Genomic DNA, 57,216 nt, shown 5'->3' with positions numbered 1-57,216 from the left:
CGAGCTGATTCCGCGCCAAATGTTCGACATCGCCGTCCAAGCCGCCATCGGCAGTCAGATTATCGCCCGCGAAAACGTCAAAGCCCTGCGTAAAAACGTTTTGGCGAAATGTTACGGCGGTGATATTACGCGTAAGAAAAAACTTCTCGAAAAACAAAAAGCAGGTAAGCGCCGCATGAAACAAGTGGGCAACGTGGAAATCCCGCAAAGCGCATTCTTGGCGATTCTGCAAGTGAGTGATAAATAATGAATATAAATCTGACTTTAGGTGCAATCGTTGTACTGTTGGCCGGTTTGGTTCTTAACTTCAAAAGCAGCAAAGAGCGTCAGGAAAACGGCGAATGGAGCTCCGGCCTGCAATGGAGTTACCTCCTGTGCATGGTCGGCGTATTCGGCATTTTGTCCGAATTTATGAGCTTTACCGCCGTATTGCTGGTATTTGTCGTGTTTACCGGCATTGTTTGGGCAATCCATAAGGGCCGTCTGAAAAAAAGCGAGACCGGCGAAGACAATGCGCATTTTACCGACTATATGGGCGGCTTTTTTCCCATCATCTTGGTTATCTTTGTATTGCGTAGCTTTATTGCCGAGCCGTTCCAAATTCCGTCCAGCTCCATGCGTCCTGGCTTGGTCAAAGGCGATTTTATCTTGGTGAACAAATTCTCTTACGGTATCCGCCTGCCGATTTTGAATAAGGTCATTATCCCTGTCGGCAATATTGCACGAGGCGATGTCGTGGTGTTCAATTATCCGCTTCAGCCTGAGATGAATTACATCAAACGTATCGTCGGTATTCCGGGTGACGTTGTGGAATATCGTGATAAGGTTTTGACTGTTAACGGTGAAATTATTCCCGAAAAACCAAACGGCAATTATCAATACGCAGATGATACCGATCCATCTATGATTCATACGCTTGAGCGTTTTCAGACGGCCTTGAACGGCAAAAACTTTGACGTGGTCAAGGAGGCCGGTCAGCCTTCCGTATCCATTGCTGTATTGAACAAATATACTTCTGAAGTGATGCCTGAAAGCAATTACTCGCTTGAAAAAAGTGGTTTGGAAAATTGCGAATACGCAGAAGACGGCAATGGCTTTATCTGTAAAGTTCCCGAAGGCCGTTATTTCGCGATGGGCGACAACCGCGACAACAGCGCCGACTCCCGTTATTGGGGATTTGTCGATGACAAGTTGATTGTCGGTAAAGCCTTCTTTGTTTGGATGAATTTTGGCGAACTCAGCCGTATCGGTACCAGCATCCAATAAGCAATAAACAGATTGAAAGGCCGTCTGAAATTTTTCAGACGGCCTTTTTTATGGCAATTTAAAATTTGTGTCTTAGATGAATATTAAATTTAATATTAAAAAAGGCTTGAAATATTATTAACTCAAGAGATGGTTAGGAATATGATAATCATAAATTGGCCAGAAAGAGTAAATTTTCAAAAATTAACAAATATTAATTAAGTAAAGCTGTTTGTATTCGTTTATACTATTACAATAGTATAAGCGTTGTTTATATTCGGTTTTTCAATTAGCAAATAATCTAGTTGTTTTAAGTAAAGTTACTTTCAGTTAATGAGGATTATATTTATGTTTACTCAGAAGAAATCACCTATTACTCATTTTGTATTAACAGGCATATGTGCGGCAGTTTTAGCTGCATGTGCTAGCTCGAATGGAGAACCGGGTTCACCGACAAGTCCATCTGTGGCACCTAATGATATTAGTAATAATACCAACAAAGGTAATTCCAATAAGGAAAATACAAATAAACCCAATACTGGTAAGGACAACGCCGGTAAGGACAACGCAACCAAACCCACTACCGGTAAAGATAACTCCGGTAAAGACAATGCAACCAAGCCTACTACCGGTAAAGATAACGCCGGCAAGGATAATGTAAACAAGCCCACTACCGGTAAGGATAACACCGGTAAGGATAATGCAACTAAACCCACTACCGGTAAGGATAACGCCGGCCAGAACAATGCAAACAAACCTAATACCGGTAAAGATAACGCGGGCAAGGACAATGCAACCAAGCCCAATACCGGTAAAGATAACACCGGCAAGGACAATGCAAACAAGCCTACTACCGGTAAAGATAACGCCGATAAGGATAATGCAACCAAACCCAATACCGGTAAGGATAATGCCGGCAAGGACAATACAAACAAACCTAATACCGGTAAAGATAATTTAGCTCAAGTTAATGAGCAAATTTCTAAAAATATTCAGAATAAATTAGTAACTCTTAGATTGAGTGATGTAGTAAAAACAGAAGAATTTAGTCAAGCTGAAGTAGATACAGGTTTTATTGCAAATAACTTTGCTGCAAACCCATTGTTGGAGAAAGCTTCCGAGAATACTTTTGTTTATGATAGTGCACATATTATCGAAACTTCTGGGAGGGTTGGAAAATATAAACTTTTACGTCCCCAAACGGTTATATTGGGAGGTGTAGCAACACGTTATAAAGTAAATAAAATTGATGGATATATTAAGAGAGAGTATGGTTATGAGGAATTTGATACACCATTAAATTCAAAAAATTTAATTGGTGTAGATAAGCGTAATGTAAATGGTATTTTAATTAAACAGGGTAGTAGCGTTAATATCTTAGACCAAGCAGCCAGCAAATTCGAGTTGGATAGTGTAGGGGGTAGCCGTTATACACAATGGTTTAATAATTTTGAAACTAATGCAGATAATAAAACTTCTTTAGATAAAGGGCGCCGTGTATTAGCTGACGTAGAATATAAGTTAGATGATAAGGGTAATCCGATATGGAACATATCTACTAAACCTAGTAAGGGTTATCAATATGCACATTCTTTGAATAATTATTTTGATAATAATCCGGATGACGAATTATATGTTAATCAAAATGGTGAATATGCATATCGCTTTACTTTGAATAAAACTACTACATTTAAAGTTAGCTCGGAAGCAGCAAAAGTAAATCCAGAGCGCGCAGATGCGCTTAAAGCTTTGGGTTGGGTTGCGGATAAACAATATACTTACCCTGCTGGTAGCTATTTTCTTGTAACACAAAAAGATGGTAGGTTGAAGATTGTAGCTGATAAAGGGCAAATGACCGAAGTGTCATTATATTCAATTCATACCGGTATTGATAATAATAAGGCATTAGGCGCATTTCAAAATAAACGTGTAATTGCAGAAATGTTTAGTGCATTGCACTATGGAAAGGTAAATGAAGTTCGTGCGATTTATACTTATGATGTTGGACAAGCCAATGGTTTTAACCAACAATATCTTTCATTAACTGCATGGCGTTATAAAAATGGCGATGGTACTTATGGGGTTAATACTCCGTTTAACATCGGTATTTTTGACCGAGTTATTACTGAGAATGGTATGGTCGCCAATGTCTATGATATGAAGACTAAAAAAGGATTATCTGCCAAATATACAGGTGTTGCCTATTCTAGCAGAGATGGTAAACAAGACGGCGTGATGAATATGACTGCGCAGTTCCATGAACCAAATATGGCTTACAATACTATTTTAAGTAATAATGTTACCTTTAATGGTGCGATTACCAATCGCCGCTTAGATGACAAGCGTAATATATATTTTGCTAGTGGTAATGTGAAAACGGAAAGTGGAATGCCTTCAGCAAACGCAGGTCAAAAAGTTTCTTTGGTTGGAAGCAAACAACTTGCTAACGATATCACTGTTTGGATGAAAGGAAAAAATCCAGGTGAAAATAAAGTGATTTATGGTAAAGGTGACATACGTTTTGCTGGCCCAAATGCTGAAGAAGTGGGTGGTGTATTAAAAATCACGACCAGCCATGGTGAAAATAATATTGGTTTTGTTGGTAAGCGTTAAAACGCTGATTAAACAATAAGCAGCAGGAGTTTAGCATCTGCTGCTTATTGTTTTTAATATGAAAAATACCAATAGATAAATTTTAATTCAACAATTGTTACTTAAATTTTTAATTTTAAAAATAGATTTATGAAGTCTTATTCATTCATTTTTATACTGGGAACGTTAGCTCCTTCAATGGCTTCTGCTGAAATTATAACGAATCCTGAAACTGTAGCTGATCGACAGGTAGAAAAAATTCAGGAGATGGCTATTCCTAAAATATCAGATCAAGGTAAATTATTTTCAGAAAATGACGGTACTTCTTTAGAAGAGTCTAGTCAAACGTTGACATTAGATGATTTAGCCAAGCAGCCAGAGTTGACAGAGCCATTATTAAATCAGGCTTTACAAATGCGAAATTATATTTCGGCAGCACAGCTCTTGCCAATATATCGAAAATGGAGCGGGCACGATCCTATTTTATTGGCCTATGCGCAAGGTGCAATTTGGCGCTCTGAAGGGAAATATAAAAAAGCTATTAAACTTTATCGTTTTATTCTCGCTCAGAATCCTGATCTTGTTACTGTCCGTTTAGATTTAGCTGCTATGCTTTATGAGGATAGGCAAACTCGCAATGCGAAACATGAATTTAATACAGCTAAGGAGCAAGGGCTGCCTGAAGATGTACTTCCGACTATCGCACTTTATGAAGATGCTATGAAGAAAAAGAAATGGCAAATTTCAGGTAGTCTAAGTTATATCCAAGACAGTAATATTAATAATGTTTCAACAGAACGTGAAATTCATCTTCCTCAATTTGGTAATTTAGCATTTGAAAAGAATCCTGACTATTTGCCGCAAAAAGGACATGGGTTTAATTATTCGTTATCCATCAATCGTGATGATAATATTAAAGATAACCACTACTTAGCTATGTCGGGTGATATGGATGGTGTGACTTATTGGGATAATCATATTTATGATGATCAAGTAGCAAGAATAAGTCTAGGTTATAAAAATAAAAGTTTTAAAACGGATGGCTATGTTATGCCATTTTTAGAAAAACGTCGTTATGGAAATCATCCTTATTACACACGTGCAGGTGTAGATTTAGGTATTTCAAATTGGGTAACGCCAAATTTACGTTTGTCAGCTAACAGTACAATAGCAAAAAAATATTATGCATATACTGAACGACGAGGGAAAGATTATCAAATCGGAGTAGGTGCTACTTACCTTTTAAACAATGATACTTACTTTTTAGGTGGTTTAAACTATGCTCGTGATAAAGTAAAACATTATGCTGGCAGTAGCTCTAAACGTATAGGTGGGTATATTGGTTGGGGGCAGACTTGGGGTAAAGACCTGAATAGCAGACTTATAATCAATCACTATCACGAACATTTTGATGGAAAGCATTATATTTTTACTGATCGTCATCGCAAAGATAATGTAACTATTACTAATTTAAGTATTTGGCACAATAAATTAAGTATACTGGGTGTTACTCCAAGATTAAATTGGCGATATATAAAAAATAATAGTAATATTGGTGAGCTTAATAGTTATTCTAAAAATCGTGTATTCATAGATTTTGAGAAAACATTTTAAAAAATAATTTAATGGATTAATGTAACTTAAACTAATTCTGCTAAATTTGGTTTGAGTCTAAGTATTTCATTATACAAAAAGGCCGTCTGAAATTTTTCAGACGGCCTTTTTGTATCTATTTTTTGTCTTTTAACGAACCCAAATAAATTGCCAATAAAGTCAAAGTGGCGCCACACCATTGGACGGCGTTAATCGGTTTATCCAGCCAGAAATAATCGATTAACATAGCGGCGACTGGTTCGGAGAGCAGTAGGAGGCCGGTCAGTGACAAGGATAAAAGCGGGATGGCGTAAGCAATCAATGCCCAAGCGAAGCATTGCATAACGATGCCGTAGATGGAGACTAGAATCACATCGTTTAAAGTTTTGGGGTATAGATGGGCATTATCGAATAGCAGCGATGGGATGACCAAAGCTATTGCACCGCCAAAGCTTAAAATCATCATCAGCGGAAACAAACCGACTTTTTCCTGCTCATGGGTTTTGCGTACAAAGACCATAGACAGGGCCAGCATGGCGCCGGACACTACGCCGCTGACAAATCCCCATGCGGCGTTGTCGTTATGACCGAACTCCGGGCTGCCGATCAAGGCTACGCCTATGGTGGCCAATATCAAACTTAAAATTTGTAAGGTACTTAGGCGTTCCGAATAAAAGAAGAAGCCGATGGCGGCTAAAAAGAAAATCTGCAGACTGTTGAGCAAGGTGGAAATACCGGGGCCTACGGCGTGAATGCTTTCGTGCCAAAGGGAGAGGTCGAATGCGAGGAAAACACCGGATAAGAGTGCGTAGCCAACCGTTTTTCTTTTCGTGGGCATTTTTTGCCTGAAAAAACGCCCGAGCAGGAAGAATATGGGGGCGGCAATCAGTAAACGCCAGAATGCGATGGCGTAAGAGCCGACATCGACAAATTTGACGATCAAACTGCCCAAGCCGAAGACGACGCAGCCGACGACGGGCGCTGCATAATTTCCCGAACGTGTCTCCATCGGCTTCTCCATCAATCAAATGAAGACGATTATTCCATAAAAGATAGATGAGGCGCTAATGATAAATAGTGGTGAGCCAAGATAAAGGTTTATGATGAAAGGCCGTCTGAAAGCTGTTTCAGACGGCCTTTTGATGATTTTCTGGCTTGATTTAGTATGGTTGTAGTATAAAATCGTTTTACGCCGTGTTTTCAGACGGCCTGATCAGTTTTGGTTTTGAGAAAAGGATATTGGAAATGGCAAACCCTATTCGTGCGTTTTTGGATTATGTGCCGTCGGTTGATGAGTCTTGTTTTATAGATGAGACTTCGGTTGTGATTGGCGAAGTGTCGCTGGCGGAAGATGTATCCGTTTGGCCTTATGCCGTATTACGCGGCGATGTGAACAGCATTTCTATCGGCAAGCGCAGCAATGTGCAGGACGGCAGCGTTTTGCATGTGTCGCATAAGAATGCGGCGAAGCCTGACGGTTCGCCTTTGATTATCGGCGATGATGTGACGATTGGGCATAAGGTCATGCTGCATGGCTGCCGAATTGGGAATCGTGTGTTGGTGGGCATGGGTTCGATTATTTTGGACGATACGGTTGTCGAAGATGATGTGATGATAGGCGCGGGCAGTTTGGTGCCGCCGCGCAAGCGATTGGAAAGCGGTTTTTTATACGTCGGCTCGCCTGTGAGACAAGTGCGTCCGCTGACGGATGAGGAAAAGGCATTTTTGACATATTCCTCTGCGCATTATGTCCGCCTGTCCGGACAGCATAAAATTTCAAAATAAGGAAAACCAATCCAATGAACGCAATTTATCTGGCTTCGGGCAGTCCGCGCCGCCGTGAGATTTTGGAGAATTTGGGTTTCACGGTACACCGCCTGCCTGCGGATATTGATGAAACCCCTAAAGAAGGAGAAGCCGTGGTAGAGTATGTGCGCCGTATGGCCTGCGAGAAAAATCAGGCGGCGGTGGCGCAATGGTTTGCAGCTCATGATCACGAGCCTGAGTTTGCTGTATTGACGGCGGATACGACGGTGGCGGATGGTGCGGCTATTTTGGGTAAACCGGAATCCGAGGCGGATGCGGTCGATATGCTGGAACGTTTGTCCGGACGGACGCATCAAGTGCTGACGGCTGTATGCGTTTACTGGCAAGGCGTGCGCCATGATGTGGTGCAGACGAGCGAAGTGCGCTTTAAAACGTTGACGGCTGAGGAGATTGCAGCCTATGTTGCCAGCGGCGAGCCGATGGATAAAGCCGGTGCGTATGGGATTCAGGGCTTGGGTGGCGTATTTGTCGAGCATTTGCAGGGCAGTTTTACGGGCGTGATGGGTTTGCCGGTTTATGAGACCGCTCAACTACTGAAATCTTTGGGTTTGGAAGCGCCGCCGTTTGCTTAAAATTAGGCAAATGCCGTCTGAAAGCGTGCCGACAAAAACGCCTGTTTCAGTTACAATACTGCCTTAAACAGCTTGCTTGAAGAAAGATATGAAAGAACATAAGGCCCGGAAACGCTTCGGGCAGAATTTTTTGCAGGATACGCGGATTATTAGCGATATTGTCAACGCAGTCAGACCGCAGCCTGATGATATCGTGATTGAAATCGGCCCGGGCTTGGCCGCCATTACCGAGCCTTTGGCGAAAAAACTCAACCGCCTGCATGTTTGCGAAATCGACCGCGACATCGTACGCCGTCTGAAAACCTTGCCGTTTGCAGACAAATTGGTGATACACGAAGGCGATGTATTGCAGTTTGATTTCAACAGCATTAAAGGCAAGAAAAAAATTGTCGGCAACCTGCCGTACAATATTTCCACGCCGCTTTTGTTCCGATTGAGCGAAGTGGCAGACGATGTGATCGATATGCACTTTATGCTGCAAAAAGAAGTGGTCGAACGCATGGTGGCACAGCCGAAAACCAACGACTATGGCCGTCTGGGCGTCATGCTGCAATATTTCTTCGATATGGAAATGTTGATTGAAGTACCGCCAGAGTCCTTTGATCCTGCGCCGAAGGTTGACTCGGCCGTCGTGCGCATGATTCCGGTGAAACACCGCATCGGTAAAGCGGAAGATTTTGAACACTTCGCCAAACTGGTAAAACTGGCTTTCCATCAACGCCGCAAAACCATACGCAATAATTTGAAGGAACTTGCCGACGATGATGACTTGCAGGCAGTCGGTATCAATCCGCAAGACAGGGCAGAACACATTGCCGCTGAGAAATATGTGGAATTGAGCAATTATCTGGTTCAAAAGGCCGTCTGAAAGGTTGGGGACGGAATGTTGAAAAAATATGTCTGGTGTGGGTTGGTTGTATTTATTACCGGTACGGCATTTGCATTAAGCACCGGCGGAGAAGAAAACCTGCGGCGCAAAGCAAAAGCCGGCGATGCTGAAGCGCAATATCTGCTGGCCATGCAGCTGGAAATGACAACAGACCCTGTAAACCTCAAAGAAAGCGAGTTTTATTATTGGCTGAAAAAAGCTGCAGAAAACGGCGAGGGAGCGGCACAAGACTTACTTGACGATATTGAAGCCGAATATGATAAAACAGCTTTAGAAGAAGAGCTTGCGCCCAACGGTTCACAAAAATTGATGGATGAAGTGTTCAAACTGGAAAATCAGAAGCAGAAAAATTATCCGCTGATCAAAGAAAAATTATTTAAAGCGGCAGCTTTGAGCAACTACGCAGCTTTAGCAGATACCGCATGGCTGTTTGGAAATCGGGGTAATGCGCAGAAATACGGCGTTCCCTTCCATCCCCTGAAAGCCTGCATCCTGTCGGTATATACCAACAACCGTTATGGCGACTTGAACAAAGATGCACTGGATATATTGTGTCGCGGCATTTATACCAAGGACAACAGTGAGAAAATCGAGCATTACGCCAAACAGATTAAAAACAGGCCGTCCAAAATCTGGTCAATTTTAGAGAATGTCAAATAAACATGATTAAATTCAAAAATGTACACAAACATTTTAAAGATTTGCACGTTATCAACGGCGTGAATCTGGAAGTCAAACAAGGCGAAGTGGTCGTTGTATGCGGTCCTTCGGGCAGTGGCAAATCGACGTTGATTCGTACGGTAAACCAACTCGAGCGCATTGAAAGTGGCGAGATTTGGGTGGACGGCATCAATGTTGCCGATCCGAAAACCGATTTGAACAAAGTGCGCGAAGAAGTGGGCTTTGTGTTCCAAGGGTTCAATCTGTATCCGCATTTGACTGTCTTGGAAAATATTATTCTTTCTCCGATGAAAGTGAAAAACCAAAGCCGTGAAGAGGCGGAAAAGAAAGCAATGGAGCTTTTGGAACGCGTCGGCTTGGCACATAAAAAAGACGCGCTGCCCGGCCAGCTTTCCGGCGGTCAGCAGCAGCGTGTGGCGATTGCACGCGGTTTGGCGATGGAGCCTCGCGTGATGTTGTTTGACGAGCCGACTTCCGCGCTTGACCCTGAAATGGTTGGCGAAGTATTAAAAGTGATGAAAGACTTGGCGGAAAGCGGCATGACCATGATGTGTGTGACCCATGAGATGGGTTTTGCACGCGAAGTTGCCGACCGTGTGATTTTTGTCGATAAAGGCCAGATTCTGGAAGATGAAACGCCGGAAGAATTTTTTACCAATCCGAAACACGAGCGTGCCAAACAATTCCTGCAACAGGTGATGACACATTAAACTTAGGCCGTCTGAAATTTCAGACGGCATGATCGGTTTGAATGATTTTGAAAGTTGAAGATAATGTATTTTGTTGACCGTACTGCTGTCGTGCTGAAGCCGACCGCCCGTTTTTTAGAATGGTTGAAATCCTCCGATGAGAATATGCCCGATTTGACCATCGAGCAACTGCGTACCAACTGTTCCGTATTCCTGGTGCCGCAATTTGACGAGCCAGAATCCGTCATTTCCTATTTTGACGAACGCTACCAACAGATTTTTGAAGCCGAATTGGCAGGCTGGGACATCGATAAAAGCAAATGGCCGCAAGACATGAGCCTGAAGGCTTTTTGGGAATTTTTCGATACCGAAATCCACGATATGGTTTTGGATATGGAAGAGGCGGAATTGAACATTACGCCTGTTTTCGACAATATGATGTAAAGCCGTGCGAAGTTTTCAGACGGCCTTAAAGCCCTCGCGTTCTTTGAAAATTCTGATTGTCTTCTTACACCTTTCGGCGTTGGCCTTATGCCTTGCCGAGTTTTACGGCTGGATGATGTGGCTGGGTTTGGCGGCGTTGGCCGGCAGTTTTGCCTATGCTTGGCGCAGTGTTAATTTTCAGATTCAAAATGCGGTCAGAAAAATCATCATAGACCGCCAATACCGTGCGACGGTTTACTTGAATGGCGAGGAAGAGGGTAGAAGCGCGGTTTTGCAAGACAGCAGTATGTTGACGGTTTACGCTTTGTTTTTGCAATGGAATGTTGACGGAAAAATGGTCAAACACTGCATCTTGCCCGATATGGCCGACCATGATGCCTACCGCCGTCTGAAAGTATGGGCGCGCTGGTGTCGGGAAAAAGAAGACAAAGCAGAACTTGCGGCAGATATGGATTAAACGGCTGTTTCAGACGGCCTTTTGAAGCGATCAATACAATGAAAACATTACAAGACTGGCTTTCTCATTTGGAGACTGCCCATAGTTCCGGCCTTATCGATATGGGTTTGGAGCGCGTAGGAGAAGTAAAAAAACGCATGAATTTGGTGCCGCAATGTCCTGTCGTCGTGGTGGCGGGTACCAATGGCAAAGGCTCCGTATGCGCCTATTTGTCGCATATTTATAAAGAAGCCGGTTTTAAAGTCGGTACGCTGACCAGTCCGCACCTTCTGCGTTACAACGAACGAATCGCCATCAACACTCAGCCTGTTTCAGATGACCTGATTGTTTCCTCATTTGAGCGCATCGAAGCGGCATGCGGCGAAATTTCGCTGACGTATTTTGAGTTTAATGCTTTGGCCGCCGTCGATATTTTCATGCGTGAAAATGTGGACGTCATGATTTTGGAAGTCGGTTTGGGCGGACGATTGGATGCCGTGAATGTATTCGATGGCGACTGTTCGGTCGTTACCAGCGTGGATTTGGACCATCAGGCATTTTTGGGCGATACCGTCGAGCAGGTCGGTTTTGAAAAAGCCGGGGTGTTCCGTAGCGGCAAACCAGCCGTGTGCGGCCAGAATCCTGCGCCTGAATCATTGGTCAAACACGCAGAAGAAATTGGTGCAAAACTGTTGATGGTCCAGCGAGATTTTGATTTTGCGTCAATGGAAAGCGTGCAGTGGAACTACCGCTTCCATCCGCAATCTTCAGACGGCCAAAACCGCAACCGCAATTCCTTGCCGTTTCCTGCTTTGCGCGGCGCGTATCAGTTGTCCAATGCCGCGTGCGCACTGACTGTTTTAGAGTGTCTGAACAATCAGCTGCCCGTTGACATCGGCGCGATTAAACGCGGTTTGCTGTTGGTTGAGAATCCTGGACGTTTCCAAGTTTTACCCGGCCGTCCGCTGGTGGTTTTGGATGTCGGCCACAATCCGCACGCAGCCCGTGCCTTGCGTCGCAGCCTGATTAACCTTGCCTTTGCCCAAAAACGTACCGCCGTATTCAGTATGTTGTCCGACAAAGATATTGACGGCGTGCTGGAAATCGTTAAAGACCAGTTTGACGAGTGGAATATCGCGCCTTTAGATGTACCGCGTGGCATGACGGTGGAGGCTTTGCAGGCCAAATTGGCTGAACACGGCATCGACAATGTAAATGTTTTTGAAACCGTCGCCGCAGCCTACCGCGCTGCTTTGGCGAAAGCAACCGAAAATGATAGAATCGTTGTTTTCGGCTCATTCCATACTGTTGCCGATGTAATGGCTGTTTTGAAAGAACACTAACGAGGAAATTATCATGTCCGACAATAAACAAAAAGAAACTCCAAACGGATACGATTTAGACGGTTACGAACAACTCAAACGCCGCAATCGCCGCCGCTTGGTTTTGGCCTCCGGCTTGGTGGTGGCTTCAGGTATGCTGTTCGGCCTGGCGCTGACATCGGGTGACGATAAAAATTCACCGTTTAAAGAAGCCCCTGTCGGTCAGACTCAAGTCAAAACGGCTGATGAGCCCAGCAAGGCTGTTGTCCTAGAGCCGAATAAAGAGGATGTTGCGATGGCTGAAGAAGCAGCCCGCCATGCGGATGCCGAAGCGCAAAGCAAACCTCAAAATGCCGGCGATGAAGAAGACAATGCGCCGGTTGAAGTATTGAAGCCAAACCGTGAATCTGCTCCCGAAGATGTCGGCGAGCCGTTGGTTTTGATTAATGATACTTTGGATGACGGCAATATTAAAGGTTTGGAAGAGTCCGAGCGTATTCAACGCGCCGAGGCTGCCAAACGTGAAGCTGCGGAGCGCCGAGCCGAAGAACGCCGCCAACGTCAGGCTGAACAACGTGCTGCTGCGGCACGTAAAACACAAGCCCAACAGGAAGCTGCTGAGAAAGAAAACGCATTGGCGGCTAAAAAACGCGCACTTCAAGCGCGTGCTGAAAAAGCAGAGCGTGAAGCTGCTGCCGAACGCAATAAATTGGCACAATTGGAAAAAGCAGAGAAAGCCATTGCTGAACGTAAATCTGCCAAAAACAGCAAAGACAGCGTAAAAGACAAGGCCGAACCTGCCAAGAAAGCAGAAGCCAAAGTTGAAAAACCAAAAAATGAAAAGGCTAAACCGGAAACGGCCAAAACAGAAAAAGCCGATAAGGTAAAAACTGCCGAGAAGCCGTCTGAAAAAGCCAAGCTTAAAGCCGAAAAAGAAACAGCAGAAGCCAAACCTGCGAAAAAAGCCGCCATTCAGGCTGGTTATGCTGAAAAAGAACGCGCACAAAGCCTGCAACGTAAAATGAAAGCCGCAGGTATCGATTCGACCATTACTGAAGTGATGACCGATAAAGGTAAGGTGTATCGCGTGAAATCAGCCAGTTATAAAAATGCACGCGATGCCGAGCGTGATTTGAACAAATTGCGTGTACATGGCATTGCCGGTCAGGTAACCAGTGAGTAATTTGCCTGTTGCCGATTTGTTGGCTGTCGCCGTCATCGTCATCTGCATCATTATCTCGCTGACGCGGGGGATTATTGCTGAAGCAGGGGCGATGGTGGCATGGGTGGTATCGTTTATTGCAGCCAGAACGCTCGCCGTGCCGTTTGCCGATGTGGTCTTTAAATCGGTTGAGCCGCATGCTTTGGCGGTTGCCATGGGTTTTGCCGCTGTGTTTTTTCTGGCATGGCTGTTGCAAAAACTGGCACGGTCGCTGTTAAGCAGTTTGGTGTCTGCCGTTGGTCTGGGAAGCATCAACCGTTTGCTTGGCGGCGTATTCGGTGCAGTGAAAGGTGTGATTTTGGTAACACTGGCTGTGATGGTTTTTTCGCATACCGATTTGCCGAAGACGGAAGAGTGGCAAAGTTCCCATACGATTCCGTATTTTGAATCGCTTGCCGATGCCGCAATGCCGTATCTGCCGGGAAAAGAAGATACGCATGAGGAAGCGGATGATTGATGTTAATGGTTTCAGACGGCCTGAAGGTCGTTTGAAACCGTTTTTTATTTGTCTGAAGGTAGCATTATATTGTCAACAATTTGGGCAAACTCCTCTAAATTATTTTATAATGACACCTTACCCATTTAACCCTAAAACTCGGAGAGTCTCGATATGTGTGGTGTATTAGGTTTGGTCAGTCATGAGCCGGTCAATCAGCTGCTGTATGACGGTCTGCAGATGCTGCAGCATCGTGGTCAGGATGCGGCAGGCATTGTGACTGCAGAGGGCAGCACGTTTCATATGCACAAAGGCAAAGGCATGGTGCGTGAAGTGTTCCGTACCCGAAACATGCGCGACTTGGTAGGTAATGCCGGCATTGCACATGTCCGCTATCCGACCGCCGGCAATGCAGGCAGCAGTGCAGAGGCTCAGCCTTTCTATGTCAGCTCTCCGTTTGGCATTGTTTTGGCACATAATGGTAATCTAACCAATACCGAAGAGCTGTATGAGAATGTGTGCAACAAACACCTGCGCCATGTTAATACCAGCTCCGATTCCGAAGTATTACTCAATGTATTTGCGCATGAATTGCGCCGCGAAGTCTCTAAAAATACAGTTCCTTACCAACTCACCATCGACAATATTTTCAACGCTGTTTCCGAAGTGCACCGTTTGGTGCGCGGCGCATACGGCGTAGTAGCCATGATTGCAGGATACGGCATGCTGGCTTTCCGAGATCCTTTCGGTATCCGTCCGTTGGTTTTGGGTTCGCAAATTGACGAATCCGGCAAAAAATCTTATGCCGTTGCCTCCGAATCCGTTGCCTTCAATGCACTTGCCTATGATTTGGAACGCGATATCCATCCGGGCGAAGCCGTATTTATTGGTTTTGACGGTACGATTATTTCCCGTCAATGCAGCGATAAAGCCAAATTAAGCCCTTGTCTTTTCGAATATGTTTATTTTGCCCGCCCGGACTCCGTCATCGATGGCGTTTCCGTTTATCAGTCCCGTATGGATATGGGTGTATCGTTGGCAGAAAAAATCAAACGCGAGCTGCCTGTCGATGATATCGATGTCGTGATGCCGATTCCCGATACCAGCCGACCCAGCGCGATGGAGCTTGCCGTCCATCTCGAAAAACCTTACCGCGAAGGTCTGATTAAAAACCGCTACATCGGCCGCACCTTTATTATGCCCGGCCAGGCAACACGCAAAAAATCAGTACGCCAAAAACTCAGTCCGATGGAAACCGAGTTTAACGGCAAGAGCGTTTTATTGGTGGATGATTCCATCGTACGCGGTACGACCAGCCGTGAAATCGTCGAAATGGTACGCGCGGCAGGTGCACGCAAAGTCTATATCGCTTCTGCCGCTCCTGAAGTACGCTATCCGAATGTGTACGGCATCGATATGCCGACCCGTGAAGAACTGATTGCAAACGGCCGCAGCGCGGCAGAAATCGCAGCCGAAATTGGCGCGGACGGTATCGTCTTCCAAAATTTAGAAGACTTGGAAGCAGTAGTCAAAGCGCTCAATCCCAAAATCGAATCCTTTGATTCTTCATGCTTCAACGGTGTTTATCAAACCGGCGATATCGATGAAGCATATCTAAATCGCCTCTCTGCCGAAAAATCAGGTTGCGGCGGCTTAAAAGTACATCCAAGCAAAATGGAACACAGCATCAGTATCAGCGATAGCGATGATGAAGAATAAAGTAAATTGACTTACAATAAAGGCCGTCTGAAAATTAACGTTCAGACGGCCTTTAATTATGTTTTAGACACATCATGAGTACCGAAACCAAAAATTACATCACGCCTACCGGCTGGCAGGCATTGAAAGACGAACTTTATCATCTGGTCAACAAAGAACGCCCGGAAATCGTCCAAATCGTTAACTGGGCGGCAAGCAATGGCGACCGTAGCGAAAACGGCGACTATCTTTACGGCAAACGCCGCATGCGCGAAATTGACCGCCGTATCCGCTTCCTAACCAAACGCTTGGAAGCCGCCGTCGTCGTCGATCCAGAAGCGCGCGAAGCCACGGACCAGATTTTCTTCGGTGCAACCGTTGGCTTACTGCGCGGAGACGGTCGAGAACAAACTGTCAAAATCGTCGGCGTAGATGAAATCGATACCGCTAAAAACAAAATCTCATGGATTTCCCCTTTGGCACGCAGCCTGATTAAAGCGCGCGAAGGCGACGAAGTTGTCTTGAATACGCCGGAAGGGCAGGAGGTTATAGAGATTTTGTCGGTGGAGTATATTAAGATTGAATGATTATGTGTGAATAATGCGAATGAAACTACAAAAGGCCGTCTGAAAAATAGACTTCAGACGGCCTTTTATTGATTGTATCTACACTTTTAAGATTTTCCAGCTTTATCCCCGATTTTGCTTTCTTTGCCTTGAAGCAGATTTTGAATATTGCTTTTATGGCGGTACAACACCAATGCGGCAATGAATACGGTTGCCCATGCCCAAGAGGCGTGTGGCATCATAAAGAAGGCGAAAATGGGTGCGCAGACGGTGGCGACCAGGGCAGCGAGGGAGGAAACTTTGAAACCAAACGCCATGACCAGCCAAATCAAGGCGCAGAGCAGGGCGGTTGCGGGGGAGAGGGCGAGCAAGACGCCCAATGCGGTGGCTACGCCTTTGCCGCCTTTAAAATTGAAAAATATTGGCCACATATGGCCGACCAATGCTGCAATGGCGACCAGGGCTATTGTTGCATCCGACAAATCTAAAGCATTTTGCAGACAGCGCGCCAAGATGACGGCAACCAAGCCTTTTACTGCATCGCCGAGCAGGGTCAGTGCGGCTGCTTTTTTCTTGCCGCTGCGCAAGACGTTGGTGGCGCCGGGGTTGCCGGAGCCGTAAGTGCGCGGATCGTCCATGCCGTAATATTTTGATACGATGACGGCAAAAGACAGGGAGCCGATAAGATAGGCGGCAATAATGGCAAGTACATTGAACATTTTGGGTGCTTTACTTAAAATGGGAATGGTTATTCTATCAAAAAAACGGACAGGCAAATGGATAAAATCTTTTTGTACGGCATGAAAGCCGATACTTTAATCGGCGTATATGATTGGGAACGTGAGCGTAAACAGACTTTGATTTTGGATTTAGAAATCAGTGTTCCCGAGCGTACGGGCACGAGCGACGATATCGGCGACACCATCCATTATGGCGAAGTATGCGAAGTCGTACGCCGCAACCTTGCCGAACAGGATTTTTTACTGCTGGAAACGTTGGCGGAACATATCGCCCAATTGATTTTAAATGATTTTGGTGCGGTCAAAGTACGCGTCCGTATTGTGAAACCGGGTATCTTGCCCGATGTTGCGCAGGTCGGTATTGAAGTTGAACGTACTCGGGAATAAACCATAAATATATAAATTTTTAGTTTTAAATAAAAAAGAAAACGTCATGATTGAACAAATATTGGGAAGTATGTCAGGTATATTTTGGATTTTTCTGATCATTATTCCTTTGCTTTTATTAAAAGCACTGTTGAGAAATCCTAAAATAAAGGGAAGCATGGGGGAAATAGCAGTTCGTTCTGTAATTGGAAAAAATTTAGATGAGAAAACTTATTTTGAGTTTCACGATTTAATTATTCCATCTCGAGATGGTACGACACAAATTGATCATATTTATGTCTCAATTTTTGGGATATTTGTGATAGAAACTAAAAATTACACAGGCTGGATTTTTGGTAGTGAAAAGCAATCTAAATGGACGCAAATCATCTATAAACAGAAACATTATTTCCAAAACCCGTTGTGTCAGAATTATGCTCATATCAAAGCATTGTCAGAACTATTGCAATTTCCTGAGGAGAAGTTTCATTCAATGGTAGTTTTCTTAGGTGATTGTGAATTGAAATCGAAAATGCCACCCAATGTTTGCCGTATTAGGCAGGCGGCGGCTTATATTAAGAATTTTCAGACGGCCGTATTGCTTCCTCATGAGGTAGAGGCAATAGTTGCTGTATTGTCTTCAAGTGACTACCAAGCAAATAGTGAGAAGCTGCGAACACATACGGAGCGTTTGCAACAACGACATCAGCGGTAAATATTAGAAAAGGCATCCTCTGAATTTATTTTAGTAAAATTTCAGACGGCCTTTAATATTTAATAATTTGGAAATGAGGTAAAAAAATGGATTTGAAAGAAACTAAATTAAGCAGCGAGCCAATCTATGAAGGTTCTTTTGTTACCATCAGCCGCGATCGGGTGCGCCTGTCCAACGGCAATGAAAGCCAACGGGTTGTGATCCGCCATCCGGGTGCTGCGTGTGTGTTGGCGGAAACGGAAGACGGCAAAGTTGTTTTGGTGCGCCAATGGCGTTATGCCGCCGATCAGGCGACGTTGGAATTGCCGGCGGGTAAATTGGATGTGGCGGACGAAGATCCTGCCGAATGCGCTTTGCGTGAGTTGGCGGAAGAAACGCCATACGTTGCCGACAGTGTTAAATTGTTGTACAGCTTTTACACGGCAGTCGGTTTTTGTGATGAGAAAATGTATCTCTACCAAGCGCAAGGCGTGCGTCTGGGCAGCGAGTTGAGCAATGATGAAGATGAAATTACTGAAACCGTCTTGATGAGCAAGGAAGAGGTGCGCGCTGCATTGGCAAACGATGAAATCAAAGATGGTAAGACTTTGATTGGTTTGCAGTATTGGTTGACTCAGAATTGATATGTTAAGAGACAAACAAGGCCGTCTGAAAAAGCTTTCAGATGGCCTTGTTTTATTTTGTAGCCGGATTTTAACCTAATAAAGCCGGTGCGAACCGTGTGATCGTATCGCGTAAAACGATGAGTTTGCCGTGGAAGAAGTGGGACGAACCGGCAATGGTTACAACCGGCAGGCCTTGTGGTTCTGCCCATGTCAGGGCTTTGTTGATTTCGACGACTTCGTCTTCTGCGCCATGAATCATCAATGTTTTGGCGACGTCGGGAACGTCGGATGGTTCCGGGCGGTCTTTGTAGTGATGGACGGCAGCGCCCATCAGCAATAGCAAATCAGGCGTGCGTTCTTGGGCGGCAAAGGTGGAAACGTAGCCGCCGAATGAGAAGCCGGCCAGGGCGAATTGCGGTGCGTCTGGATGTTGCGCGCGGGCGTAGTCGATAACGGCAATGCAGTCTTGCGTTTCGCCGCGGCCGTAGTCGTGTTCGCCTTCGCTGTTGCCTACGCCGCGCAGGTTTGGCAGATAGCAGTGAAAACCGAGTTGCGATAAGGCTTTAGCGGCGGTTTGGATGACTTTGTTGGTGTTGGTGCCGCCTTGCAGGGGATTGGGGTGGTTAATGACGGCGACGCCACGGGCGGACTCTTGTGTGCTTGGCAGGTAGATGGTTTCCAGCAAACCGACCGGGCCGGGGATTTGAATGATGTCGGGTTTGAGCATGAGTGTGTCCTTGTTTGTTTTTTCAGACGGCCTGAAGCGGTTTACAGATAAAAATTCTTGCCGTTGTTTTGATTGTTGGCTTTCAAATCAGCAAGCATCCGTTTGAAGTCCAAGCCGTATTTTTCGCTTAATTTTTCGGCGCGTTTTTTCAGGTTGTCGAGATTTTGTTCTTTGGGGCTGCTTTGGAAGGCCATGACCGCTACGTTGCCGTGGCTCTCGGCCGGCAGCTCGAGTACGCGGCCGTCAAAGACGTTGAGCAGGCGTTCGACAAAGCGTTGATAACGCTGGTCGCCGCTCCACCAGTTGGTCACAAATACGCCGTCGGGAGAGAGGGCGTTGCGGCAGTCTTGGAAGAAGGGTTCCTCCACCAAAGCATCGATAATCTGTTCGCCGTCAAAACCATCTACCAAAATCACATCGGTATTGTGGCGGAACACTTTAATATATTCCGCACCGTCCGCCTCGATAATTTCAAAATTTTCGCCTTCGTGCGGCAATTCAAACAAGCTGCGCGCCACGGCGATGACTTGCGGATTGATGTCAATGGCGGTTTGCTTGGTATCGGGCAGGTAGCTGTCTATCCAACGGGCAAACGAGCCGCCGCCCAAGCCGATTTGGGTGATGTGTTTGGGCGGGGTTTCTGTAAACAGCAGCCAACCCATCATGGCGCGGCTGTACGACAACACCAGCTCGGACGGATGATCGACATTCATGGAGCTTTGAATGGTGTCGCTGCCCAAGTGCAGGGAACGGATATTGCCTTCTTCGGAAATGCCGACTTCAGGCAGATGGGATTTGGCTGGGCGCAGGCGGCGGTAAGGATGGCGGGGCGGCATGGACAAAGACGGAAAGATGTAGAAGGCGTTATTTTAACAGAAACCATGATGTTTTGCGCTGGGGCGGTTTTCAGACGGCCTTTTTGCGTGTTGGATGGAAAGATAAGGTGTGTATTTAATTTTCTTTAAAATCATTGGTTTTTATAATTTCGTGAGTAACTTTGTTTTAAAATGCTTGCCAAGATGGGAACTTATCGGCATAATGCCGACTTCCTTGCCGGTATAGCTCAGTTGGTAGAGCACCTGACTTGTAATCAGGGGGTCCCGAGTTCGACTCTTGGTGCCGGCACCAGTTAAAGACTGACGGTGCTGCAAGGCATTTCAGTAAGCCGGTATAGCTCAGTTGGTAGAGCACCTGACTTGTAATCAGGGGGTCCCGAGTTCGACTCTTGGTGCCGGCACCAATTAAAAGCCCGATTGTGAAAGCAGTCGGGCTTTTTGCTTATGCTTTGATATTTTAAAAGCAGACCTTATAATACCGCGTTTCCATTTATAACAAAGGGCTGCCCACCGGGCAGAACACACAACACCATGATTACCGTAAACACTTTGCAAAAAATGAAAGCAGAGGGCGAGAAAATCGCCATGCTGACCGCTTATGAATCCAGCTTTGCCGCGCTGATGGACAATGCCGGCGTAGATGTACTGCTGGTCGGCGATTCTTTGGGCATGGCGGTGCAAGGTCGTCAGTCCACTTTGCCGGTGAGCTTGCAGGATATGTGCTACCACACTGAATGCGTGGCTCGCGGCACTCAAAATGCCATGATTGTCAGCGATTTGCCGTTTGGCGCGTATCAGCAGAGCAAAGAGCAGGCATTTGCGGCGGCGGCCGAATTGATGGCGGCCGGCGCGCATATGGTCAAACTCGAAGGCGGCGTCTGGATGGCGGAGACCACTGAATTTCTGCAAATGCGCGGTATCCCTGTTTGCGCCCACATCGGCCTGACCCCGCAATCCGTGTTTGCATTCGGCGGCTATAAAGTTCAAGGCCGCGGCGACAAGGCGGAAGCGTTGCTCAACGACGCTAAAGCGCATGATGCGGCAGGTGCGGCAATCGTATTGATGGAATGCGTTCCTGCGGAATTGGCGAAAAAAGTGACCGAGACAGTTTCTTGCCCGACCATCGGCATTGGCGCAGGCGTGGATTGCGACGGTCAGGTTTTGGTAATGCACGATATGCTCGGCATTTTCCCCGGTAAAACCGCCAAATTCGTGAAAAATTTTATGCAGGGCAAAGACAGCGTTCAAGCTGCGGTCAAAGCCTATGTGGACGAAGTCAAAGCAAAAACGTTCCCTTCTGTCGAACATACGTTTGCCGGATAAAATAAAAACCAGGCCGTCTGAAACTTATTTCAGACGGCCTTTTTGATGAATAAAAGCGTATAATCGGCGCGTGATTTCCGTTGATGAAACGGCGGAAAAGATAAAGGATTTTTCAAACCATGCAAATTATTCATACGATTAAAGAATTGCGCGAGTGGCGCAAAACTGCCGGAAAAGTGGCATTTGTGCCGACCATGGGCAATCTGCACGAAGGCCATCTTGCGCTGGTGCGCGAAGCAAAAAAACGTGCAGATAACGTTGTGGTCAGTATTTTTGTCAACCGCCTGCAATTCGGACAAGGCGAAGATTTCGACAAATATCCGCGCACTTTGCAGCAAGATGCCGACAAATTGGCAGGCGAGGGCGTTGCCGTCGTGTTCGCGCCTGATGAAAAAGAGCTGTATCCGAATGTGGAACAGCGTTTCAATGTCGAGCCTCCGCACCTGCAAAACGAATTGTGCGGCAAATTCCGCCCGGGCCATTTCCGCGGCGTGGCGACCGTTGTGACCAAGTTGTTCAACATTGTTCAACCCGATACTGCCTGTTTCGGCAAAAAAGACTATCAGCAGCTGGCGATTATCAAAGGCTTTGTCGAAGACTTGAACTTCAATATCGAAATCGTCCCCGTCGACACCGGCCGCGCTTCAGACGGCCTGGCACTTTCCAGCCGCAACCAATATTTGAGCGAAGCAGAACGCGCAGAAGCGCCACGCCTCTATCAAGAGTTGCAAAACATTGCCGCCGTCCTGAAAAACGGCAATCTGGATTACGCCCAGCTTGAAGCCGAATGTATCCGCCGTTTGACCGATGCCGGCTGGGTGGTTGATTACGTTGAAATCCGCCATGCACACAGCTTGGCAGTGGCTCATGTTGGCGATAAAGAATTGGTGGTGCTTGCCGCCGCCCGTTTGGGTACCACGCGCCTGATTGATAATTTGGAAGTGGCTTTGGTTTAAAACCAAGCTGCTGTTAAAGGCCGTCTGAAACCTGTTTTTCAGACGGCCTTTTGTTACAATAACGCTTTTGCGTTTCTAAGGCTTTTCCATGTCCAAACCCACTGTTTCCCCGATGATGCAGCAGTATCTCGCCATCAAATCGCAGCACGCCGACAAGCTGGTGTTTTACCGCATGGGCGATTTTTACGAGTTGTTTTTGGATGACGCAGTGGAGGCGGCAAAGCTGTTGGACATTACCCTGACCACGCGCGGGCAGATGGACGGCGTGCCGATTAAGATGGCGGGCGTGCCGTTTCACGCGGCGGAGCAGTATCTGGCGCGACTGGTGAAGATGGGCAAAAGTGTGGCAGTATGCGAGCAGGTGGGCGAAGTCGGTGCGGGCAAAGGGCCGGTGGAGCGCAAAGTCGTGCGCATCGTAACGCCCGGCACGCTGACCGACGCGGCGTTTTTGGAAGATAAGGAAACCAACCGCATTGTGGCGGTGAACGCAGACAAGAAAAACGTTGCCATCGCATGGGCTTCTTTGCAAAGCGGCGAATTCAAAACCAAGCTGACGACGGCAGACAAACTTGCCGACGAGCTGGCGCGTTTGCAGGCGGCGGAAATCCTGTTGCCCGAAGGCAAAAACCTGCCTGACGGTTTTCAGGCAACCTCTGCCAACATCACGCGCCTGAACTCATGGCAGTTTGCCGCCGATGCGGGCGCGAAATTGTTGACCGAATACTTCGGCTGCCAAGACCTGCACGGCTTCGGTTTGGACGGCAAAGAACACGAAGCCGCCGTCGGCGCGGCGGGCGCGCTGTTGAACTACATCCGCCTGACGCAAAACCTGATGCCGCAACACTTAGACGGCATTTCGCTCGAAACCGACAGCCAATATATCGGCATGGACGCTGCCACGCGCCGCAATCTCGAAATCACGCAAACCCTCTCCGGCAAAAAATCGCCGACCCTGTTTTCCATACTCGACGGCTGCGCCACCCACATGGGCAGCCGCCTCTTGGCACTCTGGCTGCACCACCCCTTACGCAGCCGTGCCCACATCCGCGCCCGCCAAGAAGCCGTTGCTGCGTTGGGTTCGCAATACGAAACCCTGCAAGGCCGTCTGAAAAACATCGCGGACATCGAACGCATCGCCGCCCGCATTGCCGTCGGCAACGCCCGCCCGCGCGACCTCGCCGCCCTGCGCGACAGCCTGTTTGCCCTGAATGAAATCGAATTGTCCGCCGAGGGCAGTAGTCTCTTAGAAACCCTCAAAGCTGTTTTCCCCGAAACCCTACCCGTCGCCGAAACCCTCAAAGCCGCCGTGATGCCCGAACCTGCCGTCTGGCTCAAAGACGGCGGCGTCATCAACCAAGGTTATTCGGCAGAACTGGACGAGTTGCGCCACATCCAAAACCATGGCGACGAATTCCTGCTCGAGCTTGAAGCGCGCGAACGCGAACGTACCGGCCTCTCCACCCTTAAAGTCGAGTTCAACCGCGTTCACGGCTTCTACATCGAGCTATCCAAAGTCCAAGCCGAACAAGCGCCTGCCGATTACCAACGCCGCCAGACCCTGAAAAACGCCGAACGCTTCATCACCCCCGAACTCAAAACCTTTGAAGATAAAGTCCTGACCGCGCAAGAGCAGGCATTGGCATTGGAAAAACGCCTGTTTGAAGCCCTGTTGAAAGAAGTTCAGACGGCCTTGCCGCAGCTTCAAAAAGCCGCCAAAGCCGCCGCCGCCCTCGACGTACTCTCCACCTTCGCCGCCACCGCCGCCGAACGCGGCTTCGTCTGCCCCGAGTTCGCCGACTACCCCGTCATCCATATCGAAAACGGCCGCCATCCCGTCGTCGAGCAACAAGTGCGCCACTTCACCGCCAACCACACCCGCCTCGACCACAAACACCGCCTCATGCTCCTGACCGGCCCCAACATGGGCGGCAAATCCACCTACATGCGCCAAGTTGCCCACATCGTCCTCATGGCGCACACCGGCAGCTTTGTTCCTGCCGATGCTGCCCAAATCGGACCCATCGACCAAATCTTCACCCGCATCGGCGCCTCCGACGACCTCGCCTCCAACCGCTCCACCTTCATGGTCGAAATGAGCGAAACCGCCTACATCCTCCACCACGCCACCGACCAATCCCTCGTCCTCATGGACGAAGTCGGACGCGGCACCTCCACCTTCGACGGCCTCGCCCTCGCGCACGCCATCGCCGAACACCTGCTGCAAAAAAACAAATCCTTCAGCCTCTTCGCCACCCACTATTTCGAGCTGACCCGCCTGCCTGAAGCCCACGCAACGGCAGTCAATATGCACCTTTCCGCACTCGAACAAGGCCAAGACATCGTCTTCCTCCACCACATCGAACCCGGCCCTGCCAGCAAAAGCTACGGTATCGCCGTCGCCAAACTCGCAGGCCTGCCCAACCGCGCCCTCAAAGCCGCCCAAAAACATCTGGACGAACTCGAAGCCCAAGCTGCCGCCAATCGTCCGCAGTTGGATATTTTCAGCGCCATGCCGTCTGAAAATAGGGAAGATGAGGAAGGGAAAGCACAAGAAGTTGAACCTATTGATAATTTGCAGACCAATGAGTTGGCCGAAGCTTTGGCGCAAATCCAGCCCGACAACCTTACGCCGCGCGAAGCTTTGGATGCCTTGTATCGTTTGAAAGATATCTGCAACAAGGTGTCGTAAACAAGGCAAAGGCCGTCTAACATAGGGGAAACATATAATGAGTTTTGCTGACATTACCGTGGTGGGTATTACCGGCGCAGATTCTTATACCGAGGGCACGATGTACGCCGTTGCCCGCAGTTGCGCCGAATTGCCCGGAAGCCGTGGATTGCTGATCAGCCCGAGCCGTCCGCAAGGTTTGCCGGAAAATATCCGACATCAGCCTTGCCGGCCATTCGGTTATTTAGAATACAATCTGTTTGTTTTGTACCAACTGATGTATTACATCGAAACCGATTATTGTTTGATTGTTCAAAATGACGGCTGGGTGTTGAACGGTCAAAACTGGCAGGACGCCTATCGGGAATATGACTACATCGGCGCACCTTTGCCGATTTTGTTGGAAACCGAAGCCGACGGGCAGTTTTTCCTGAAGGGGACCGACCAATATTTGGCCAAACAGCATCTGATTCAGACTTCCCCGAATTTGGACGAGCCGCAGAACGGCGGTTTCAGCCTGCGCAGCAAGCGGCTTTTAACCATGCCGAGGCAACTGGGCTTAAATGTAGAAATCCGGCCGCCTTTGCCGCCGAAAGACGGAAAAATTGCCGGTATGGAATGGCTGGTGCGGCTGCACCACGAGGATATGTTTTTGACGGCGCAACACCGTTATAGATTGCAGGACTTGGGGCTGAAATTCGCGCCTCCGAATATTGCGACACAATTTTCTTCAGAAGTACCGTTTATCAATCGAATGAGGAATGTCCCTTTAGAGCACGTCTTTGGGGCGCACTGGATGGGCAATGTAGTCTTGACCGGCTGCAACCGTGTCCGTTTTGCCCAATTGAATGAGGATAAATTGGAAACATTATCCCGTTTTTTTAGAAATTTGGGTTATGAATTAGAATAAATAAAGGCCGTCTGAAAGTTCAGACGGCCTTTTTTAATGGCTGTTAATGATGATGGTGGGCATGGCGTGCGGCCGCGCGTTTGGTACCGACAGGTACAATCAGCGTCGCGTAAGTATTGTCTTTCTGACATACGCTTTTATCGCTGTAATCGGTCTCGTTCACCACTTTGATTTTCCACAAACCGTCAATCAGCGTAATCACATTGACCACGCCGTTTTTATCGGTTTTGCCGGAGAAGCCTTGAGGCTCGCGGTGGTCATGAGTTGATTCCAAGTCCATTTCGGCCAAAGTGTCGGAGCTGGCGGTAACAGTGGCTTTAACCAAAGGCTCGCCTTTGTACAGGACTTTGACCGGCAAAATACCGCCGGCTTTGACTGCGTTCGGATTTTTCAGCGGAACCAGTTCCAGCTCTTGGCCGATAGGGCGGGTCAATACCGCTTCATCGACTGTGCCGTTGCCCACTTGGACAAAACTCTTGCCGAACATTTGCGATTGTTCGCAATAGGTGGCACCGGCCAGCTGTTTCAAGGTTTGCTGTTTCCAGCCGTCTTGGTTTTTCGACCAGAAAGTCGGTTGGTAGGTCGCGCTGACCCAGTAGGAGCCTGCGGGCAGGGCGGCTTTGGAAACGTATTGATAGTTTTCGCCCTTATTCACCAAATCAACGGTTTTCTTTGAGCTGTCGGTCAATTGCAGCGGTTTGAAAATATGCACGCGGTCGTCGGCGATTTTTTCGACATTTGGGAAGTCATGGCTGTAACCCAAATCCGCATGCAGGATTTTACCGGCAGGCTGATGTGCCGGAGCGGCCACCCAAACATCGTGCGCCTGCGCCACTGCACCCAATCCCAGCAATCCTAAAAGCATCCATTGTTTCATCGTTTCTACACTCCATCTTTCTATTATTGAACAAAACGCCTAATGATTCGGCGAATACGAACAGTACTCTTTTTTATTAACTTTGTAAATAATATGGTTTAGATTTTATAGTTATAAATAATTATTTTTTGATTTCAGACGGCCTCGGTTTATATAACCAAAACTGATAAACCCAAAAGCAAACATTATTTCCCGTTTGCTTCCGATCCCGATAAAGTATCGCCATACTTTTAATAGGAGCCGACCATGAATATCCGTACCCTTTCTTTTGCCGCATTGACCGCCGCGCTGGCGTTGAGTGCCTGCTCTCCCAAAAACGAACAATCTGCCGACAATGCCGCTTCCGCAGGCAAGGCCGGTAATGTGAAGCTGTTGAACGTCTCTTATGATGTCGCACGAGATTTTTATAAAGAATACAATCCTTTGTTTGTCAAAGAATATGCTGCGAAAAACGGCGGTGCAACGGTTGAAATCCAACAGTCGCACGGTGGCTCCAGCAAGCAGGCTTTGGCCGTGGCCAACGGTTTGGCCGCTGATGTGGTGACCATGAACCAGACTTCCGATATCGAGCTTTTGGTGAAAAAAGGTTTGGTCAAAGCAGATTGGAACACGCGCCTGCCGGATAATGCCGTGCCTTATACTAGCAACGTCGTTTTCTTGGTACGCAAAGGCAATCCAAAACACATCCAAGACTGGGGCGATTTGGCCAAAGACGGCGTGCAAATCGTTTTGGCCAACCCGAAAACCACCGGCAACGGCCGCTACGCCTTTTTGGGCGCGTACGGTTATGGTTTAAAAGTGAATAATGGCGATGAAGGCAAAACCAAAGATTTTGTGGCCGCATTGCTGAAAAACACGCCTGTATTTGAAAACGGTGGCCGCGCGGCAACGACGACCTTCAGCCAACGCCATATCGGCGATGTTTTGGTTACCTTTGAAAATGAGGCCAACTACGTCAGCAAAAAACTGACTCAAGACCAATTTGAAATCGTCTATCCGAGCTATACTATTATTTCAGAAGCACCGGTTGCAGTCGTGGACAGCGTGGTCGATAAAAAAGGCACGCGCGCCGCTGCCGAAGCCTACCTGAAAAACCTCTGGAGCGAACCGGCTCAAGAATTGGCCGCCAATCTTTATCTGCGTCCGCGCAATGCCGAAGTGTTGGCCAAACACAAAGCCGATTTCCCCGATATTGAAACCTTCAATCCGAATGAGAAGTTCGGCGCTTGGTCGGACATCATGAAAAAATTCTTTGCCGACGGCGGATTGTTTGATCAGCTTTCCGGTAAAAAATAAGGTGTGAACATGGAGGCCGTCTGAAATTTCAGACGGCCTTTTGTTACAATAAGCCTTTCCCTTATCCACCTTTTCCCATGTCCCAACGCAAAATCATCCATATCGATATGGACGCATTCTACGCTTCGGTAGAACTGCGCGAGCAGCCGCACTTGAAAGGGCTGCCCGTCGTTGTGGCGTGGGACGGTACTCGGTCGGTCATTTGTGCCGCGTCTTATGAAGCGCGCAAATTCGGTTTGCACTCGGCCATGTCGGTGGCGACGGCAAAAAGGCTGTGTCCGCAGGCAGTGTTTGTACCGCCGCATTTCGATTTGTACCGCAAGGTGTCGGCGCAGATTCATGCCGTGTTTCGGCGTTATACCGATTTGATCGAGCCTTTGTCTTTGGACGAAGCCTATTTGGATGTTACCCGAAATTTTAAAAATATCCCGTACGCCAGCGAGGTGGCCAAACGCATTCGCGCCGAAATTTTTGAAGAAACCGGTTTGACGGCCTCTGCAGGCATCGCGCCCAATAAGTTTTTGGCCAAAATCGCGTCCGACTGGCGCAAGCCGAACGGGCAGTTTGTATTGCCGCCGCCCAAAATCATGGCGTTTTTGGAGAGCTTGCCGTTGGGTAAGATTCCCGGTGTCGGCAAAGTTACGCTGAAAAAAATGAACGCCCTCGGTATGCAGACTGCCGGCGATTTGCGCCGTTTTGAGCGCGGCGAGCTTTTAAACCATTTCGGCCGCTACGGCTACCGCCTTTATGATTTGGCACGCGGTATCGACGAGCGGCCTATCAAAGCCGAACGCGAACGCCTGCAAATCTCAACCGAAATCACTTTGCCCGAAGATTTATCTTTGGCGCAGGCTTCAAGCCATTTGCCGCACCTTGCCGAAGACCTTTGGCGGCAGATTGAGCGCAAAAACGTTGAAGCCAAAGGCGTTACCCTCAAGCTTAAAACCCACGATTTCCGCATTATTACGCGTTCGCTGACGTATTCTTCCGTCCTGCCCGACAGTGCCTCGCTGCTTCAGGCGGCGCATACTTTGCTGCAACGCATACCGCCGCAACGCGAAGACGCCTTCCGCCTGATCGGCATCGGCGTGAGTCATTTACTGCCGAAAAACCAGCAGCAGACGCTTTGGTTATAAAGAAATAGAAAAGCATTCTTTCCGTTTGAAGATAGGGCGCAGGACAATATCGTTCCATAACCATATCGGCAGCCGTTTCAACAGGCCGTCTGAAAATTATTAGGAACAACCAGCCATGTCTTTATTCCGTCCTCAATTTTGGAAAATCCCCGAAACCAATGATGCCGAACGCCGCCGCCTGCCTGAGTTGGCGGCTGCTTTGGAGCGCCGTTTGCAAGACATTGCCGCGCGCTATCCGCAAGCCGTGTTCGCATCCAGCCTTGCGGTTGAAGATATGGTCATTACCGATGCCGTGTGCCGTCTGAAACTGCCTATCCGCATCATTACGCTCAATACGGGCAAACTCAATCCCGAGACCGCCGCGCTGATTGCCGAAACCAATGCGCGTTATCAAACCGAATTGGAAGTGTTTTATCCCAACCGGCAAACCGCCGATGAATTTGAAGCGGAATTTGGCACGACCGCCATGTACGACAGCGTCGAGTTGCGCCGCCGTTGCTGCCATATCCGCAAAATCGAACCGCTCAACCGCGCTTTGCACAACGCGCCTGCCTGGCTGACCGGACAACGCCGCAGCCAGTCTGAAACGCGCAGCGAATTGAATTTTGAAGAGCGGGATACAGGCCGCAACATCGCCAAATTCAATCCTATTTTCGATTGGGAAGAGCAGGACGTTTGGGCATATGCGCACGAGCACCAAGTTCCGCTCAATGCGCTGTATCATCAAGGCTATCCCAGCATCGGGTGCGAACCCTGCACACGCCCGGTCAAGCTGGGCGAAAATATCCGCGCCGGACGATGGTGGTGGGAAAGCAAAGACAGTAAGGAATGCGGTTTGCACAAATAATCAAAGGCCGTCTGAAAACGTTTCAGACGGCCTTTTTGACGGCTTAACAAAATGATTTATCAAGAATTTGTTTTTCGCTCAACGAAAGTGGAAAGCAGGGCAGTATCGATGTCCCATTTCCAGATGCCTTGATCCGAGCCGTCCATGCCGCGCAGGAAGAGGTAGCGGATGGCGATTTTGGGCAAGGGTTTGCCGCGCAGGGCATAGTAGCGCGCAATGGCAACGGCGTAGATCAGGGCTTGCAGGTAGTAGTGATGATGCGCCACGGCTTCATTCATCGCCTGTTGCGTATACGCGCTTGCATCGTTGCCCAAATGGTTGGATTTGTAGTCGATTAAAACGACATGGCCGTCTGAATCTTGGCAAACTATATCGATAAAGCCGTTCAAATAGCCTTGTAAATCATGGAAATCAAGCAGTTGCGCGGCTTGGACGCATTCGGGCGGCAGGTTTGCTTCGCTTGAGGCAAACCAACGGCGTAAGTCGTCCAGTTTGAAATCGTCCATGTACAGGGTGAACCCCATTTCGGGCAGGCGTCGGCTCGGCGGAATCTGCGACAGGCTCTCGTTGATTAAAGGAGTCAGGCGGCAGGTGTCGAGCATGGCGCTTACCGTCGGCAGCCATTTGTCTTCAAAGCTGTGGCGTTGCAAAACTTCGGCAATCATTTCGGATTGGCTCTCGGCAGAGGCGGCGAAGTCGAGTTTTTCCAGCATTTCATGCAAACATACGCCGGCATTGGTGCCGCGGGGAAAATGGTGGATATCGAGGCCGTCTGAAAGCGGGGACGGCAGGTTTTCAGACGGCATGGCACGGTCTGCGCTTTCTGCCGGGTCGATGGCAGGTTGCAAAGGCTCGTGTTGTTCGTCGGTTGACTTAGTATGCCTGCTCAAACCGGTAAAGCTGGTGTGGCGGATAAAGTCAAAATTGCGGTGTTTAATGCTCTGTGCGCTCAAGGCTTGGTCTTGCTGGCGGCTGTATTGGTAGACGGTTTCCGGCGGGGCTTCTTCCGTGAAGGTGAATTCCGTATTTTCCGGCGCGTTTTTGATAAAGCGTTGCCAGTTGGTTTTGAGCATTTCTACAACATCTGTCGTGCTTTGATAGCTTTGGCTGACGCTTTCGCGGCCGGCCTCTGGCAAACCTTCAAGCAGATAGGCAAAAGGATTGTTCGGCGTACAGTTTTTGTTGGCGGCGGCGTAGATGTTGAGCTGTTCTTCGGCGCGGGTAAGGGCGACATAAAGCAGGCGTAAATCTTCCGCCGTCTTTTCGTCGGCAAGGTGGCTTAGTTCTGCTTCCGAGGTTTGCGATTTCGCCAGCAGTTCGGTTTCGTGGTTGTCCGTATGCAGGATTTTCCAGTTTTCTTTGGAATTGTCTTTGGTATCCCACGCGAAGGGGCAGTAAACCAAAGGATATTGCAAACCTTTCGACGCGTGCATGGTAACGATTTTGACCAGTTTTTCGTCGCTTTCAAGACGGATGGTTTGCGCATCTGACGGGAAATGGCCGCTGCGCGCACGGCTGATTTGCTCGTTTAACCATTTATGCAGGGCGGCAGGGTTGCGGCTTTGGCTGTCTTCTTCGGCCAAAAGCTCCAAAATTTGGTAGTAATTGGTCAGGCTGCGTTCGTTGCCGCCCTTGAGCAGGCGCGTTTCGATGTCATGTCGGGCGGCAAACTGCTGCACGGCGGCAAAAATGCCGCCTTTCCGCCATTTTTCCATGGCTTCGGCAGACGACTCCAGCCATTTCAGCAGCTGATGTTCGTTGTGGTTGAGTTCGTATATCTCTTTGGCGGTATAGCCGAACAAAACGCCGGTCAAGACAAAGCGCAGCCAGTCGGTTTGCCTTGGGTTGAGCCAAAAGCCGATCAGCGCGGACAGCGAGTCTGCCTCGGCGGAATCGAAAACAGACTGGCGCGACAGCAACACGCTTTGGATACGGCGCTGTTTCAGTTTTCCGGCAATCATCGCCGCTTCGTTGTTGGTGCGCACCAAGACGGCAATATCGCCGGATTCCAATGCGCGACCTTTGAAATTCAGACGGCCTTCGGCCGCTTCATTGAGCGCAAAGGCAATTTCATCGGCGCAATATTCGGCGGCTCGGCTGCGCAAAATCTCTTTGCCGGTTTGGTCGTCCGTATTGAGCCAGCGCACTTGGATAGCAGGGTGGTGTGGCGACAGCCGGCTTTCGGCGCGGCTGGCGGAGACCTCGCTGTAATCGATGTTTTCCAACACGAAGGGATGTTTTTTTTGTTTGAACAAGGCGCTGATGCCGTTGATCAGCTTGGCATGGCTGCGGTAGTTGACGGCGAGGGTGTAATGCCTGTCCGCATCTTGAGCGGCTTGCAGATAGGCGTAAATGTCCGCACCGCGAAAGCTGTAAATCGCCTGCTTGGGGTCGCCGACGAGAAACAGCGGGCAGCCTTGCTCGATAAAAATTTGGCGGAAAATTTCGTATTGCAACGGGTCGGTATCTTGGAATTCGTCAATCAGCGCGATTTCCCAGTTTGCCGCCGCCGCTTTTGCCAACGCGTTGCCGTGTTCATTGGTGGTCAATGCCTGATGGACGTCCAGCAGCAAATCATCAAACACGCGCTCGCGGCGTGATTTTTTTTGTTCGGCAATGGACTGATTGATGTAGGAAAGGAGGTCGAGTTGCAGGCAGATGAAGACCGCTTCTTCCGCGCTTTTCATTGCCTGCAAATCACGATTGAGATTAGCCAAGGCTTGCAGCTGAATAATTTCCGCCGCATCGGCATCGGCTTTATATTCTTTTTTCAGTTTGCTGTTGAGCGTGTCGATACTGAAGAGGCTTAATTTTTCCAGCGTTTGTTTGCTCAGGCGGGGCAGACGGTTGGATTCGGCATTTGTTTTTAAATCGACAAAAACATTTTCAAAGGTATTTCTTCTGTAGGTTTGGCCGTTAAGTTTGGGAAAGATTGCCCAAAACGCTTTTTCCAAGTCTTCCAACTGAGCGCAAATTTTTTGCCATGTTTCTTGAAGGTTGGCTTGGGCTTCTTGCAAATCACCTTCAGGCCGTCTGAATTTCAGATAGGGGCGGCCGGTATAGCTTTTGATTTCGGCAAGCATTTCTTCGGGCGTGCATTTCCGGTCAAAAACCAATTGTGCCAATGTGGTATCGGTTGCCACTTTCTGCCGCCAAAAATCCTGCGCTGGAATCAGCAGCCTCTCGCGCGAGTCGTCCGACAGCTCGACATCCAAAGGCGCGCCGCACAAAAACGCGTAATCGCGCAAGACGCGCTGACAGAAGCCGTGGATGGTGTAAATCGAGGCGTTGTCAAACTGGCTCAGCGCGGCTTTGAGGCGGAGAATCAGGCGATAGCAGCTTTCCTGACCGTCTTGCTCGCCTAAAGCCAAAGGAATCAAGCGATTGAGAAAGTCATCGGAGGATTTCTTCTCTTTTTCGTAATATTTATTCAGGCCGTCTGAAATATGTTCCGGCTTGCCGCCCAGGGTTTGGATTTCGTTTAAAACCTGCAATACTTCGTCCAAACGCGCGCGCAAACGGGTTTTCAGTTCTGCCGTCGCCGCTTTGGTAAAGGTAACGACCAGAATTTTCTCGATGTCTTTTTTTTCTAAAACAATCAGTCGGGTAAAGAGCGCGGCAATGCCGTAGGTTTTACCTGTACCGGCGGAGGCTTCGATGAGGTTGGTGCCGTCGATGGAAAGGGTGAGCGCGTCAAAAGGAAGGGCGGAAGACATGGTTGGAACGGAATAATATTAGCGAGGCATTATCATAACAGAGATAGTGTGTGGTTTTGCATTGATGATAAAAATGCCGTCTGAAAACTTTCTGTTTTCAGACGGCATGTCTTAATGGCTATTCAATGACTTCAATAGCGCATCTTAGTAGCGCAAACGGCGTTTGGCGTAGCTTGGTTGGCGAGGACGATAGGTATAACGGTTCGCCGCAGAAGCTTTAGTGTTGTCATAGTAGTGCACAACATTATTACCGTTGATGGCCGTATTGTTGACGCTCAAACCGGTTGGAGAGCCGGTAGTAATAACAACATTGTCGCTTTGGATGACGTTTGCCGTATTGGTTACGTTGGCGTCATTTTTACCTTTGGCGTTGATGCCGCCGTTTGGTTTGCCTGAAGCGTAGCTGCCGTTGACATTGACGGTCAGATTTTTTTCGTTAACGCTGCTGATCGCGCCGGAAGTATTGACTTTGTTGCCTTCTACTTCAACGGAGTTGTTGGATACTAAGTTGGTACCGTGCAGGTTGACGTCGCCGTTGTTGGCATTGATTTTAATATCGTTGCCGGCCGCTACATTCGCGCCTGCGGCGGTAGAAGAAGCGTTATCGGTTTTGTTGACGCCGACAGAGCCGTTGACGTGAGGAACGGCTACACCGGTTTCAACATTGATTGTCGCACCAGCGCCAATACCGACATTAACGGCTGTACCTTGGTTGGAGGCAGTATTGGCTGACTCGGTGAAGGTTACGCCGTTGCCTGCGGTAATGTTGACGTTGTTGTTGGCGGTAATATTGGATGCGATTTCAGCAGAGTCTTTGGCGTTGATGACAACATTGGCCGCATTCATATCGCCTTTGACGGCGGTAGATTCTTTTTTGTTTTCATCAGCGTAGTTGACGTTCAGGTTGGCATTCACATCAACGTTTGAACCGTCTTTGGTGTATGCGCCGACAGTCAAAGACGCGCCGCCTTGTTTGCTGCTACTGTTGCTGGTGTTGTGGGCGGCAGTGTTGTGGTATGAACCTGCATCAATGTTGATTGCACCGGTTACATCGTATTTTGTACCTTCATCAGACACTTTGTCATTTGCCAAAACGATGGCATTGCCTGCGTTGATGGTGGTGACGGTTGCAGTGGATTCATTGTGGGTCGAAGAGTTGCCTTGACCTTGTGCAGTGATTTCACCGCCGATGCCTTTGTTGGTGCTGATGCCGGCAGAAACGACCAAACCGCCGCCGTTTTGTTTCACATCGGATTTCGCGCCGCTGTGTGCCGCTGCATGGGTAACGTTTTTGGCAGACTCAATCACATTGCCGGTCGCATTAATCACGGTACCTTCTTGATTAATATTGCCGTTGGCAGTGATGGTGGTGTTGCCGCCGGTGTTGATGTTGGATACATGAGATGTGTCCGTTACGGTCGTTGCATCCGTTTTGGTGCTGGTAATGCCGACAGATACGCCGACGCCTGCGGCGTTATTTTTTCCGTATGCGGTGGCAGATACGCCCAAATCGGTTACGCGGCCGGATTCGGTTACTGTGCTGCTGCCTTTGGAGGCAACAACATTGACGTCATTGGCTGCGGAAATGTTGACGGATTCTTCGCCGTTGACTTGGCTGCCGCTGACGGTAACGTTTGAGTTGGAAGACAACTGGGTGTTTTTACCGGTCAAAATGCTGCCGCTCAGGCCGACAGAATGGGTGTCGGTGTGGGTATCGGTGAATTTGATACCGGCTTTGGCAGTCACGCTGCCGTTTTCTTTATTGGTTTCAGTACCGGAGTAGCCTTTGATGGAATACTCGTTGACCTGTTTGTTTTCTACCGCTTTGGCAGCATCGATGGTCAAATCGCCTGCGGAAGCCAGTTGCAGTTTTTGTGCCGCAAACAATGCAGAGCCGATCACATTGATGTCTTTGTTGGAAACAACGGTCAGGTCGGCATTGGAAACCAGGGTAGAACCGGTTACTTTTTCAATGCTACTGTTGCTGCTGGTTTTAGAGGTCGTGATATTGAAAATCGTACCTTTACGCGCGCTTTGTGCGGAAGTATCGGTGCTGGTGGCGTTTTTAATATCAACATTGCCTGCTTTGGAGCTGACGAATGTACCGGCTTGGCCTTCGACGGTACTGCCGTAAACGTTGACGCCGTTTTTTGCACCCAAAACTACGTTTGAGTTGGCAGTAATGCTGCTGCCGTGCAGGTTTTCGGTACGGTTGTTTTGAACTTGGCTTTCACCGCCGAACAGGCCGCCCCAGTATTTTTTCTGGTCATCGAGGCTGTTGGTGTTGATGGTGGTTTGCGTACCCAAGTTGATGTTGTTGACATCGGTAACGACATTGCCGTTTGCCGCGATGCTTGCGCCGTAAGTGCTCAAATCGCCTTCGGAAATCAAACCGATATCACCGGCTGCGGAGATTTTGGTTTCATGGGCGGTAGAGTTTTTGGAGGATTTTGTAGCGATACCGGTTTTCAGGGCAGCAGTTTCGTTTTTGAAGCTGACATAAGTCGAGCTGCTGTCGGTTTCGCTGTTGCTGCTCAATACGATGCCTTGTTGGGCGGCAATGCGTGCATCGGCAGCCGAGTTCAGTTCGGTTGCGTCCAATTGGACTTTGCCGGTGGTGGCGATATTGACAGAACCGGCATTGATTTTGGTTTGATGCAGGCTTTCGTCAACAGAAGAACTCAGGTTGTTGTTGTACCAAAGGCCTTTGCTTTGAGTGTGGTCGGATTCTGTACGGTTGGTGGTTTTTACCGCGTTAGAATTGATGTTGCCTTTGGCAGAAGCAGTCAGTGCGCCGGCATTGATGTTGGCCGCGCTTAAGTTGAGGCTTCCGCTGTTGTTCAGAGTCAATGACTCGGATGCATTGATATTGCTGGCGGTAAAGGTTTCCGTTTTGTTGCGGTCTGAACGGAAGTGCTGAACATTTTGCGCTTCTTTGCCGCTGGAAGATTTGTTGGCGGAATGGCTGGTAACCGTGCCTTTGATGTCGGTATCGCGGGCAAACAATTCCATTTGTGCGCCGGTCAGGTTGGCGGACTGGATGCTCAGGTTGCCTTTGCTGTCGATATTCAGGTAGCGGGTGCCGGTAATGGCGGCGTTTTGAATGTTTTGTTTGGCGCGTTTGTCGGTCGCGTGGATGCGGATGGTACCGGCGCGCATACTGCCAAAGATATGGCCGTCAAGAACCGGCGCATTTGAAGCTGTGTCCAAGGCTTCGATTTGTGCGGTTTTGTAGTCGAAGTTGCTTTTGCCTGAAGAAACGTTGATGGCATCGGCGGCATTGACGTTGGCTGATTTGCCGACCACAACTTGCGGCGCGAGCAGGTCAACCACACGGTTACCGCTCAAATTGCCGTTTACTTGCAGCTGTTTGCCATTGTCGCTGATATGGAAAGATTTCAACGTGCCGTCTGAAACGGTTGGCGTACCGACAACCAAGGATGCGCGGTTGGCATTCAGGATGCTGCCGCCGTTGTGGGTAATGCCGTTAGGGTTTGCCAAAACATAGTCTGCGGCAATACCGAAGATCTCTTGCTGACCCAAAATCAGGGAAGGGTTTTTGCTGACCACTTCGTTCAAGATCACAGATGCGGCCTGACCTTGGAAGTTTTTATTGGCAGACAGGTTTCCGGCCAGTTGGGATTTACCGGCGGACAGGGCGTTATTCAAAACGGCGCCGTGTTGGGAAACGTTGTACTTGTTGTATTGGTTGTGAGAAAGACCTTGGGCCGTCGGTGCGGCAATGTTGACGATGTCGACATTGTTTTGCTGCTGTACCGAAGTTTGGCCGATGGCTTCGATATTGGCGGCTACCGCTGCATTTCCCAGGAATGCAAAGCACACGGTGACAGTCACTTTGCCGGAAGCTGAGAGCTTAGGCTGATATAAAGTGTCGATTTTCATGGATTTTAATCCTTATTTATCGTGATGGAGAGTGAATCAGAAATCCCATATCGGGTATCGGATTTCTGTTGAGAAAACTTTTGAATGTATTAACATTGGTATGGAAATTTTTACAATCATACCACCAGTATGACCTTGTGTGCACTATTTCAAATGCAAATAAAAGCCGCTCATCTTGTTGATATTAATAGAAAATTAATAACGTTAAGATGAGCGGTTTATATATTGGATAAAAGGATATATATTTACATAATTTTAAAATGGAATGCGTAAAGAAACGGTCACATGATCCTGTTTTTCGCTGTTTGATTGGTTGGGCATGCGCGCAAAACCTTTGCCGTAGTCGGCAGAAAGCTGCCATTTGTCCGCCTTGCCCAAATTCAAACCTGCCACTAAGCCCATGGCGCGTTGCGAACCTTCGTGATGATTTTTGGCAACGCCGATGTCTGCGCCCAGATAAGGTTCGATATAGATGCCGTGAGGCGTATTGCGGCGGAAATAAACGGTATTGCTCAACAGGACTGCGCTGCTTGCGCTCAAAGAAGTCGAACGGAAACCGCGTACATTTTGATAACCGACGATGTCCATTTCTTTGGCGGCAAACAAATCATGCGGGCTATATTGGGCATCGATTTGGTGATGGTTGCGCACGATCCATTTGCCCAATAGGCGGTTTTGAATCAAATTGCTTTGCAAGGATACAGAGGTATAGCGCTTGTCAAACGGCGTATGTTCGGTATTTTTCGCAAACCCTTGTTCCACACCGATATTGTTGAGCCAAATGCCGTTTGGCAGGATGGCCGTGTGCGACAGGCCGACTTGTGCCGAATAAATTTCCGGGCTTTGCAATTCCAGTTTGCTGTCGGCAAATTTTGCAGTCTGTTTCACATAATCGATGCCGACATAGGCGGAGGCAATGTGTTTTTGACTGCGTGAGAATACGCGGTCTGCTTTGATTCCTGCCGCTTTGGATTGGGAGCGGTAGGCGTAGCGCGTTACGTTGGGCGTTAGGATGCTTTGCGATTGCGACGCGGCGGCGTAAGTGCTGAATGTCCATGCGCCGTAAGGAACTTGGTAGAACAGGCTGCCGCCGCGACTGTAATGGCTGTCGTGGTTGTTTAGATTGGTGTAGCCGTTTAGATAAAGGGAGTCGCTCAATCCCAACGGGCTGCCAATATTCAGGCTGCCGCGCAGTGTCGTGGTATTGGGTTTGCTGCCTTTATTATCGATGGTAATGCTGCCGCCCCAATGTTTTTCGGCATCGTTGTTGAGTTGGATGGAGGCGGTGCCGTCATCATGCGGATAAACATCGATGCTGACGTTGTTGCCGGCAACATGGTTTGCCTGTTCGATACCTTGGTCGAGGTATTGGATGTTCAGCGGTTTACCTTGATGATTGGGGAAGAGGGTATTGACGTTGACCGTACGGGAGCTGCCGGTAATTTCACGGATTTTGCCTTCGATGACGGCCAATTTCAGGACGCGTTCAGGCGTGGTTTCAAATTTGATTTGCGTGTGCGGATAGCCTTGAGCGATATACTCGGCAACGATGTCCCGGTTCAGTTGGTTGATGCTGTTTTGATTGATGCATTTGGGGAGCTTGGCTTCAATCTTTTGGGAATCGATAAGGGTAATGCCGGAAAGCTCGATACCAGTGTAATCCAAACATTCGGTATTGTTTTCAGACGGCCCTTCTTGTGCAACCGCGTCATTATCTTGTTTTTTCTGTAAATCCCATGCCGACTGCTCGCGTTTTTGGATTTCAACCGAATGAATCTGGTCGAGATTGTCGCGGAAGTCTTTGTCGAATTGGTTGGATACGTTTTTATCGATTTGATCAGGCGGATTCGGCGTATTGGCCGCATAGGCGTTCAGTGCGGAGAGAATCAATACGGGCAGGGGAAGGAGGCGGGATTTATACATGGTGTCGTAATTTTATAGGGATAATAATCGGGTTTATTTTATCGAAAATAGCTGTCTGGGGCGTATCGGTTTTTATCCTTGTCTGCAATCAGGGTTTATTAAGCAATAATGGAATAAATTTCTATGATGATACCATAAAAATATTAATGGGATTTGAATAACAAAAACCTGCCTTTGAAAAGGCAGGTTTTTTCAGACGGCCTGTGAGCCGTTAAAGATTTTGCAAACGTTCGACAGAAGGTGCGTAGTAGTAGGCGCCTGATACGGCTTTAGACAAATATTTCAGCAGTAAGTCGGTTTTGCCGTCTGCATCGCCGAACATATTGAGCAGTTGAACTTCGATATTGTGCAGCGTGTTGCAATAGGAAGTGAACATCAAACCATGTTCGCCGCTGATTTTGCCGAAGGGCAGGCTGCGGCGGACGATTTTCAAACCAACGCCGTTTTCTTTGACATTGACGCGGCCGAGATGTGAGTCGGGCAGGCGTACGTCTTTGCTGAATTCGTCGTTGGCTTCTTTGCTGCGGCCAACGCTGGCTTCTTGTTCGGCAGTAGGAACGGCATCCCATTTTTTCAAATCGTGCAGGTATTTTTGCAGCAAAACATAGCTGCCGCCGGCATCCGGTTTGCCTTCGGGAATAATGGCGACATTGCGTACATTGTCATCACCCTGAGGATTTTCCGTACCATCGACAAAACCGTCCAAGCCGCGGTCTTCATACAGGCGCAGGCCGTGTTCTTCAGTGGATACGCGGATACTGTCGCCGAATGCGCCGAAAACAGATTGAGCTAAGGCATAGGCGGCTTTTTGCTCGGTGGCTTGAATGTGGATATAGAGGTCGTGTTGGGTGGAAGGGGCAAGGCCGTTGCCCAATTCGGGGAAAGGTTTGATTTCACTGCCTTCGTCAGTATGGCCGAACGATTGCCATGCGCGGCTGCCGAAGGCAATGGTCAAACCCAAAATATCATTTGGAAAACGGGTTTTCAGTTTGGCCAAGGATTCCAAAGAAAGGCGGCAGGCAGATTTGATGTCTTCGTTGCGGCCGTCTGAAATATCTGCTTCGATAAAAATACCGGCTTGTGCGTGATCAGGAATAATAGCTGATTGAGGGTGGCTCATGATGATTCCTTTCAAAATATTATGGGTTTTTACGCGGTGGATTATACACTGAAAGTTTCAGACGGCCTAAAATCTGCCTTTTGATTTTTTAGGGCGGAAAGGCATGTTTGGCAAGATGTTTTTTGTGAGCGTCATTCTGTTGCAAGTGTTTACATTCGGGCTTGGGCGTTCACTGCAATGGCTGTTTGCGCCTTGGATTGGCAAAATCGGCAGACGTTGGCTGATGGGTATTTCCTATTTCATTACAAACGGCTTGCTGGTCGGCTTGCTGCTGGAATTGGGACATATGATGTTCCGCGTGGTGGCGTTTTGGATGGTGATCTTGCTGTTTGTGATGTATGCCGCGTTGGCGACATTTATCCTGTATCTTTTGCTGCGCCGTTTTGTAGCACGCCAACCGCTTTCTCGAAGCCTGCGTCTGTTTGCGCCTTTGTTTGTGATCGGTTTGCTCGGTTTGGGGATGTATAACGCCTATACGCCCGTGGTCCGCCATCAGACTGTATTCATCAATAAGAAAATGGATAAACCGCTGCGTATCGGCGTGGCCAGCGATTTGCACTTGGGGATTTTGTTCGGCGCACGTCAATTGGACAAACTGACGGACATTATGAAGCAGGAACAAGTCGACATGGTGTTGCTGCCGGGCGATTTGATGGATGATACCGTCGATGCGTACCTGAAAGAAAACATGAAACCGCATTTGCAGAAGCTGACTGCGCCAATGGGCGTTTACGCCACTTTGGGCAATCATGATTGGTTCCGCGATCAGAAGCGTATCAAACATGAATTGGAAGCGGCAGGTTTGACGGTTTTGGCCAATCAGGTTTTGGAAGTGAATGGTGTGTTGCTGGTGGGGCGGAGCGATGATTTGGATCACAAACGCCCCAGTGCGGAGCAGCTTTTAGAAGGTCAAAATACCCAATTACCGGTTTTATTGATGGACCACCGTCCTACTTCAATCGAAACCCATGCCCGGCTGCCGATTGATGTGCAGGTTTCCGGCCATGTCCACAACGGCCAAGTTGCACCTGCCAACCTTATCGTCCGTACGCTTTATCGTCTTGCTTACGGCTATGAGGCAATCGGTAACGGTCATTTCTTCACTACTTCGGGCTATGGCTTCTGGGGCATTCCCCTGCGTTTGGGTTCGCAATCAGAAGTGTGGGTGATTGACATCAAGTCAAAGCATTGAAATAGAAATATAAACTTCAGGCCGTCTGAATTTCAGACGGCCTTTTTTATGAAAATTGGGAAAAAATATTGAAATTGGATTATAATCGATGTTAATAAAATCAGCCACCGATATGAGTGGCATCATAACTAGGGAACTCACTATGGGCATTATCAGTCTTGCACTTATCTTCGTATCAATCGCCGCCGTCTTATTGTATTTCAAACAACAGTTGAAAGACCGCAAAAAAGACTGTCGCGAATCCTTTGTCTCTTTGCGCATTGCGCTCGACTGTCGGCATCAGGCCGTCCGTCATGTATTGGATGCATACAGCAAACACCTGCAAGAGCAGGGCATTGCATCGGATCAAAACGTTCAGCAGATGTGTGCCGAAGTCGAAACCGCATTGGCGCAAACCGCCAAAACATTTTCCGAATCCAAAATCAAACATCTGTGCGAAGCCGAAACAGCATTGAATCATGCGCTGAAAAAATTACAAACCGCCGTCAACAGCCTTTTGAAACAACATCCTGATGAGAAATTGGCCGGTTTGATGGAAATGCTGGATGCCGCAGAAGCAGAAGTCGCATCGGCACGCCGCACTTACAACCGCAGAGCCGGAAGCTACAACCACCATTTAAACAAATTGCCCAACCGCCTTGTCGCCAAGCCATTAGGCTTTGACAAGCAGGCAAGTTTGGTTCGTTTTACGGAAAACCAAACGCAACGAATAAGCAGCAATATATTGGCTTAAAAATAAAGCAGTTTATTGAATAAGCCATAAACAAAAGGCCGTCTGAAATATGAATTTCAGACGGCCTTTTTTGTGCTGTGAATGAGAAAAATACTTAGGCTTTTGCCAATTTATTGGGCAAAGCGGATCAGGCTGTCGGCAAGCTTATCGGCTGCAGTTTCATAGCCTTGTGCAGAAAAGTGAACGCCGTCTTTGGCTGCCAATCCTTGCGCCATCCAGTTTTTCATGCTGCATGCGCCGCCCATTGCATCTTGCCAAGACCAGAACATGATTTTTTCGTCACGGGCAACGCGTTGCTGCATTTGTTGTACTTCGCTGAGCAAGACAGGGCGGTTGCCGCAGCTGCCGTAGGCGGTTTTCAAAGATTCCGGCGCGCCGAGGATCAGGATGCCTGCGTTGGGCAGGGTGTTTTTGATTTGACGGATGTAGTTGCGCCATGTTCGTTCGGTAGAGGAAATATCGAGGTTGCCGGAAAAGGCTTCGTTGGTACCGTAGGCAAGGATGATTAAATCGGCTTTGGTTTGTGCCAAATCTTCCCACATGCCCGGCCGCCATTTTGACCATTGGGACAATTGCGCGCCGTTGATGCCCATGGCGGAAACGGTTACGCCGCGTCCGGGGCGTTCGATGTTAATGAAACCGATTTGCCAAGGCATGCTGCTGCTGAGCGTTATCGGTAGAGATGCGTTGGTATGCAACAGTTGCCAGCCGTTTTGTTTGGCCGGGATTTCGCGGCCGTTGACAATCAGGGTTTGCTCGGACCAAACAGGTTTGCCGAAAATGGAGATTTGTTGCGTATCCATGCTGCCGTCGGCTGCGCTTAAGGTAACGCTGCCGCCGTCGGCGCGTGCTTCAATACCGCCGAAAGAGAAGTCGCTGTGTGATTTGCGGCTGCTGATGGTGTTCCAACCGCTGCCGCTGTAACGGACGGTTGCCATGCGCTGGCCTTTGACGGTGTTGGGGTAAACCCAACCGATGCCGCCGTTGCCCCATTTTTGTTGCAAACGGCGGCGCAGGCGGTCGGTGAAATAGTCGCCGGCGGTGTGTGAGTCGCCGACTTGGATAATGCGGAACTTGCCGTCTGAAGTATTGTTGAGCTGTTGCAGTTTGTTCAGCCAGGCAGGGCGGTTGGAGCCGTAGTTGCTTAACAGGCCGTCATTGGTTGCGCAGGCGGTAATAGGGAGTGCGAGAAGCGTGAGGAGTAAGGTTTTATTCAATTTCATGGTTGTGTATCGTGTGTAAAATTAATTTTTTCCATAATTTTTTCGGCCAATAGTTTTTGGCCTTCTGCGGAAAAGTGAATGCCATCCTTGCTGCGGTAACGGATGATTTTTCCGTTGACTTTGACGGAGTCGGCATATTCTTCTGCGCCGTTGCTCAACAGTTTGTCGGTCGGCAGCCAGATGGCTTGAGGCGATACTGTACCCGACAGGATTTTGTCGAGGTAGCGCATCTGTTCGTTGAGCTTGGCTTTTTTCATGTAAGGAATGCCCAGCCAAATGACTTGGACATCATGTGTGGAGGCTGCATCAAGAATACGGCGGACGCGGCTGAGGTATTCTGCTTCCCATTCGGGGGTAGCGAACTTCAGGTATTTTTTACCCATCGGGAAATCCCATGGGTCGTTAGGGCCTAAGAATACAACCAAAACGCGGATGTCGGGTTCTTTTTGCAAAGTTTGTTCGATGGTTTTTGGCCAGTCGAAGAAGTTGGGGTAGGACAAGCCGGTGCTTTGTTTGCTGAGGTTGACCGATTGTACGCCATATTCTTGCTTGAGGTGTTTTTGTACGAAAGGTGCAACGCCCTGCATCAGCGAGTCGCCGGCAAAGAAAACTTTGTTGCCTTTTTTCAATACAACCTGCGTTGCCGACTGATCAGCCTGATTGCTTGGCTCGCTGGCGGCGGTATCCGTATTGTTAGCCGCATCAGAAGCGGCAGTCTCTTTTTGATTGTCCGATGTTTCAATGTTTTCCGTATTTTCAGACGGCCTTGTTGTTTCAATACCAGAGTCTTCTGAAGCTAAAGCATCTTCTGTTTCCAGTGAAGCTTTCAGGCCGTCTGAAAATTCGTAGGCTTTTTGTTGCCAGTCCGCACCAATCTGCCACCAAGCGTATTCGGATAAAGGCTCAAGCGGACTGTTTTCATGATAGGTCTGCTGCCAATAGGCATTGATGGAGTTTTGGGCAAACCACGTCAGCGCAACCGCACTGAGCAGAATCGAAACAAACAGGGAGATAAAGCGTTTCATGTTCTGCTCCTTAGAAGTTAGCGTAAATAAAGCCGGGAATGCCGGACGGGGCGAAGACGATAATCAGGGCGAGGATCAGCGTGATGGGGATAAACCACAGCCATGCAGGCAGTTTGTCCAAGCCTTTTACCGATACTTCAAATAAGCGAAGCAAATACGGGTACAGCAAAAGCATCAGTGCAAAGGCACCCAGCAACATGAGGTCGGTCGGCAGAGGCGCGTTCCAACCTTTATCATTGGCAAATAAGGCGCTGAACAGCATTTCCGTATCGGCAAGCGTTGCGCTGTTGAACACGACAAACGCGAAACAAACGAAATGGAAGGTAAACAGCCAGGCGAGCGGTTTGCCGATTTTCAGACGGCCTAAGGCGTTGCGGCCGACGATTTTATCGCCGCAGTTAAGTAATACCAAGGCCGCACCGTGCAGCGCGCCCCAAATCAAAAAGCTCCAGCCGTAGCCATGCCAAATGCCGGAGAGCAACATGGCAATCATCAGATTGAGCTGGGTGCGTCCGAAGCCTTTTTTGCTGCCGCCCAAAGGGATATAGATATAGTCGCGAATCCAAGTGGATAGGCTGATGTGCCATCTGTCCCAGAAGTCGCGGATGTTGATGGCGCGAAGCGGCGCGGCGAAGTTTTTCGGCAACTGGAAGCCGAGCAGCATGGCCAAGCCGATGACCAAATCCGAGTAGCCGGAAAAGTCGAAAAAGAGTTGGAAGGTGTAGCCATAAATCGCAGACAACACGCCCCAGCCGTCGAACTGGGCCGGATTTTCAAAAACAGGCGATACCCAGCCTTCCGCCAATACGCCGGCAAGCCACCACTTTTTGGCAATGCCCAACACAATCAGGCCGACCGCCAACGCCGGATAAATCAGTTGGCGTGCCTGTTTGGTGCGGATTTGCGCCAATGCGCCCGCTTGTTCGCCGTCTATGCTTTTAAAAGCGGCCGCACGGATAATCGGGCCGGATGTGATGGTGGGGAAGAAGCTCAGATGCAGTAGGAGCTCGTGCCACTCAAAACGGTCCCCTTTAGGCTCGCGGTAGCAATACACCAAGTAAGCCAGCGATTGGAAAGTGTAATAAGACAAGCCCAAAGGCAAAATAATGTCGATGACGGCGCTTTGCCCTGTATATTGCTGAATAATCGGGCGGAAAAAGTCGAAATATTTGAAGAAACACAAAACAGTCAATGCCGCCGAAATACCGCAACCCAGCCAAAATTTGCGGATATTCTCGTTTTCAGAAAACATCAGCACGCTGATCAGGTAAACCACAGACGAGTAAACCAAAATCAGTGCGGCAAAAATGGGGTCGATACGGTAAAGCCAGCCCAGCCCGGCAACCAAAAGTAAAACGTTTTGAACTTGCGGCAAACGTGCAAATGCCCAGTACAAGGGTAAAAATACGATAAAGAATACCGCAAACTCAATAGACAGCAACGGCATGACAATTCCTTGATGTGTTTAAACTTTCAAACTTTTCGATTAATTGTTATTTTTGGGCGTTAAGTTTGGCGCGGATAATTTCGACTACCGCGGGTAAAATCGAAATCACGATGATTGCCGCCATGACTAAGCCCAGATTGTTTTTGACGACGGGGATATTGGCGAAGAAGTAGCCTGCATAGGAAAACAACAATACCCACAACACTGCGCCGATAATGTTGTAACGGATAAACGTCGCGTAGTGCATATCGCCCATACCTGCGACAAATGGCGCAAACGTCCGCACAATCGGCACAAAGCGCGCAATGATGATGGTTTTGCCGCCGTGTTTTTCATAGAACGCATGGGTTTTTTCCAAATACGAGCGGCGGAAAATTTTGGAATCCGGATTGGCAAACAGTTTTTGTCCAAAATACTTGCCGATCATAAAATTGGCCGCATCGCCTAAAATAGCGGCTGCTAAGAGCAGCAATACCATGACGTGGATGTTCATGCCGCCGATGGCTGCAATACCGCCGGCAGCAAACAGCAGCGAGTCGCCAGGTAAAAATGGAGTCACAACCAAACCGGTTTCGCAGAAAATTACAACAAACAAAATCGCGTAAATCCACGGGCCGTATTGGGCGGAGAGGTGGACAAGGTGTTGGTCGATATGGAGGATGAAATCAATAAGGGTAGAAATCACTAAGGTTCCCCAAATAAAAAGGCCGTCTGAAAAAGAACAGACAAATGTTTCGGCGAGAAGTTCGACATTGTAAAACCAAAGCGGAATAAAACCAATGCCGTAAGCGCGTCAAGATATGTTTAGAAGTGCAGATATGTTGCAGGTATAGGCTTCAGACGGCCTTTATCCTTGATGGTGAACCGCAAAACAACGTAAAATAAAGCCGATTTCAACCTAACCGGTGCGCCTTTGTGAACCAGCTCATCTTCGATTTTGCCAGCCATGATTATCCCGGCTTCGACAAATTTCTGGGAACAGAAAATGCCGAGCTGGTGTATGTGTTGCAGCACAAACATGGGCAGTTTATCTATGTTTGGGGCGAAGAGGGCGCAGGCAAAAGCCATCTCTTGCAGGCATGGGTCGCCCAGGCGCTCGATGCCGGACGAAATGCCCTCTATATTGACGCCGCCGCCACGCCGCTGACAGAAGCCGCGCTGGATGCAGAATATCTCGCCATTGACCAAATCGAAAAGCTTAATAATGAAGAACAGGCTTTACTGTTTGCCATCTTCAACCGCTTCCGCAACAGCGGCAAAGGTTTTTTGCTTTTGAGTTCCGAATATACGCCGCAGCAGCTCGTTATCCGTGAAGACTTGCGCACACGCATGGCGTATTGCCTGGTTTACGAAGTTAAACCGTTGACCGACCGAGAAAAAATCGATGCGCTTGTCAGCATGGCCGCCGCCCGTCAGGTAACCATCGATCCGGAAATCTTCGAATACCTGCTGAACCATTGGCGGCGCGATATGGACAGTCTGATGCAAATGCTCGATACCCTCGACAACTACGCCGTTATGATGGGCAAGCGCATTACTTTGTCGCTTTTGCGCCAGCTTTTAAAACAACAGGAAACCCAATGAAAAACCTTGCCATTTTCGACCTCGACAATACCTTGATCAATACCGATTCGGATCACTCCTGGCCGCAATACCTGATTAAAAAAGGCATAGTCGATGCGGCTGAAACCGAGGCGCAAAATGAAAAGTTTTACCAAGACTATCAAAACGGTTGTCTTGATATCGATTCCTTCCTTAAATTCCATCTCGCGCCTTTGGCCCGATTCAGCAAGGAAGAATTGGCTGAGTTTCATCGCGAGTTTATGGCCGAATATATTGTTCCGTATATTTCACCGATGCAGCGGATGTTGGTGCAAAGCCATCAAATGGCGGGTGACGAAATGCTGGTTATTTCTTCGACCAACGAATTCATCATTACCCCGATTTGCCATCTTTTCGGTATTCACAACGTTATCGGCACGCAGCTTGAAACCGGCGAAGACGGCCGCTATACCGGCAACTATGTCGGTACGCCCAGCCTGAAAGAAGGCAAAATTACCCGATTGAACCAATGGCTTGCCGAGCGTGGCGAGACCTTTGAAAGCTACGGCAAGGTTTATTTTTACAGCGACTCCAAAAACGACTTGCCGCTGCTGCGTATCGTGGACGAACCTGTCGCCGTCAATCCGGATGCCGAGCTGGAAAAAGAAGCTAAAGCAAAAGGTTGGCCGATTTTGAATTTCAAATAAAGACGAATCAGGCCGTCTGAAATATTTAACCTAACCACAACCCTAATAAGGACTAAAACATGAAAACGACTAAACTCCTCGCCTCAGCCCTGTTGTTTGCCGCTGTATTCGGTACTGCACAAGCAGCCGATACCGAAACTTTGGAAGCCATGAAAGCGCAAAACGGCAGTGTTAAAACCGTTTTGATGGATGTTTTCACGACTCCTGCCGGCAACGTTGACCGCGTGAATATCATTCAATCCAGCGGCAATCCTGAAATGGACGAACGCGCAGTGAAAAGCGTTTCCAAATATCCTTATCCTAAACGCAAAACCGCATCTAAATACCAACACACCGTTACTTTTGAAACCAATGTTGAAGTAATCAACAACTGATTCGGACGCAAGGCCGTCTGAAAAACAAAAGGCGTTTTGATTGGGAAATTTCCTGTCAAAACGCCGTTTTATTCTTTAAACAAGTATAACCAAAATTGCCGTAAAACCACACGCTCCGGTGCTATACTAAAACAAATAAACCGCTTCATCACACATCATGTCTCCCCGTCCAGTTACCATTACTTCCTACAATATGCACAAAGGCATGTCTGCGCTCAACCGCAAAGTGCAGGTCAACCGCATGGCTGACGCGCTGGGTGCATTGGGTTCGGACGTTTTGTTTTTACAAGAAGTCCAAGGACAACATCTCAACAGAAGCCGTCGTACCGATTTTCCCGATGCGCCGCATTACGACATCATCGGCGACAGCCTCGATTATCATCGCAGCTACGGTAAAAATGCCGTCTATCCCAAACGACACCACGGCAATGCCATTCTCAGCCGCCTGCCGCTGAAAACGGAAAACAACCTCGACATCAGCGTCAACAAACTCGAACAGCGCGGCCTGTTGCATTGCGAGGTCGTACCCGAAGGCTGGGAAGATCCGCTGGTGTGTCTGTGCGTCCACCTCAATCTGCGCGAACCTGACCGCATCAAACAATACCGCGCCATCAGCGACTATGTCGACCGCCACATCAACCCTGACAGCCCCTTGATTATTGCCGGCGATTTCAATGACTGGCGGCAAAAATCAGCACGTGAGCTGGGCAGGGCATTAGATTTGAACGAAGTATTTGTCGATAATACAGGCAAACGTCCCAAAACCTTCCCCTCGCGCCTACCCATCCTCAGTCTCGACCGCATTTACACGCGCAATCTTGATGTCATCGATTCTGAAATCCACAACAGTAAAGACTGGCAGCATTTATCAGATCATCTGCCGTTGAGTGTAACAGTTAGACCGCATCGTAAAATGGAGATGAAGTCCGATAGAAAAATATAAGGTTGAAATCTTTCTTAAGCACCATTGGCAATATATTGAAAGAAAAAGTATCTGTCACTCAGATATTTGAGAAGAAAATAAGGCCGTCTGAAATGTTTCAGACGGCCTGTTTTAAGTTTATAAAAAAGCGCAAACCTTTTTAAATCAAAAGTTTGCGCTTTAAATCTGGTGGAGGCGGGGGGAATCGAACCCCCGTCCGAAAGTCCTCTACAGAGCGTTCTACATACTTAGTTGTGTCTATTTAGAATCTTGTCCCCATCATGCCGACCAACAGGCCTTCAGAGAACCAGTTACCTTAAATCTCGTTTCCTGCCAAGTAACCCGACAGAAAACCAGTCAATGTAGAATGACGTTGCGGTAGCTTTCGCTACACAGCCCATTGACCAACTGCTGCAACGGCAGGCCTTAAGCGGCCAGTGCGTAAGTTTCGTCGTTTGCGACTATTTTGATTCAGTGTTTAACGGGAAATCTGAGACCCCGGTATGCCCGCATCTGCTTTGCAACCCCCGTCGAAACCAAGATCGCCCCCAGATAGGAAGGGTTGATTATACGCATGTCGGCGGGCTTTGCCAAGTTGCTGTTTGATTAAAAAGGCCGTCTGAACAGCGGTTTGCTTTTTCAGACGGCCTCTTTGTTTAGGTTTATTGACGGTAGTTTTGCAGGAAGCGTTCGAGTTTGCCCATGGCCTCTTCAATTTGATGAACGGGCGGCAGGGTAACGATACGGAAGTGGTCGGGGCGTATCCAGTTAAAGCCTGTGCCTTGGACGAACAGGACTTTTTCACGTACGAGTAAGTCGTAGATGAATTTCATGTCGTCGTGGATGCTGTACATTTCGGTATCGATTTTAGGGAACATATACAATGCGCCCATGGGTTTGACGCAGGATATGCCCGGAATCTGGTTGACCAGTTCCCATGCTTTGTTGCGTTGCTCGAGCAGGCGGCCGCCGGGGAGGAGGAATTCGTTGATGCTTTGGTATCCGCCCAAGGCCGTCTGAATGGCGTGTTGCATGGGTGTGGTGGCACAAAGGCGCATAGACGAGAGCATGTCCAAGCCTTCGATATAGCCTTTTGCATGATGTTTCGGGCCGTTAAGTATCATCCAGCCTTGACGGAATCCGGCAACGCGGTAGGCTTTCGAGAGACCGTTGAATGTAACGGTCAGGAGGTCGGGGGCAAGCGCGGCGATATGGTGGTGTACTGCGTCGTCGTAGAGGATTTTGTCGTAAATTTCGTCGGCAAAAATAATCAGGCCGTGTTTGCGCGCTAATTCGGCGATTTCGAGCAGGATTTCTTTGCTGTACACCGCACCTGTCGGGTTGTTGGGGTTGATGACGACGATGGCTTTGGTTTTAGGCGTAATTTTGGCTTCCATGTCGGCCAGGTTGGGGAACCAGTTGTTTTCTTCGTCGCATAGATAATGGCGGACGGTACCGCCGGCCAGTGTCGCGGCGGCGGTCCACAATGGATAGTCAGGCGCAGGAATTAGGATTTCATCGCCGTCGTTGAGCAATGCCTGCATGGACATGGTAATCAGCTCGGACACGCCGTTACCGATGTAAACGTCGTTAACGGTAACGTCGAGCAGTCCTTTGGTTTGGTAGTAGTGGACGATGGCTTTGCGTGCGGAGTAAAGGCCTTTGGAGTCGCAGTAGCCTTGAGAAGTGGGCAGGTTGCGGATGACGTCAACCAAGATTTCATCAGGCGCTTCAAAGCCGAACGGAGCCGGATTGCCGATATTGAGCTTGAGGATTTTGTTGCCTTCTTCTTCCAGTTGCAGGGCTTTTTTGTGAACCGGGCCGCGGATGTCGTAGCAAACGTGATCCAGTTTGGATGATTTGGGAAATTTCTCCATGATGTGTGTTCCGTAAAATTGTTAACAATGGGATAAATGTACTCTTTTTGCGGGTAAATTAAAAGGGTTTCAGACGGCCAAGGCTTACTTATTGCGCGCTTCGGCACGGCGAACCGTCACGCTTTTACCGCCTATGCCCCAGTTGTCCATATCGATTTCGTCGATGACGACGACGGTTGTCTCAGGGTTTTTGTTGAGAACGCGTGAGAGTAATTCGGTGACGCCGCGGATTAATTCAGCTTTTTGCTCCGTGCTCGGGGCTTCGCTGCCGCCGGTCACTTTAATGTTGACGTAGGGCATGGCTTCCTCCTTTGAAAATAATGTTTATATGTTATCTTATTTTTATCAGGCCGTCTGAAATTTAATTGCAGGATTTTTCATTGCCCATGCCTGCTTTTACAAAGAATTAAGTTTTTTGGAATGGATTGTTTTTACAATGCGGTTTTATTTTGGATGGATATCATCATGAACCGTTTTCTCCAGACTTTGATTGTGGCCGCTCCGATGGTGATTGCCGCGCCTTATGTGGCGGCGGAAACGCATCCGGCGCAAAAGCAGATGCAGCAGAACATTGATGCCGTGTTGAAAATTGCACGCAATACGTCTTTGACAGAGGCGCAGCGTGTGAAACAGGTTGAGCAGTATGCCGACCGTTATCTGGATTATGAGCGTATTTCGGCTTTGGCGGTTGGTGCGCCATGGCGTGAATTTTCTGCCAAACAGAAAACCGATTTTATCCGTGCATTCAAAGATATGGTGATTGCAATGTACTCGCACTCTGCACTGATTGGTGCGGCAGATGCGAATGTGCGCCTGTTGCCGAAGATGACGGCAAACGGCAATAAGTTTGATGTTTTCTCGGAAATTCAAACCAAAAAAGGCACCAAGTATGAAGTGGCCTACCAGCTTTACCAAAGCGGCGGTGCGTATAAGATTTACAACATCCGCGTGGATGGTACCAGCTTGGTAACGGTATACCGCAATCAATTTGGCGAGCTGATTAAGAGCAAAGGCATTGACGGTACGATTGCCACTGTCGAAGCCAAGGGCTTGAAGAAACAATAAGGCAGATTGATAAAAGGCCGTCTGAAACTTGTTTCAGACGGCCTTTTTGTATTACGGGCTGATTAGGCGCGTTTGCGGAATTCGCCGGTACGGGTATCGATTTCGATTTTGTCGCCGTTTTCGATGTAAGACATCACTTGGATTTCAGTGCCGCCGACCAGACGTGCGGTTTTCATCACTTTGCCGGAAGTATCGCCTTTAACGGCAGGCTCGGTGTATTCAACTTCGCGAACGATGATGGTAGGCAATTCTACGGAGATTGGGTTGCCTTCGTAGAAAGTAACTTCGCATTGGTCTTCCATGCCGTCAACGATGAATTTCAACGCGTCACCGATGTTGTCGGCTTCGATTTCGTATTGGTTGAACTCTTCGTCCATGAAGACGTACATTGGGTCGGCAAAGTAGCTGTAAGTACAGTTTTTGCGGGACAGGATCACGACGTCGAATTTGTCGTCGGCTTTGTAAATGGTTTCAGTAGCGGCACCGGTCAGCAGGTTTTTCAGTTTCATGCTGACTTTGGCGGAAGAGCGGCCGCCTTTGATGTATTCGGTTTTTTGAACGACCATAGGATCGTTGCCGACCATGAATACGTTGCCGGCGCGCAGTTCTTGTGCTGTTTTCATTGTGGTTTTCCAATCAAATCGGTTGTAATAAAACGCGCTATTTTAGCGTATTTTTTTGTGCTTTGAAATAAAGGCGGCAAGTTTTTCGGTGGCACTTTTTTGGACAAAAAGTCCGTCCCGCCATTTTGCCGCGCTTTGGCGCCATTCGTTTTGATGTGCCGTCAGGGTTTGCCATGCCTGCAGGCGTTGGTTGTCGCTGAGTGCTTCGCCGTTGTTGAGTTCGTCGGAAAGGAGGCGGTGTGCCGTGGCGACAACATCCGGATAAATCTGATGCGCTTTGTCCCAAAACGCGTGCAGCTTGTTGAGATGGATATTTTCTTCTTGCGGGTAGATGTGCCAAAAGAAGGGTTTTCCGGCGAGCTGGGCGCGAACAAAGCTGTCTTCGCCACGTATGACGGCACCGTCGGCAAGGTTGAGCAGTTTGTCAAAATCCTGTTGGGGGACAAAAGGGATTTTGATCAGGGTAATGTGTCCGCTCTGATACACATCGCCGTCTTCAAGCAGGGCGTTTTGCGGCACTAGGCCGCTGTTTTTCAGGCTGGCGATGATTTGCGTACCTGCAAGCAGCAGGGTAATAGGTTGGCCGGCCTGTTGCCACATGGTCAGCCATTTTGCCCAAATATCACTTTGATAGCCGAAAAGCAGCCATTCGGGCGCGTTTTTTGCGGGAAGTTTGAGTTGTCGGCGTAAGGTTTCCGTATCAAAGCGGGCAGATTCGGCGTAATCGCGTTCGCGCAGCAGGCCGCCGCTTTTTTCGCTGAAACCCATAAACCAAAAATATTTCTGTATGCCGCCGGCCTGTAGCGAGGGCATTAAGTGCAGCCTCTCGTTGCTGTCTTCTGCGCTGAGGTATTCCCAGTTGAGCCAAAGCGGTTGGTGTTGGCGGATGATGGTTTGAACGTTGTCGGGCAGTTCGCAGGCGAAGGTTTCGATGACGATGTCGGGAGTAGGGGCTGTGTCGGTATCTTCGGCATGGTCGGCTTGCCAAGCGTGAATGCCGATGCTTTGATGGATATTGGGAATCGAGGCCAAATCAGGGCAAAGTGCTTGAAGGGACGGGAAATCGTCTGTCCATAAATGCACTTGCCAGCCGAGTTCGCGTTGCAAAATACGCGCCAGCCGCCATGAAACGCCGATGTCGCCGAAGTTGTCGATGACGTTGCAGAAAATCCAGCAGGTATAAGGTAGGGTAGTGTTCATGGAAAAATATGCCCAAGGCCGTCTGAAAACATCAGAATGCGCCGAAATAGTGGAACAAATAAACAATCAGCAAAATAATCGGGATAAACATCCATATGCTTTGCCGTTTCAATTCGGGCTCTTGTTTTAGGTGGTGTTTGATGACGTCAAAGAGGACGAATTTGAATAGGAACGTGGCTTCGCAGGCAAGGATGATGCCGTTGATGAGGTGTTGCGTTTTGTCTTCGGGCGGGTTGAGGGCAAACCACAAAAGGGTGGCGAGCGGAATCAGGCAGACGGCGAGCCAGCGCAGAAGGATGGGTTTGGACATGGTGTGTGTGCAAGAAATAAAAGAAACATTATACCCTGTCGTCTTTCAGACAAGTGCAAATCAGGCTATCATTCGGTTTATTTGAAACGAACATTTATCCCTATGCAAACCCAAGCCATCATCCGCCATATCGTTCAATGGCTCAAAGATTACGCCGAGCAGGCGCGTGCCAAAGGTTTTGTCGTCGGCGTATCCGGCGGCATCGATTCTGCCGTGGTTTCCACACTTGCCGCGCAAACCGGTTTGTCGGTTTTGTTGTTGGAAATGCCGATTCGTCAGAAATCCGACCAAGTCAACCGCGCACAAGAACACATGGGCCGTCTGAAACAGCGTTATCCTAACGTAAAAGCGCAAAGCGTTGATTTGACCCCGGCGTTCGATACGTTTGCCGATACCGTTGACGTCAGCGAAACCGAATTTCCCAACAAACAGCTGGCACTGGCCAATGCACGCAGCCGCCTTCGCATGACGACGCTTTATTATTACGGCCAGCTGCATGGTTTGCTGGTGGCGGGGACGGGCAACAAAATTGAAGATTTCGGCGTTGGGTTCTTCACCAAATACGGCGACGGCGGCGTGGACATCAGCCCGATTGCCGATTTGACCAAAACTCAAGTGTACGCGCTGGCAGCCGAGTTGGACGTATCGGAAGACATTCAAAAAGCCGTACCGACAGACGGCCTTTGGGATACCGAGCGTACCGATGAAGAGCAAATGGGCGCATCTTATCCCGAACTCGAATGGGCGATGAGCGTGTACGGCAGCCACAAGCCTGAAGATTTTGAGGGCAGGCAGCGCGAAGTTTTGGCAATCTATACCCGATTGCACAAAGCCATGCAGCACAAAGTCAATCCGATTCCTGTTTGCAAGATTCCGGAAGAATTTTTTTAAGTTTGAACATCAAAAGGCCGTCTGAAAACGCTGGATTAAGGTTTTCAGACGGCCTTTTATATTTTATTTCAATAAGAATTGGGAATATGCTTGAAAAACAGCATCATTAGATACCAAAACAGCGTAGCCGCCGCCGCGCCCAGCAATACCCACGCGCTGATTTTGGCGATTTCCCGAATGGTGCGCTTTTGTTGGCGGCTGAACAGACGGTTCACAATCAATGCCGCGATGGCGCAAAAGAAAAAGAATCGCAAAAGCCTGCCTATCATTCCATATCCTCCCAAAAATATTGCCTCTAATTAGGGCAGGCCTTCTGAAGCCTCATGCACAAAACAAAAACGAAACGTTATAATACCCCTTTTGCCGCATCACTTGGAAATTACAAATGACAACAAATGCCTCAGTGGGCATTGTAACGCCCCGGAAAATTCCGTTTGACACACCGCTTGCTCTGGAAAACGGCAAAACCTTACCTCGTTTCGACCTGATGATTGAAACCTACGGCACGCTCAATGCCGACAAAAGCAATGCCGTCCTTATCTGCCATGCCTTATCAGGCAATCATCATGTTGCCGGCAAGCACAGTGCGGAGGATAAATACGCCGGTTGGTGGGACAATATGGTCGGCCCCGGCAAACCTATTGATACCGACCGCTTTTTCGTTGTCGGTTTGAACAACTTGGGCGGCTGCGACGGCAGCACCGGCCCCTTGTCCGAGAATCCTGAAACCGGCCGCGAATATGGTGCGGATTTTCCGGTTGTAACCGTCAAAGACTGGGTGAAGTCCCAAGCCATGCTTGCCGATTATCTCGGCATCCAAAAATGGGCGGCCGTTGTTGGCGGAAGTTTGGGCGGCATGCAGGCATTGCAATGGACGATTTCTTTGCCCGAACGCGTTGCCCACGCGCTCGTTATCGCTTCCGCGCCTAAACTTTCCACCCAAAATATCGCGTTTAACGATGTTGCCCGCCAGGCGATTTTGACCGATCCTGATTTTCACGAAGGTAATTACCGCAGCCATCATACCGTTCCTTCACGCGGTTTGCGTATCGCGCGCATGATGGGGCACATTACTTATCTTGCCGAAGACGGTTTGGGTAAAAAATTTGGCCGCATTTTAAAATCAGACGGCTATCAGTACGGCTATGGCGTTGAATTTGAAGTGGAATCTTATCTGCGCTATCAAGGCGACAAGTTTGTCGGCCGTTT

54 protein-coding genes, 2 tRNA genes and 1 other RNA gene (2 of these 57 cut by a window edge) are annotated in these 57,216 nt (G+C 48.6%); 37 read left to right on the top strand and 20 right to left on the bottom strand.

The window, feature by feature from the left end; translation table 11 throughout:
* The 4 genes from lepA to ACTHUG_RS04415 form a co-directional block, all read left to right on the top strand.
* Positions 1–247, top strand: partial view of a translation elongation factor 4 gene (gene lepA / locus ACTHUG_RS04430; protein ID WP_036490455.1) — the 3' end only. The gene continues 1,547 nt to the left of window position 1, outside the view; only the last 247 of its 1,794 coding nucleotides appear in the window; its start codon lies beyond the left edge, outside the window; it ends in the stop codon at positions 245–247.
* Positions 247–1,266 carry a signal peptidase I gene (lepB, locus tag ACTHUG_RS04425; RefSeq protein ID WP_440386230.1) on the top strand — a complete coding sequence of 340 codons (1,020 nt, stop codon included), beginning with the start codon at positions 247–249 and terminating at the stop codon, positions 1,264–1,266. The genes lepA and lepB overlap by 1 nt, the downstream gene beginning before the upstream one ends.
* Before the next feature lie 327 nt (positions 1,267–1,593).
* On the top strand, positions 1,594–3,858 hold the full coding sequence (locus ACTHUG_RS04420; protein ID WP_440386231.1) for a hypothetical protein: 2,265 nt from the start codon (positions 1,594–1,596) through the stop codon (positions 3,856–3,858).
* 177 nt (positions 3,859–4,035) lie between these two features.
* Positions 4,036–5,451 carry a surface lipoprotein assembly modifier gene (locus ACTHUG_RS04415; protein WP_440386232.1) on the top strand — a complete coding sequence of 472 codons (1,416 nt, stop codon included), beginning with the start codon at positions 4,036–4,038 and terminating at the stop codon, positions 5,449–5,451.
* A 115-nt stretch (positions 5,452–5,566) separates the two neighbouring features.
* On the opposite strand, the gene ACTHUG_RS04410 is transcribed toward ACTHUG_RS04415, so the two are convergent.
* On the bottom strand, positions 5,567–6,439 hold the full coding sequence (locus ACTHUG_RS04410; protein ID WP_440386233.1) for a DMT family transporter: 873 nt from the start codon (positions 6,437–6,439) through the stop codon (positions 5,567–5,569).
* Positions 6,440–6,675: 236 nt separating this feature from the next.
* On the opposite strand from ACTHUG_RS04410, the gene ACTHUG_RS04405 reads away from it, so the two are divergent.
* The 12 genes from ACTHUG_RS04405 to greB all read left to right on the top strand — a co-directional run bounded on the left by ACTHUG_RS04405 (position 6,676) and on the right by greB (position 16,233).
* On the top strand, positions 6,676–7,215 hold the full coding sequence (locus tag ACTHUG_RS04405; protein ID WP_049322909.1) for a gamma carbonic anhydrase family protein: 540 nt from the start codon (positions 6,676–6,678) through the stop codon (positions 7,213–7,215).
* Positions 7,216–7,229: 14 nt separating this feature from the next.
* Positions 7,230–7,829 (top strand): Maf family protein, encoded by a 600-nt coding sequence (locus ACTHUG_RS04400; RefSeq protein ID WP_314058534.1) that lies wholly within the window; start codon positions 7,230–7,232, stop codon positions 7,827–7,829.
* Between the two features lie 88 nt (positions 7,830–7,917).
* On the top strand, positions 7,918–8,697 hold the full coding sequence (rsmA, locus tag ACTHUG_RS04395) for a 16S rRNA (adenine(1518)-N(6)/adenine(1519)-N(6))-dimethyltransferase RsmA (RefSeq protein WP_314058533.1): 780 nt from the start codon (positions 7,918–7,920) through the stop codon (positions 8,695–8,697).
* A gap of 15 nt (positions 8,698–8,712) precedes the next feature.
* Positions 8,713–9,378 (top strand): sel1 repeat family protein, encoded by a 666-nt coding sequence (locus ACTHUG_RS04390; RefSeq protein ID WP_070850648.1) that lies wholly within the window; start codon positions 8,713–8,715, stop codon positions 9,376–9,378.
* Between the two features lie 2 nt (positions 9,379–9,380).
* Complete coding sequence (locus ACTHUG_RS04385; protein ID WP_003747231.1) at positions 9,381–10,109, top strand: amino acid ABC transporter ATP-binding protein; 729 nt, start codon at positions 9,381–9,383, stop codon at positions 10,107–10,109.
* 63 nt (positions 10,110–10,172) lie between these two features.
* Complete coding sequence (locus tag ACTHUG_RS04380) at positions 10,173–10,532, top strand: hypothetical protein (RefSeq protein WP_049322913.1); 360 nt, start codon at positions 10,173–10,175, stop codon at positions 10,530–10,532.
* Between the two features lie 4 nt (positions 10,533–10,536).
* Positions 10,537–10,989, top strand: coding sequence for a protein YgfX (locus ACTHUG_RS04375; RefSeq protein WP_440386234.1), 453 nt, complete (start codon positions 10,537–10,539; stop codon positions 10,987–10,989).
* 38 nt (positions 10,990–11,027) lie between these two features.
* Positions 11,028–12,311, top strand: a complete 1,284-nt coding sequence (folC, locus tag ACTHUG_RS04370; RefSeq protein ID WP_440386235.1) for a bifunctional tetrahydrofolate synthase/dihydrofolate synthase — start codon at positions 11,028–11,030, stop codon at positions 12,309–12,311.
* Between the two features lie 13 nt (positions 12,312–12,324).
* Complete coding sequence (ftsN, locus tag ACTHUG_RS04365; RefSeq protein WP_440386236.1) at positions 12,325–13,473, top strand: cell division protein FtsN; 1,149 nt, start codon at positions 12,325–12,327, stop codon at positions 13,471–13,473.
* Positions 13,466–13,969 (top strand): CvpA family protein, encoded by a 504-nt coding sequence (locus ACTHUG_RS04360; RefSeq protein ID WP_440386237.1) that lies wholly within the window; start codon positions 13,466–13,468, stop codon positions 13,967–13,969. Before ftsN ends, ACTHUG_RS04360 begins: the two co-directional genes overlap by 8 nt.
* Before the next feature lie 153 nt (positions 13,970–14,122).
* Entirely contained in the window at positions 14,123–15,667 is a 1,545-nt protein-coding gene (purF, locus tag ACTHUG_RS04355; RefSeq protein ID WP_049322919.1) for an amidophosphoribosyltransferase, read from the top strand.
* A gap of 74 nt (positions 15,668–15,741) precedes the next feature.
* A complete protein-coding gene (greB, locus tag ACTHUG_RS04350; protein WP_049322920.1) occupies positions 15,742–16,233 on the top strand; it encodes a transcription elongation factor GreB in 492 nt (163 codons plus the stop codon).
* Between the two features lie 86 nt (positions 16,234–16,319).
* Here the strand turns inward: greB and plsY are convergent, their stop codons facing one another.
* Positions 16,320–16,931 (bottom strand): glycerol-3-phosphate 1-O-acyltransferase PlsY, encoded by a 612-nt coding sequence (plsY, locus tag ACTHUG_RS04345; protein WP_070712548.1) that lies wholly within the window; start codon positions 16,929–16,931, stop codon positions 16,320–16,322.
* A gap of 57 nt (positions 16,932–16,988) precedes the next feature.
* Between plsY and folB the strand changes: the two genes are divergently transcribed.
* The 3 genes from folB to ACTHUG_RS04330 all read left to right on the top strand — a co-directional run bounded on the left by folB (position 16,989) and on the right by ACTHUG_RS04330 (position 18,656).
* Positions 16,989–17,339 carry a dihydroneopterin aldolase gene (gene folB / locus ACTHUG_RS04340; RefSeq protein WP_440386238.1) on the top strand — a complete coding sequence of 117 codons (351 nt, stop codon included), beginning with the start codon at positions 16,989–16,991 and terminating at the stop codon, positions 17,337–17,339.
* Positions 17,340–17,385: 46 nt separating this feature from the next.
* A complete protein-coding gene (locus tag ACTHUG_RS04335) occupies positions 17,386–18,033 on the top strand; it encodes a nuclease-related domain-containing protein (RefSeq protein WP_440386239.1) in 648 nt (215 codons plus the stop codon).
* An 86-nt stretch (positions 18,034–18,119) separates the two neighbouring features.
* Positions 18,120–18,656 (top strand): NUDIX hydrolase, encoded by a 537-nt coding sequence (locus ACTHUG_RS04330; RefSeq protein ID WP_440369300.1) that lies wholly within the window; start codon positions 18,120–18,122, stop codon positions 18,654–18,656.
* A 70-nt stretch (positions 18,657–18,726) separates the two neighbouring features.
* Here the strand turns inward: ACTHUG_RS04330 and ACTHUG_RS04325 are convergent, their stop codons facing one another.
* Entirely contained in the window at positions 18,727–19,365 is a 639-nt protein-coding gene (locus ACTHUG_RS04325; RefSeq protein ID WP_440386240.1) for an alpha/beta hydrolase, read from the bottom strand.
* Positions 19,366–19,406: 41 nt separating this feature from the next.
* Positions 19,407–20,201, bottom strand: coding sequence for a polyamine aminopropyltransferase (locus tag ACTHUG_RS04320; protein WP_440386241.1), 795 nt, complete (start codon positions 20,199–20,201; stop codon positions 19,407–19,409).
* 216 nt (positions 20,202–20,417) lie between these two features.
* Between ACTHUG_RS04320 and ACTHUG_RS04315 the strand changes: the two genes are divergently transcribed.
* The 6 genes from ACTHUG_RS04315 to ACTHUG_RS04290 all read left to right on the top strand — a co-directional run bounded on the left by ACTHUG_RS04315 (position 20,418) and on the right by ACTHUG_RS04290 (position 26,058).
* Positions 20,418–20,493: transfer RNA gene (locus ACTHUG_RS04315), tRNA-Thr, on the top strand.
* A 36-nt stretch (positions 20,494–20,529) separates the two neighbouring features.
* A tRNA-Thr gene (locus ACTHUG_RS04310) sits at positions 20,530–20,605 on the top strand.
* A 127-nt stretch (positions 20,606–20,732) separates the two neighbouring features.
* Positions 20,733–21,524 (top strand): 3-methyl-2-oxobutanoate hydroxymethyltransferase, encoded by a 792-nt coding sequence (panB, locus tag ACTHUG_RS04305; protein ID WP_004521070.1) that lies wholly within the window; start codon positions 20,733–20,735, stop codon positions 21,522–21,524.
* 119 nt (positions 21,525–21,643) lie between these two features.
* On the top strand, positions 21,644–22,480 hold the full coding sequence (panC, locus tag ACTHUG_RS04300; RefSeq protein WP_440386242.1) for a pantoate--beta-alanine ligase: 837 nt from the start codon (positions 21,644–21,646) through the stop codon (positions 22,478–22,480).
* Between the two features lie 88 nt (positions 22,481–22,568).
* Positions 22,569–25,169, top strand: a complete 2,601-nt coding sequence (gene mutS / locus ACTHUG_RS04295) for a DNA mismatch repair protein MutS (RefSeq protein WP_440386243.1) — start codon at positions 22,569–22,571, stop codon at positions 25,167–25,169.
* A 37-nt stretch (positions 25,170–25,206) separates the two neighbouring features.
* Complete coding sequence (locus ACTHUG_RS04290; protein ID WP_440386244.1) at positions 25,207–26,058, top strand: DUF5672 family protein; 852 nt, start codon at positions 25,207–25,209, stop codon at positions 26,056–26,058.
* 43 nt (positions 26,059–26,101) lie between these two features.
* On the opposite strand, the gene ACTHUG_RS04285 is transcribed toward ACTHUG_RS04290, so the two are convergent.
* Entirely contained in the window at positions 26,102–26,935 is an 834-nt protein-coding gene (locus ACTHUG_RS04285) for a DUF4198 domain-containing protein (RefSeq protein ID WP_314058518.1), read from the bottom strand.
* Positions 26,936–27,187: 252 nt separating this feature from the next.
* Here ACTHUG_RS04285 and ACTHUG_RS04280 point away from each other — a divergent pair, with 252 nt between their 5' ends.
* From ACTHUG_RS04280 to ACTHUG_RS04270, 3 genes are all read left to right on the top strand, one after another.
* Positions 27,188–28,231, top strand: coding sequence for a sulfate ABC transporter substrate-binding protein (locus ACTHUG_RS04280; protein ID WP_440386422.1), 1,044 nt, complete (start codon positions 27,188–27,190; stop codon positions 28,229–28,231).
* Between the two features lie 77 nt (positions 28,232–28,308).
* Complete coding sequence (dinB, locus tag ACTHUG_RS04275) at positions 28,309–29,367, top strand: DNA polymerase IV (protein WP_440386245.1); 1,059 nt, start codon at positions 28,309–28,311, stop codon at positions 29,365–29,367.
* A gap of 115 nt (positions 29,368–29,482) precedes the next feature.
* Entirely contained in the window at positions 29,483–30,214 is a 732-nt protein-coding gene (locus ACTHUG_RS04270; RefSeq protein ID WP_440386246.1) for a phosphoadenylyl-sulfate reductase, read from the top strand.
* Between the two features lie 59 nt (positions 30,215–30,273).
* Here the strand turns inward: ACTHUG_RS04270 and recB are convergent, their stop codons facing one another.
* The 4 genes from recB to ACTHUG_RS04250 all read right to left on the bottom strand — a co-directional run bounded on the left by recB (position 30,274) and on the right by ACTHUG_RS04250 (position 40,876).
* Positions 30,274–33,930, bottom strand: coding sequence for an exodeoxyribonuclease V subunit beta (recB, locus tag ACTHUG_RS04265; RefSeq protein WP_440386247.1), 3,657 nt, complete (start codon positions 33,928–33,930; stop codon positions 30,274–30,276).
* A 144-nt stretch (positions 33,931–34,074) separates the two neighbouring features.
* Positions 34,075–37,833 (bottom strand): hemagglutinin repeat-containing protein, encoded by a 3,759-nt coding sequence (locus ACTHUG_RS04260; protein ID WP_440386248.1) that lies wholly within the window; start codon positions 37,831–37,833, stop codon positions 34,075–34,077.
* A 255-nt stretch (positions 37,834–38,088) separates the two neighbouring features.
* Positions 38,089–39,756, bottom strand: coding sequence for a ShlB/FhaC/HecB family hemolysin secretion/activation protein (locus ACTHUG_RS04255; RefSeq protein WP_440386250.1), 1,668 nt, complete (start codon positions 39,754–39,756; stop codon positions 38,089–38,091).
* A gap of 211 nt (positions 39,757–39,967) precedes the next feature.
* Positions 39,968–40,876 carry a Dyp-type peroxidase gene (locus ACTHUG_RS04250; RefSeq protein WP_440386251.1) on the bottom strand — a complete coding sequence of 303 codons (909 nt, stop codon included), beginning with the start codon at positions 40,874–40,876 and terminating at the stop codon, positions 39,968–39,970.
* A 103-nt stretch (positions 40,877–40,979) separates the two neighbouring features.
* Between ACTHUG_RS04250 and ACTHUG_RS04245 the strand changes: the two genes are divergently transcribed.
* Together ACTHUG_RS04245 and ACTHUG_RS04240 are read left to right on the top strand one after the other, a co-directional pair.
* On the top strand, positions 40,980–42,068 hold the full coding sequence (locus tag ACTHUG_RS04245) for a metallophosphoesterase (RefSeq protein WP_440386252.1): 1,089 nt from the start codon (positions 40,980–40,982) through the stop codon (positions 42,066–42,068).
* Positions 42,069–42,210: 142 nt separating this feature from the next.
* Positions 42,211–42,801: a LemA family protein gene (locus ACTHUG_RS04240; protein ID WP_440386253.1), complete on the top strand. Its 591-nt coding sequence runs from the start codon at positions 42,211–42,213 to the stop codon at positions 42,799–42,801.
* 110 nt (positions 42,802–42,911) lie between these two features.
* Here the strand turns inward: ACTHUG_RS04240 and ACTHUG_RS04235 are convergent, their stop codons facing one another.
* The 4 genes from ACTHUG_RS04235 to ACTHUG_RS04220 are packed head-to-tail and all read right to left on the bottom strand — an operon-like array spanning position 42,912 to position 47,181.
* Positions 42,912–44,024 carry an SGNH/GDSL hydrolase family protein gene (locus ACTHUG_RS04235; protein ID WP_440386254.1) on the bottom strand — a complete coding sequence of 371 codons (1,113 nt, stop codon included), beginning with the start codon at positions 44,022–44,024 and terminating at the stop codon, positions 42,912–42,914.
* The gene (gene patB / locus ACTHUG_RS04230; protein ID WP_440386255.1) at positions 44,021–45,049 is read right to left on the bottom strand and encodes a peptidoglycan O-acetyltransferase PatB; all 1,029 of its coding nucleotides are present in this window, start codon (positions 45,047–45,049) and stop codon (positions 44,021–44,023) included. Before patB ends, ACTHUG_RS04235 begins: the two co-directional genes overlap by 4 nt.
* Positions 45,050–45,059: 10 nt before the next feature.
* Positions 45,060–46,496, bottom strand: coding sequence for an MBOAT family O-acyltransferase (locus tag ACTHUG_RS04225; protein ID WP_440386256.1), 1,437 nt, complete (start codon positions 46,494–46,496; stop codon positions 45,060–45,062).
* Between the two features lie 46 nt (positions 46,497–46,542).
* Positions 46,543–47,181: a DedA family protein gene (locus tag ACTHUG_RS04220; protein WP_440386257.1), complete on the bottom strand. Its 639-nt coding sequence runs from the start codon at positions 47,179–47,181 to the stop codon at positions 46,543–46,545.
* Between the two features lie 230 nt (positions 47,182–47,411).
* Between ACTHUG_RS04220 and hda the strand changes: the two genes are divergently transcribed.
* From hda to ACTHUG_RS04200, 4 genes are all read left to right on the top strand, one after another.
* Positions 47,412–48,080 (top strand): DnaA regulatory inactivator Hda, encoded by a 669-nt coding sequence (gene hda, locus ACTHUG_RS04215; protein ID WP_440386258.1) that lies wholly within the window; start codon positions 47,412–47,414, stop codon positions 48,078–48,080.
* Complete coding sequence (locus ACTHUG_RS04210) at positions 48,077–48,745, top strand: HAD family hydrolase (protein ID WP_440386259.1); 669 nt, start codon at positions 48,077–48,079, stop codon at positions 48,743–48,745. The genes hda and ACTHUG_RS04210 overlap by 4 nt, the downstream gene beginning before the upstream one ends.
* A gap of 59 nt (positions 48,746–48,804) precedes the next feature.
* A complete protein-coding gene (locus ACTHUG_RS04205) occupies positions 48,805–49,119 on the top strand; it encodes a TonB family protein (protein WP_003747161.1) in 315 nt (104 codons plus the stop codon).
* Between the two features lie 157 nt (positions 49,120–49,276).
* On the top strand, positions 49,277–50,062 hold the full coding sequence (locus tag ACTHUG_RS04200) for an endonuclease/exonuclease/phosphatase family protein (RefSeq protein ID WP_440386260.1): 786 nt from the start codon (positions 49,277–49,279) through the stop codon (positions 50,060–50,062).
* Positions 50,063–50,228: 166 nt separating this feature from the next.
* On the opposite strand, the gene ssrA is transcribed toward ACTHUG_RS04200, so the two are convergent.
* The 3 genes from ssrA to ACTHUG_RS04185 form a co-directional block, all read right to left on the bottom strand.
* Positions 50,229–50,591, bottom strand: a transfer-messenger RNA (tmRNA) gene (gene ssrA / locus ACTHUG_RS04195).
* A 112-nt stretch (positions 50,592–50,703) separates the two neighbouring features.
* Positions 50,704–51,918 carry a pyridoxal phosphate-dependent aminotransferase gene (locus tag ACTHUG_RS04190; RefSeq protein WP_003747157.1) on the bottom strand — a complete coding sequence of 405 codons (1,215 nt, stop codon included), beginning with the start codon at positions 51,916–51,918 and terminating at the stop codon, positions 50,704–50,706.
* A gap of 84 nt (positions 51,919–52,002) precedes the next feature.
* The gene (locus ACTHUG_RS04185; protein WP_137040913.1) at positions 52,003–52,218 is read right to left on the bottom strand and encodes a tautomerase family protein; all 216 of its coding nucleotides are present in this window, start codon (positions 52,216–52,218) and stop codon (positions 52,003–52,005) included.
* Between the two features lie 165 nt (positions 52,219–52,383).
* On the opposite strand from ACTHUG_RS04185, the gene ACTHUG_RS04180 reads away from it, so the two are divergent.
* The gene (locus ACTHUG_RS04180; RefSeq protein WP_440386261.1) at positions 52,384–52,983 is read left to right on the top strand and encodes an MlaC/ttg2D family ABC transporter substrate-binding protein; all 600 of its coding nucleotides are present in this window, start codon (positions 52,384–52,386) and stop codon (positions 52,981–52,983) included.
* A 62-nt stretch (positions 52,984–53,045) separates the two neighbouring features.
* On the opposite strand, the gene efp is transcribed toward ACTHUG_RS04180, so the two are convergent.
* Genes efp through ACTHUG_RS04165 form a run of 3 tightly spaced genes read right to left on the bottom strand, consistent with a single transcriptional unit; the run spans position 53,046 to position 55,116 of the window.
* Positions 53,046–53,606 (bottom strand): elongation factor P, encoded by a 561-nt coding sequence (gene efp, locus ACTHUG_RS04175; protein WP_036490530.1) that lies wholly within the window; start codon positions 53,604–53,606, stop codon positions 53,046–53,048.
* A 42-nt stretch (positions 53,607–53,648) separates the two neighbouring features.
* The gene (gene earP / locus ACTHUG_RS04170; protein ID WP_440386262.1) at positions 53,649–54,806 is read right to left on the bottom strand and encodes an elongation factor P maturation arginine rhamnosyltransferase EarP; all 1,158 of its coding nucleotides are present in this window, start codon (positions 54,804–54,806) and stop codon (positions 53,649–53,651) included.
* A 31-nt stretch (positions 54,807–54,837) separates the two neighbouring features.
* Complete coding sequence (locus ACTHUG_RS04165) at positions 54,838–55,116, bottom strand: hypothetical protein (RefSeq protein ID WP_314589727.1); 279 nt, start codon at positions 55,114–55,116, stop codon at positions 54,838–54,840.
* Between the two features lie 102 nt (positions 55,117–55,218).
* On the opposite strand from ACTHUG_RS04165, the gene nadE reads away from it, so the two are divergent.
* The gene (nadE, locus tag ACTHUG_RS04160; RefSeq protein WP_440386263.1) at positions 55,219–56,007 is read left to right on the top strand and encodes an NAD(+) synthase; all 789 of its coding nucleotides are present in this window, start codon (positions 55,219–55,221) and stop codon (positions 56,005–56,007) included.
* 68 nt (positions 56,008–56,075) lie between these two features.
* On the opposite strand, the gene ACTHUG_RS04155 is transcribed toward nadE, so the two are convergent.
* Positions 56,076–56,276, bottom strand: coding sequence for a protein MIGRI (locus ACTHUG_RS04155; RefSeq protein ID WP_003747144.1), 201 nt, complete (start codon positions 56,274–56,276; stop codon positions 56,076–56,078).
* Between the two features lie 116 nt (positions 56,277–56,392).
* Here ACTHUG_RS04155 and metX point away from each other — a divergent pair, with 116 nt between their 5' ends.
* On the top strand, positions 56,393–57,216 hold the 5' portion of the coding sequence (metX, locus tag ACTHUG_RS04150) for a homoserine O-succinyltransferase MetX (RefSeq protein WP_440386264.1). It continues 316 nt past the right edge of the window; the window shows 824 of its 1,140 coding nt (coding positions 1–824); it begins with the start codon at positions 56,393–56,395; its stop codon lies beyond the right edge, outside the window.

The sequence above is a fragment of the Neisseria sp. P0022.S009 genome, from assembly GCF_051956675.1.
Taxonomy (GTDB): Bacteria; Pseudomonadota; Gammaproteobacteria; order Burkholderiales; family Neisseriaceae; genus Neisseria.
Note: the sequence above shows the minus strand (reverse complement) of the source record. Positions and strands in the feature narration are given on the sequence as shown.

Coding starts and splice junctions, on each gene's coding strand:
- lepB (WP_440386230.1), top strand. CDS start 247: ATGAATATAAATCTGACTTTAGGTGCAATCGTTGTACTGTTGGCCGGT.
- ACTHUG_RS04420 (WP_440386231.1), top strand. CDS start 1,594: ATGTTTACTCAGAAGAAATCACCTATTACTCATTTTGTATTAACAGGC.
- ACTHUG_RS04415 (WP_440386232.1), top strand. CDS start 4,036: ATGGCTTCTGCTGAAATTATAACGAATCCTGAAACTGTAGCTGATCGA.
- ACTHUG_RS04410 (WP_440386233.1), bottom strand. CDS start 6,439: ATGGAGACACGTTCGGGAAATTATGCAGCGCCCGTCGTCGGCTGCGTC.
- ACTHUG_RS04405 (WP_049322909.1), top strand. CDS start 6,676: ATGGCAAACCCTATTCGTGCGTTTTTGGATTATGTGCCGTCGGTTGAT.
- ACTHUG_RS04400 (WP_314058534.1), top strand. CDS start 7,230: ATGAACGCAATTTATCTGGCTTCGGGCAGTCCGCGCCGCCGTGAGATT.
- rsmA (WP_314058533.1), top strand. CDS start 7,918: ATGAAAGAACATAAGGCCCGGAAACGCTTCGGGCAGAATTTTTTGCAG.
- ACTHUG_RS04390 (WP_070850648.1), top strand. CDS start 8,713: ATGTTGAAAAAATATGTCTGGTGTGGGTTGGTTGTATTTATTACCGGT.
- ACTHUG_RS04385 (WP_003747231.1), top strand. CDS start 9,381: ATGATTAAATTCAAAAATGTACACAAACATTTTAAAGATTTGCACGTT.
- ACTHUG_RS04380 (WP_049322913.1), top strand. CDS start 10,173: ATGTATTTTGTTGACCGTACTGCTGTCGTGCTGAAGCCGACCGCCCGT.
- folC (WP_440386235.1), top strand. CDS start 11,028: ATGAAAACATTACAAGACTGGCTTTCTCATTTGGAGACTGCCCATAGT.
- ftsN (WP_440386236.1), top strand. CDS start 12,325: ATGTCCGACAATAAACAAAAAGAAACTCCAAACGGATACGATTTAGAC.
- purF (WP_049322919.1), top strand. CDS start 14,123: ATGTGTGGTGTATTAGGTTTGGTCAGTCATGAGCCGGTCAATCAGCTG.
- greB (WP_049322920.1), top strand. CDS start 15,742: ATGAGTACCGAAACCAAAAATTACATCACGCCTACCGGCTGGCAGGCA.
- plsY (WP_070712548.1), bottom strand. CDS start 16,931: ATGTTCAATGTACTTGCCATTATTGCCGCCTATCTTATCGGCTCCCTG.
- folB (WP_440386238.1), top strand. CDS start 16,989: ATGGATAAAATCTTTTTGTACGGCATGAAAGCCGATACTTTAATCGGC.
- ACTHUG_RS04335 (WP_440386239.1), top strand. CDS start 17,386: ATGATTGAACAAATATTGGGAAGTATGTCAGGTATATTTTGGATTTTT.
- ACTHUG_RS04330 (WP_440369300.1), top strand. CDS start 18,120: ATGGATTTGAAAGAAACTAAATTAAGCAGCGAGCCAATCTATGAAGGT.
- ACTHUG_RS04325 (WP_440386240.1), bottom strand. CDS start 19,365: ATGCTCAAACCCGACATCATTCAAATCCCCGGCCCGGTCGGTTTGCTG.
- ACTHUG_RS04320 (WP_440386241.1), bottom strand. CDS start 20,201: ATGCCGCCCCGCCATCCTTACCGCCGCCTGCGCCCAGCCAAATCCCAT.
- panB (WP_004521070.1), top strand. CDS start 20,733: ATGATTACCGTAAACACTTTGCAAAAAATGAAAGCAGAGGGCGAGAAA.
- panC (WP_440386242.1), top strand. CDS start 21,644: ATGCAAATTATTCATACGATTAAAGAATTGCGCGAGTGGCGCAAAACT.
- mutS (WP_440386243.1), top strand. CDS start 22,569: ATGTCCAAACCCACTGTTTCCCCGATGATGCAGCAGTATCTCGCCATC.
- ACTHUG_RS04290 (WP_440386244.1), top strand. CDS start 25,207: ATGAGTTTTGCTGACATTACCGTGGTGGGTATTACCGGCGCAGATTCT.
- ACTHUG_RS04285 (WP_314058518.1), bottom strand. CDS start 26,935: ATGAAACAATGGATGCTTTTAGGATTGCTGGGATTGGGTGCAGTGGCG.
- dinB (WP_440386245.1), top strand. CDS start 28,309: ATGTCCCAACGCAAAATCATCCATATCGATATGGACGCATTCTACGCT.
- ACTHUG_RS04270 (WP_440386246.1), top strand. CDS start 29,483: ATGTCTTTATTCCGTCCTCAATTTTGGAAAATCCCCGAAACCAATGAT.
- recB (WP_440386247.1), bottom strand. CDS start 33,930: ATGTCTTCCGCCCTTCCTTTTGACGCGCTCACCCTTTCCATCGACGGC.
- ACTHUG_RS04260 (WP_440386248.1), bottom strand. CDS start 37,833: ATGAAAATCGACACTTTATATCAGCCTAAGCTCTCAGCTTCCGGCAAA.
- ACTHUG_RS04255 (WP_440386250.1), bottom strand. CDS start 39,756: ATGTATAAATCCCGCCTCCTTCCCCTGCCCGTATTGATTCTCTCCGCA.
- ACTHUG_RS04250 (WP_440386251.1), bottom strand. CDS start 40,876: ATGAGCCACCCTCAATCAGCTATTATTCCTGATCACGCACAAGCCGGT.
- ACTHUG_RS04245 (WP_440386252.1), top strand. CDS start 40,980: ATGTTTGGCAAGATGTTTTTTGTGAGCGTCATTCTGTTGCAAGTGTTT.
- ACTHUG_RS04240 (WP_440386253.1), top strand. CDS start 42,211: ATGGGCATTATCAGTCTTGCACTTATCTTCGTATCAATCGCCGCCGTC.
- ACTHUG_RS04235 (WP_440386254.1), bottom strand. CDS start 44,024: ATGAAATTGAATAAAACCTTACTCCTCACGCTTCTCGCACTCCCTATT.
- patB (WP_440386255.1), bottom strand. CDS start 45,049: ATGAAACGCTTTATCTCCCTGTTTGTTTCGATTCTGCTCAGTGCGGTT.
- ACTHUG_RS04225 (WP_440386256.1), bottom strand. CDS start 46,496: ATGCCGTTGCTGTCTATTGAGTTTGCGGTATTCTTTATCGTATTTTTA.
- ACTHUG_RS04210 (WP_440386259.1), top strand. CDS start 48,077: ATGAAAAACCTTGCCATTTTCGACCTCGACAATACCTTGATCAATACC.
- ACTHUG_RS04205 (WP_003747161.1), top strand. CDS start 48,805: ATGAAAACGACTAAACTCCTCGCCTCAGCCCTGTTGTTTGCCGCTGTA.
- ACTHUG_RS04200 (WP_440386260.1), top strand. CDS start 49,277: ATGTCTCCCCGTCCAGTTACCATTACTTCCTACAATATGCACAAAGGC.
- ACTHUG_RS04190 (WP_003747157.1), bottom strand. CDS start 51,918: ATGGAGAAATTTCCCAAATCATCCAAACTGGATCACGTTTGCTACGAC.
- ACTHUG_RS04185 (WP_137040913.1), bottom strand. CDS start 52,218: ATGCCCTACGTCAACATTAAAGTGACCGGCGGCAGCGAAGCCCCGAGC.
- ACTHUG_RS04180 (WP_440386261.1), top strand. CDS start 52,384: ATGAACCGTTTTCTCCAGACTTTGATTGTGGCCGCTCCGATGGTGATT.
- efp (WP_036490530.1), bottom strand. CDS start 53,606: ATGAAAACAGCACAAGAACTGCGCGCCGGCAACGTATTCATGGTCGGC.
- earP (WP_440386262.1), bottom strand. CDS start 54,806: ATGAACACTACCCTACCTTATACCTGCTGGATTTTCTGCAACGTCATC.
- ACTHUG_RS04165 (WP_314589727.1), bottom strand. CDS start 55,116: ATGTCCAAACCCATCCTTCTGCGCTGGCTCGCCGTCTGCCTGATTCCG.
- nadE (WP_440386263.1), top strand. CDS start 55,219: ATGCAAACCCAAGCCATCATCCGCCATATCGTTCAATGGCTCAAAGAT.
- ACTHUG_RS04155 (WP_003747144.1), bottom strand. CDS start 56,276: ATGATAGGCAGGCTTTTGCGATTCTTTTTCTTTTGCGCCATCGCGGCA.